Genomic DNA, 44,499 nt, shown 5'->3' on the forward strand with positions numbered 1-44,499 from the left:
GGAAAACCAGCACCGTCTATGACGAAAAGGCTTACTTGCAGGCATTAACGCGGCGTGGATCAACGCTGGTAGTGGCGCCGATGGAGGTGGTCACAGGTTGACGGACAGGCTCAGGGCGTGAGGGGGCGGTGCATCAAGATCAAAAGCACGGCGGCCTGCAGGCCGGCCTGATTTCAAGGCAATGCATTCCCCCTGTAGGAGCGAGCTTGCTCGCGAAGAACATCAATGATGGCGCGTTTCAGCAGGATAAACGCGGTGCCTATGATTCCATCGCGAGCAAGCTAGCTCCTACAGGGGATCGGCGTGATACAAATAGATGGGCACACACGGTCAATGTAGGAGCTGCCGAAGGCTGCGATCTTTTGATCTTGCCGTTGCTTTGCTTTGCTTCGGCTTTAGCAGCCGTTACCGCAGCAACGGATATGTACACGGTCAAAAAAGCTCCCGCCCCTAAGCCTGCTTAAACCTCAACAACTTCTTCAACAGCGGCCGCCCCAGCATCAGCAAAAACACCGGCCCCCCCACCAGCAAATAAAAGTAATACGTCACCGCCCGCCAAATCAGAATCGCCGCCGCGGCCGTCGATTTCCCCACCATCGGCGCCAACAACGCCGCTGAAGTCAACTCCGCCGCCCCAGCACCTCCGGGCAACAGACTGAATTGCCCCGCACTCAGCGAAAGCATCTGAATCAGAAAACTCCAGGCCCACTGCAAATCCGCGCCGAGCCCCCGCAACGCCAGATACAGCACGCTGTAACGCAAAATCCAATGCAGACAGGTCAAGGCAAACACCGTGATCAATGTCTGAAAGGGCAACTTCAACGTGTCAGTAAACGCCGCTAAAAAATGCAGGAGCTTTCGCGCCCAGCGCAGTCGGGTGGTGGCTTTGACATTGAGGCGAACCAGCAACCGACCGCTCAGGCGAATCAGCAAGCGGTGGTAGCGGGCCACCACCACGCAACTGAACAACCCACCGAACATCGAAATCGCACTCACCATCAACAGCCACTCCATGCGCTGGCTGAGGTGCTGAAACAGCGCATAAATCAGGATCCCGCTCAGCGCGCAGAGAAAAAACAGCAAATCGCTCAACTGATCCATGGCGAACACCGCGCTGCCCCTGGCCGGACGCACCCCCTGACGGGCCAGCAGCGCCATGATGGTCAGCGGTCCGCCACTGCCACCGGGCGTGGCGCAGTAAGCGAACTCGGCAGCCATCACCACGCCGAGGCTTTTGATCCGGCCCACCTTGTCGCGCTGATCCCCTAACAACAGACGCAGGCGCATGGTGTTCAGCACCCAGCACAACAGGATCATGGCGAACATGATCAGCAGCCATCCCATCGGAAATTTGCCCAACCGAGACCAGGTTTCACCACCACCCAGCAACGAAGGAATCAGCACCGCGGCGAGCAGCGCGACGAGCAGCAGAATCCCGCGACTCATGCGGCGCGACCGATACGGTCGGATTGCTGCGCCAGCCAGTGGGCCTTGGTCATTGGTACACGGCCCTGGTCGAGCAAGCGTTTCAAGGTATTCAGCCAGTAAGTGCGCGAGAACGCGTGGCGCATGTCGACCGGGTGCAGGCCGAGGCGAATCACCGGCGCCTGCCGCCAGCGTTGTTCGCGCTGATCGCTGACCAGCTTCGACAACCCCCGACGCCAGGCGCTGCGTGCGCTCCACACCAGGCCCGGGGCATCGATCGCGGTGAAATCCGGCAGGCGATACAGGTGCTGTGGATCACTGGTATAGCTCAGCGGCAATTGGCGCAGGGCCTGGCGTGTGCCTTCGCTCATCAACCAGGCCGGGGCGACGAAGCCATGAAGCGGCCAGTTGTAACGCTGGAACACGTCGATGCCGGCGCTCAGGCGAGCGAGGGCGGCGTGTTGTGACAGGCTGTAAAACTCGCCTTCGTGGGTGTAGATCCGGCGCATGAACCAGTCTCGGGGATTGTCGGGGGCCGCGTCTTCATCGCAGTGAAAGTAGCCGTGCAGCGCCAATTCGTCACCTCGGGCAATACGGCTGGTGAGCCAGCGTCGAAATCGTGGATGGGCCTCCAGGTCGTTGTGCTTGTGAAAATCCGGAACCACCAGCCAGGTCATCGGCACCTCGCCCAAGGCGTCGACCGCTTCGACGAAGGGTTGGTAATCGCCCCAGGTTTGTGGCGCGACATCATGCAGTACCAGTAACAGGCTGGGCGCGTTCATGGGCTCAACCATTGGCCGCCAGCGGCCATTGGCTGCCGAGCACGGCGTGATAGTGGCCCAACAGGCTGTTGACCACCGTGTCCCAGGCGTAATGCTGCTCGACATGGCTGCGCGCCTGTTTGCCCCGCACAGCGCTGCCCGAGCTGAACAACTCGCGTACGGCGTTGGCCATTGCCATTGAATCGTTCGGCGCGCAAAGCAAGCCGCAGTGTTCGCTGACGATTTCCTGAAAAGCCCCGGCCGCCACGGCCACCACCGGAATGCCGCTGGCCATGGCTTCGAGGATCACCAGGCCGAAGGTTTCCTGATCGCCGGCATGCAGCAGCGCATCGGCGCTGGCCATCAATCGCGCGACTTGCGTCGCCGGGCAGAACTCATCGATCACGGTGACATTGTCCGGCACCAGGGCCGGCATCGACGAACCCACCAGTAGCAAGTGATAGCGCCGGCCCAGGCGTTTCATGCAGTCGAGCAGGACCGGCAGGTTTTTTTCCTTGGAGCCGCGTCCGGCGAAGATCAACAGGTGCGTGTTTTCATCGATGCCCAGTTCGGCCCGCAGGCCTGTGTCTCGTGCGCTGGGATTGAAGGTTTGCAAGTCGACGCCCAGCGGCTGTACGAAAACGTTCTTCACCCCAAGGCCAACCAGTTTGTCGACCATGACCTGGCTCGGCGCCAACACCCGGTCGAAGTTGCCATAGAGTTTGCTGACATAGGCTTCGACATTGGGGGTGACCCAATTGCCCATGCGATTGCTGACCAGCAAGGGCAAGTCCGAGTGATAGAAGCCGATCACCGGCACATCGAGTTGCCGCCGGGCATCCAGGGCTGCCCATGCGGTGAGATAAGGGTCGCCGACTTCGATCAGGTCGGGCTGCAAATCCTGCAGGACATTGCGCCAAGGCGCGAGACGGAGAGGGAAGCGATAACCCTTGCCGAAGGGCAGGGCGGGGGCCGGAACCGTGTAGATGCCATCTTCTTCGCCTAAAGACGACCCAGGGATCAGAAGACTATGGCGAATGCCTGGCTTGATGCCGAGGCGACGGTGTTTTGCATCCAGATAAGTGCGCACGCCACCGCTGGCAGGGGCGTAGAACATGGTTATGTCAGCGATATGCACGATGAACATCCCTCCGGTCCGTTGTTCTCCCTTGGTTGACCTTTATGAAGAATAGATGTTCGGTTGGGGTTTTGTGGCGGGGTGTCAGTGAGGTTTCGTGGTGTTTGGCAGTCAGCCTTCGCGGGCAAGCCTCGCTCCTACAGGGGACGATGTGAATCTGTAGGAGCGAGGCTTGCCCGCGAAGAGGCCCGTTCAGACGCTAAATACGGAAACTGCCTACCAGCTGCGTCAACCGCGCCGCCTGCTGCTCCAGATCCGAGCACGCCCGCAACGTCGATTGCAGGTTTTCCACCCCTTCCTGATTCAGTGTATTGATCTCGGTAATGTCGACGTTGATCGATTCCACCACGGCATGCTGCTCCTCGGTCGCAGTGGCCACCGACTGGTTCATCCCGTCAATCTCCCCAATACGCAAAGTCACGCTGTTCAGGCGTTCGCCGGCCAGGTTGGCGATTTCCACACTGTCCTGACTGTGGCGCTGACTGTCGCTCATGGTGCTGACGGATTCACGGGCGCCCACTTGCAGCTCCTCGATCATCGTCTGCACCTGTTGCGCCGACTCTTGAGTACGGTGCGCCAGGTTGCGCACTTCATCGGCGACCACGGCAAAACCGCGTCCGGCTTCACCGGCGCGGGCCGCTTCGATAGCCGCGTTGAGTGCCAGCAGGTTGGTTTGCTGGGAGATGCTGGTGATGACTTCGAGAATCTGCCCGATGTTCACGGTTTTGCTGTTCAGCGATTCGATGTTGCTGCTCGAAGCGCTGAGCATGCTCGACAGTTGATTCATCGCCGCAATGCTACGATCCACCACTTGTTGGCCATCTTCGGCCAAGTTGCGGGCATCACTGGCCTGACTCGACGCCTGAGCGGCGTTGCGCGCGATTTCCTGGGCGGCGGCGCCGAGCTGGTTGATCGCTGCGGCGACGCTGCTGGTGCGCGAGGCCTGTTGGTCGGAGTTGAACATCGACGAGTTCGAAGCGGCCACGACCCGCAAGGCCACCTCGTTGACTTGCCCGGTCGCCGACGATACTTCGCGGATCGATGCGTGAATGCGCTCGACGAAACGGTTGAATGCAGTACCGAGGATGCCGAATTCGTCGTTGTTCTGAATGGTCAGGCGTTTTGTCAGGTCGCCTTCACCGTCAGCGATGTCGGCCATCGCCCGAGTCATGACGTGCAACGGCTGGATCAGGATGCGGATCAGCATGCCCAGCAGGGCAATGATGATGGCCACGGCGATGATCGTCGCAACGACCGCCGAGGCGCGGAATTCGCTGAGCATGGAGAACGCTTTGCCCTTGTCCACCGACAGACCGATGTACCAGTTGACCGAGGACAGGCCTTTGATTGGCGTAAAGGTCACGATGCGCGTCTTGCCATCGACGTCTACTTCACTGAAATCGCTGCTGATGCGCGGGGTGTTTTTCGGATACGCCTCGCTCAAGGATTTCATGACCAGTGCTTTGTCCGGGTGCACCAGGATTTTGCCGTCGGCGCTGACCAGGAAGGCATAGCCCATGCCGTCGAAGTCCAGTGCGTTGAGGCTGTCGGTGATGGCCTGCAAGCTCAGGTCACCCCCGACCACGCCGATGTTCTGACCGTCCTTGAGCACGCTGTTAACGATGGAAATCACCAACTGGCCAGACGCCAGGTCGATGTAGGGTTCGGTGAGGGCAGAACCGCTGGTGCTTTGCGCGCTCTTGTACCAGGGGCGGGCACGCGGGTCATAACCGTCGGGCATCTTGCTGTCCGGGCGGATGATGAAGCTGCCATCCTTGTTACCCAGGTAGGCGCCCATAAAGGTTGACGACACGGCCTTCTGTTCCAGCAGGTTGGAGACGTTGGCTTTCTCTGCGTTCAACGCAACGGTTTGCGACAGGTTTTCGATCAGCAGGCTGCGCCCGGCCAGCCAGGTTTGAATGTTTTTGGCGGTGACGTTACCCATTTCTTGCAGGTAATTGTCGAGGTCGCGGCGTATCGCATTGCGCTGCAGATAGTCGTTGTACAGGGTAAACGAGGCGAAGGCGGCAATAACGATGAGGGCGGCGGCAAGCAGGATTTTATGGCTGAAGCGCAGATTTTTGTTCATGGCTTGGGGTTCCGCTAAGGTCTTAATGTCCAGGGCGTGCTTTTATAAAGGCACGCAAAACGGGCAGTGTTGAAAGCAAGCTGATATTTCCGTCCTCTCCTTAGGGAATTACCGACGCTATTCAGTTTTTGATATCGGCCGTGAACGATCAAAGATTAACCATGGGTGACAAAATGCCTGACTCATTGCAACTCGTTATCGGTGCCGATCTCGCGGGACAACCGATTGCCCAGGCCATGCGCCTGGCCAACCGTCATGGTTTGGTTGCGGGCGCTACCGGGACCGGTAAAACCGTCACCCTGCAACGGCTGGCCGAAGCGTTCAGCGATGCCGGCGTGGCGGTGTTCGCCGCCGATATCAAAGGTGACCTGTGTGGCCTGGGCGCCGCTGGCAACCCTCAAGGCAAGGTCGCCGAGCGGATCGCCGGGATGCCCTGGCTGAACCATAAGCCTCAGGCGTATCCGGTCACGCTGTGGGACATTCACGGTCAGTCCGGTCATCCATTGCGCACGACCTTGAGTGAAATGGGCCCGTTGTTGATTGGCGCCCTGCTGGAACTGACCGACAGTCAGCAGTCGGCGCTGTACGCCGCGTTCAAGGTCGCCGACCGCGAAGGGTTGTTGCTGCTCGACCTCAAGGATTTGAAGGCACTGCTCAATCACCTGCGTGATAACCCCGAAGTGCTCGGGGACGACGCCGCGCTGATGACCACCGGTTCCAGCCAGGCGCTGTTGCGCCGGCTGGCGACCCTGGAACAGCAGGGCGCCGAAGCGTTGTTTGGCGAGCCGGCGCTGCAACTCGAAGACATTTTGCAACCGACGGCCGATGGCCGCGGGCGCATTCACTTGCTCGATGCCAGTCGTCTGGTCCACGAAGCGCCGAAGGTCTACGCGACGTTCCTGCTGTGGCTGTTGGCCGAACTGTTTGAGCAGCTGCCGGAGCGCGGCGATTCCGACAAACCGCTGCTGGCGCTGTTTTTCGACGAGGCGCATTTGCTGTTCGCCGACACGCCCAAGGCGTTGCAGGATCGTCTTGAGCAGGTGGTGCGGCTGATTCGCTCGAAAGGTGTGGGCGTGTATTTCGTCACTCAATCGCCGGGCGACTTGCCGGATGACGTGCTGGCTCAACTGGGTTTGCGTATCCAGCATGGTTTGCGCGCATTCACCGCCAAGGAGCAGAAGTCCCTGCGAGCGGTTGCCGAGGGTTTCCGCCCGAATCCGGCATTTGACGCCTTGTCGGTGCTGACCGAGCTGGGGATCGGCGAGGCACTGGTCGGTACTTTGCAGGACAAAGGCACACCGGAGATGGTCCAGCGCGTGTTGGTCGCACCGCCGCAGTCGCGGATCGGGCCGTTGACCGAGACTGAACGCACGATGTTGATCGCGGGTTCGCCATTCAAGGGGCGGTATGACAAACCGATCGATCGCGAATCGGCCTATGAAGTGCTGATGAGTCGTAAAGGCCTGGCGCCGGAGGCTGAAGCGGCGCCGGGTAAGCCTGCGCCAGAAGAACCGAGCTTCACCGACAAGGCCGGGGAATTCCTCGGCACAGCGGCAGGGCAGGCACTGAAATCAGCCATGCGACAGGCGGCCAATCAATTGGGCCGACAGTTGGTGCGTGGTTTGATGGGCTCATTATTAGGCGGCAGTAAGCGCCGCTGAAACGCACTTGAAGGGTAGGAGCGAGGCTTGCCCGCGAAGAGGCCCTTGAAATCGCCAAAAGCTTCGCGGGCAAGCCTCGCTCCTACAGGGATGGGGGACTTCAGGTTTTGGGTTTGGCATGCGCCGCAAGGCGTTCGAGCGCCGCCCGCAGATTCGGATCGCTGATGCCATCGGCCGTGGCCTGAATGGTCGCGCCCGCATCCGTCGACAGGCTGATGGTGTGCCCGGTCGCGCCCTGCTGAACGGTCGGTGGTTGCACCTTGAACAGAATCCGCGTCTGACTGGCGAACTCATCGAACATCTGCAGTTGCCGTTGCAGGCGCTTTTGCTGGTAACGCAGGCGGGTGGCCCAATGACCGTCGGTGACGATCAGCAACAAACTGCCTTCGCGCCACGACGCCACATGGCAATGTTCGCGAGCGGCGGGCTGCAATTGGCTTTCCAGCAGACGTTGTAAATGACCCAGGCGTTGAGCGTGGCCGAAAATGGCTTTCAGCGGTTTGGCTTCGCGAAGCAGAACGGCGGGTGCTCTGGCCGTGAGAGGGCGAAATGCCATGATCAGACACCTGAAGTAACAGAGCCGCCATGGTAGCAGAAAGCACTGGATGCGCCCGACCCATTGCTTTGCGAGCGCTTTACCCATTAAATCAACAAGTAACTTCTGCCGTGAATGGCTTGAAGTTAAGCAAAAAGCCCTTATTTTAAGTGAGCCCCGTCACAGCGCTGTGCCAGCATCGTGGAATAACGCCACTTTCCTCACCATCGTTTCCGGGTAGAATGCTCGTTCGCATGCGGCCATGAGGGCTGCACGGGCGACTCACGGGGCCGCCCTCCATCCCTTTAGTGTGGAAGATCCTGCCGATATGTTTGCGCCTTTGTTAAAGAAACTTTTTGGAAGCAAGAACGAGCGTGAAGTCAAACGCATGCTCAAGACGGTGCAACTCGTCAATGCCTTCGAAGAGCAAATGGTAGCCCTTTCGGACGATCAATTGCGTGCCAAGACAGACGAGTTCAAGGCCCGCATCGCCAAAGGGGAAACCCTCGACAAGCTGCTGCCTGAAGCCTTTGCGGTCGCCCGTGAAGCCGGTAAGCGTGTCATGGGTATGCGTCACTTCGACGTCCAGCTGATCGGCGGCATGACCTTGCATGAAGGCATGATCGCGGAAATGCGTACCGGTGAAGGCAAGACCCTGGTGGCAACACTGGGCGTTTACCTCAACGCGCTGTCCGGCAAGGGCGTGCACGTTGTGACGGTGAACGACTACCTGGCCCGTCGCGACGCCAACTGGATGCGTCCGCTCTACGAATTCCTCGGCATGACGGTTGGCGTGGTTACACCGTTCCAGCCGCCGGAAGAGAAACGTCTGGCTTACGCCGCCGACATCACCTACGGCACCAACAACGAATTCGGTTTCGACTACCTGCGCGACAACATGGCGTTCAGCATGGAAGAAAAATTCCAGCGTGAACTCAATTTTGCCGTGATCGACGAAGTCGACTCCATCCTCATCGACGAAGCCCGTACTCCACTGATCATTTCCGGTCAGGCCGAGGACAGCTCCAAGCTGTACATCGAGATCAACAAACTGATCCCGCAGCTTGAGTTGCACGTCGAAGAAGTCGAAGGCGAAGTCACCAAGGCCGGCCACTACACCGTCGACGAGAAGACCCGTCAGGTCGAGCTCAACGAAGCCGGTCACCAGTTCATCGAAGACATGCTGACCCGCGTTGGCCTGCTGGCTGAAGGCGAGAGCCTGTATTCGGCGCACAACCTCGGGCTGCTGACCCACGTTTATGCCGGCCTGCGCGCTCATAAACTGTTCAATCGCAACATCGAATACATCGTGCAGGACGGTCAGGTCGTCCTGGTCGACGAACACACCGGTCGTACCATGCCGGGTCGCCGTTTGTCCGAAGGCCTGCACCAGGCCATCGAAGCCAAGGAAAACCTGAACATCCAGGCCGAAAGCCAGACCCTGGCGTCGACCACGTTCCAGAACTACTTCCGTCTGTACAACAAGCTGTCCGGCATGACCGGTACTGCTGACACCGAAGCGTTCGAATTCCACCAGATCTACGGTCTGTCGGTGATGGTCATCCCGCCGAACAAGCCGCTGGCGCGCAAAGACTACAACGACCTGGTGTTCCTGACCGCCGAAGAGAAATACGCGGCGATCATCAACGACATCAAGGAGTGCATGACTCAGGGCCGTCCGGTGCTGGTGGGGACCGCCACCATCGAGACCTCCGAGCACATGTCCGCCCTGCTGGTCAAAGAAGGCATCGAACACAAGGTTCTGAACGCCAAGTTCCACGAGAAAGAAGCCGAGATCATTGCCCAGGCCGGTCGCCCAGGCGCACTGACCATCGCCACCAACATGGCCGGTCGCGGTACGGACATCCTGTTGGGCGGTAATTGGGAAGTTGAAGTTGCTTCGCTGGAAGCTCCGACCCCTGAGCAGATTGCCCAGATCAAGGCCGACTGGCAGAAACGTCACCAGCAAGTGCTGGAGTCGGGCGGCTTGCAAGTGATCGCTTCCGAGCGTCACGAATCGCGCCGTATCGACAACCAGTTGCGTGGTCGTGCCGGTCGCCAGGGTGACGCCGGTTCCAGCCGTTTCTACCTGTCGCTGGAAGACAGCCTGATGCGCATCTTCGCCTCTGACCGGGTGAAGAACTTCATGAAAGCCCTGGGCATGCAGCCTGGCGAAGCGATTGAGCACCGCATGGTGACCAACGCCATCGAAAAGGCCCAGCGCAAGGTTGAAGGTCGTAACTTCGACATTCGTAAGCAACTGCTTGAGTTCGACGACGTCAACAACGAACAACGTAAAGTGATCTATCACATGCGTAACAGTTTGTTGGCCGCTGACAATATCGGCGAAACCATCGCCGACTTCCGTCAGGACGTGCTCAACGCGACCGTCAGCGCGCACATTCCGCCGCAATCGTTGCCTGAACAGTGGGACGTCGCCGGTCTGGAAGCTGCGTTGCAGAGCGACTTCGGTGTGGCGTTGCCGATCCAGAAATGGCTCGACGAAGACGATCACCTGTATGAAGAAACCCTGCGTGAGAAGCTGCTGAGCGAATTGCTGGCTGCGTACAACGAGAAAGAAGAGCAAGCGAGCGCCGAAGCGCTGCGCACCTTCGAGAAACAAATCGTGTTGCGTGTGCTCGACGACCTGTGGAAAGACCACCTGTCGACCATGGATCACCTGCGTCACGGCATCCACTTGCGTGGTTATGCCCAGAAGAACCCGAAGCAAGAGTACAAGCGCGAGTCCTACACGCTGTTCTCCGAGTTGCTGGATTCCATCAAGCGCGACTCGATTCGTGTGCTGTCGCACGTTCAGGTTCGTCGCGAAGATCCGATCGAAGAAGAGCAACGCCTGCGTCAGGAAGCCGAAGCACTGGCTGCGCGCATGCAGTTCCAGCACGACGAAGCGCCGGGTCTTGAGCAACCGGAACTGCTCGGTGAAGAGGTCGATGTTGCCCTCGCCATCGCCCCGGTACGCAACGAACAGAAGCTGGGCCGCAACGAACTTTGCTATTGCGGTTCGGGCAAGAAGTTCAAGCATTGCCACGGGCAGATCCAGTAAAACCCGTTTCATACGCTGAAATACCCGCGCCGCGACCGGCTTATGCCGTCGCGGCGTTTTGCCATTTAAACCACCGTGCCACGTTAGAAGAACGGGGTAATGACGGTGCTGACATCATTTTTAAGGAGCGCATTCATGGCTGTTGGTCTTGGTCCTTTGCCAACGTTGCACCCGGTTGCCGGTTTTGAACTCGGTATCGCCTCGGCCGGCATCAAGCGCCCCGGGCGCAAGGATGTCGTGGTCATGCGCTGTGCAGAAGGTTCCACGGTGGCGGGCGTGTTCACCTTGAACGCCTTTTGCGCCGCTCCCGTGATCCTGGCCAAGCAACGCGTGCAAGGCCCGGTGCGTTACCTGCTGACCAACACCGGTAATGCCAACGCCGGCACCGGCGAACCTGGCCTGGCGGCTGCCGAGCGCACGTGCGCCAAGCTGGCTGAACTGACCGGTGTCGACGCCAGCCTCGTGCTGCCGTACTCCACGGGTGTGATTGGCGAGCCACTGCCGGTCGAGAAAATCGAAGGCGCGTTGCAAGCCGCACTGGACGATCTGTCGGTCAACAATTGGGAAGCAGCCGCCACCGGCATCATGACCACCGACACCTTGCCGAAAGGCGCCAGTCGCCAGTTCCAGCATGACGGCGTGACCATCACTGTCACCGGCATCAGCAAAGGCGCGGGCATGATTCGCCCGAACATGGCGACCATGCTCGGCTACATCGCCACCGACGCCAAAGTGTCCCGCGAGGTCCTGCAAAACCTGCTGCTGGACGGCGCCAACAAGTCGTTCAACCGCATCACCATCGACGGCGACACCTCGACCAACGACTGCTGCATGCTGATTGCCACCGGTCAGGCGGCACTGCCGGAAATCACCCGCGCCGAAGGCGAGTTGTTCGCCAAGTTGAAGCAAGCGGTGTTTGAAGTGTGCATGGACGTGGCTCAGGCCATCGTTCGCGATGGCGAAGGCGCGACCAAGTTCGTCACCGTTGAAGTCAACGGCGGCGGCAACCACCAGGAATGCCTGGACGTCGGTTACACCGTGGCCCACTCGCCGCTGATCAAGACCGCGCTGTTTGCCTCTGACCCGAACTGGGGCCGCATCCTGGCCGCCGTCGGTCGTGCGGGCGTACCGAACCTGGACGTGAGCAAAATCGACGTGTTCCTTGGCGAAGTGTGTATCGCCAGCCGCGGCGCGCGTGCCTCGACCTACACCGAAGCTCAGGGCGCGGCGGTGATGCAGCAGGAGGAAATCACCATCCGTATCGAACTGGGTCGCGGCGATTGCAGCGAAACCATCTGGACCACCGACCTGTCCCACGAATACGTGAAGATCAACGCCGAGTACCGTACCTAAGTCAGACCGCGTCGCCCCCTTCGCGGGCAAGCCCGCTCCCACAGGTTCAGTGCAAATCCTGTGGGAGCGGGCTTGCCCGCGATGAGGGCCGACCAGACACTAAAGATTCTGGCCCATACCCCCTTATCAAAAGGTCCCGAACATGAGCCTCCACCTGATCATCGGCGACAAACTGATTTCCTCCTGGTCCCTGCGCGGCGCGCTGGCCCTCGATCTGGCCGGTGCAGCCTATACCGAAGAACTGATCAAGCTGAACCAGCCGGACACCCGCGAACGCCTGCTCAAGCACTCGCCGACCGGCAAAGTCCCGCTGCTGAAAACCGAGCACGGCACCGTTGCCGACTCCCTGGCGATTGCCGAGTACCTGGCCGAACAGTTCCCTGACGCCGGCCTCTGGCCCAAAGACATCGGCGCGCGTGCCCAGGCACGTTCGGCCTGTGCACAAATGCACGCCGGGTTCTTCGCCATGCGTGGCAACATGCCGTTTGACCTGAGCCGCGACGCGCCTCTGTCACCGACGCCAGCAGACGTCCAGGCAGACATTGAACGCATGTTGGCGTTGTGGGCGGAGTGCCGTGCCGTTGCCACCGAAACCGGCCCGTTCCTGTTTGGCGGTGCGACCCTGGCCGATGCGTTTTTCGCACCGATCGCCGTGCGCCTGCGTACCTATCAGGTGCAACTGCCTGCAGTGGATGAGGCCTACGTCGAAACCCTCTACCAATGGCCAGCCTTCAAGGCCTGGCAGAAGGCAGGTCTGGAGGAGATTGGGCAGTGAAACGAGTCCACGTAGCCGCCGCCGTTATCCGTGATAACAGTGGCAAGATCCTCATCGCACGCCGCGCCGATACTCAGCATCAAGGCGGTCTGTGGGAATTCCCCGGTGGCAAGGTCGAGGACGACGAATCCGTCGAAACCGCCCTGGCCCGTGAGCTTCACGAGGAGTTGGGCATCGTGGTCAGCGCGGCGCGCCCGTTGATCAAGGTGAGGCACGATTACCCGGACAAGCAAGTGTTGCTGGATGTCTGGGAGGTTTCGGCCTTTACCGGCGAGCCGCATGGCGCCGAAGGCCAGCCTTTGGAGTGGGTCGCGCCGCGTGATCTGCTGAACTACGAGTTCCCGGCGGCCAACCAGCCGATCGTGGCGGCGGCACGGTTATCCGCGCAGTACCTGATTACCCCGGACGACCTGGAGACGCCGGCCTTGTTGCGCGGTATTCAGAAAGCCATCGCGGGCGGGATCAAGTTGATCCAGCTGCGGGCGCCTAACGGTTACGACCCCAAATACCGCGATTTGGCGGTGGACGCGGCGGGGCTGTGTGCCGGCAAGGCGCAGCTGATGATCAAGGGGCCGTTCGAATGGCTGGGCGATTTTCCGTCCGCCGGTTGGCACATCACGTCAGCGCAACTGCGCAAGTATGCGGCGGCGGGTCGACCGCTACCGGCGTCACGCTGGTTGGCGGCGTCCTGCCATAACGCTGAAGAGCTGGCGCTGGCCGAACAGATGGGCGTGGACTTTGTCACCCTGTCGCCGGTGAAGCCGACCCTGACGCATCCAGGGGCTGAGCCGTTGGGCTGGGAGCAGGCTTCGGTGTTGATCGAAGGTTTCAGTAAGCCGGTGTTTTTGTTGGGTGGTGTTGGCCCGGCGGATCTGCAGAAAGCCTGGGAGTCGGGTGCACAGGGTGTGGCGGGGATTCGGGCGTTTTGGCCTAAGGCTTGATATTGCGGTGTTTCTGCGGGCCTCATCGCGGGCAAGCCCGCTCCCACAGGTTCAGTGTGTACACAAACTTTGTGTTCGGCACGATCACTGTGGGAGCGGGCTTGCCCGCGATGAGGCCCTGACAGGCAATAGCTTTCGGGTCAAACCCCAGGCTTCGCCGCCGCCTGCCACAAAATCTCGGCAATCCCTTGGCGCTTGGCAATCAACCGCGCCACCACAAACAGCACATCCGACAACCGATTGATATACGCCAGGCCAACCCCGGCCAGCGGTTCAATCGCATTCAACTGCTGACACCGCCGCTCGGCACTTCGGGCCAGGCTGCGGCACACGTGGGCTTGGGCAATCAGCGCCGAACCGCCCGGCAGAATGAAATTCTCCAGCGGCCCCAGCTCTTCGTTCCACCGATCGATCGCGGCTTCCAGGCGTTCGATTTCAGCGGTATCCAGCGCCTGATACACCGGCATCGCCAGCTCTCCGCCGAGATCAAACAACCGATGCTGGCAGGGCGCCAAGACCTCGATCACTTCGTTCAACCCCGGAAATTGGTCGAGCTCCGCCGCCAACCCGGCCAATAAGACGCCCACCTGACTGTTCAGCGTATCGACCTCGCCAATGGCCTCGATCCGTGGATGGTCCTTGGGCACGCGGCGACCATCGCCCAGCCCCGTTTCGCCTTTGTCGCCGGTGCGGGTGTAAATCTTCGACAAGCGAAAGCCCATGGTTACCTCGATAGCTGATTGAGTTCTTGAGAGACAAGCGGGGTGCCCGCCAAGGGCAGGCGCAAGGTGAAACAGGTGCCTTGGCCCAGGGTCGATTGCACTTCCATCTGACCCTTGTGGTTATTGGTGATGATGAAATACGAGACCGACAAGCCAAGGCCGGTGCCCTGACCGATTTCCTTGGTGGTGAAGAACGGCTCGAACGTGCGTTTGCGCACACTCTCGCTCATGCCGACGCCATTGTCCTCGACCTGGATTTCCGCCCACGGTGGATTCAGTTTGGTACGCAGGATGATTCGCCCTGGCTCGCGGTCGTCTTCGCGCTGGTGAATGGCCTGGGCGGCGTTTTTCAGCAGATTGAGCAGCACTTGCTCCAGTTCGTTGGCGGTGCCGGGTACTGGGCCCAATGCAGGGTCGAACTGACGGATGATCGCCTGACCCTTGAAGTCAAAACCGATCGCCAGGTCGAAGTCATTTCCGGCGATTTCCACCGCTTGATCGATCAGCGCCGGCAGGTCGCACGGGGCCATTTGCCGGGTACTGCGGCGGCTGAAGCTGAGCATGTGCGTGACGATTTTCGCCGCCCGGGCGCCTGCCTGTTGAATGCCGTCGAGCAGTTGCGGCACTTCACGAACCTGCAGGTATTTGTTCACCGTTTCCAGCTCGATGCCGACGTGTTCGGCTTGTTCGAGGTTCTTCGGCAGCTCCGGGGACAGGCGCCGGCGAATGTTCTGCACGTTGTGCAGGATCGCACCCAGCGGGTTGTTGATTTCGTGGGCCATGCCGGCGGCAAGGCCGCCGACCGAGAGCATTTTTTCTGACTGCACCATCATTTCTTCCAGCGACAGACGCTGAGTGATGTCGTCGATCCGGATCACCACGCCGCGCCCGGCGCCACCCATCAACGGGTAGAAGGTCAGCGCGTAGTGCTTGGGTTCTTCGTCCTTGAACCAGGTGACCCGTTCGATCTTGGCCACCGTGTGCTGCTCGACGGTTTGCTTGAGCTGCGGCAGAAACGGCTTGAGCGGTTCGAAGGCGAGGAAGATCGGCTGGTTCAAGGCTTCGTCGAGGCGCGTACCGGAAAGGGCACTGGCCTCCTGGTTCCACTGCGTCACGTACAGCTGCTCGTCGAGGGCGATCAACGCCGATGGCATGGAGTCGATGATGCTGTTGAGGTAGTTCTGGAATCCGGTGAGTTTCTTCTCGATCTTGCTGCGCACCTGGACTTCGAGTTCCAGTTTGCGGTTGGTGTGGCGGGTTTCTTCGGCCAGGCCCTGCGCTTGGTCGTACGCGGCCTGGGAGTCGGCACGGGCGGGTTTGAGTTGCTGTTCCCGGGCTTCAATGCGCGAAAGCATTGTGTTGAAGGCTTCGGCGAGGCTACCGATTTCGTCGTGGTTGCCGCGTGAGGCGCGCAGGGCGTAGTTCTCTTCCCGGGTGACTTGCCGCGACAATTCTTCGAGTTGATGGATCGGGCGGGTAATCAGGCGTTTGATCGGCCGGGCGATCACCAGCCACAACAGCACGCTGAAGATCAGAATCCCCAGACTCGCGGTGAGGGTGCCGGGATAGAACGCCATCGGCAGTTCGCTGCTGGCGACCAGCAGCAGATGACCGGGGGCCGTGCCGGGGCGGGGCAGGGTGATCACTTGATTGCTGCGGAATTCGGTGGCTTGCCAGGACTCGATGTGCCGATAACGTTCCGGCAGGTTCAGTTTGTCGCCATGCTGCAACTGCGCCAGGCGTTCGCCCTTGCCGTCATAAAGGGCGGCGGCGCGCAGCGGCGAATAGCTGTTGAGTTCATTGAGCAGGCGTTCGGCGCTTTGCGGCGACTGCAAGGCTTCGGACACCAGGCTCGGGTTGGACACCAGGCGGCCGATGGTCTGCAAGGCTTGGGGCGCCATGCTTTCCTGGGAGATGTAGTACGCGGCGCTGATAAAGGTCAGGTTGGCGACCAGCAGGACAGTGGTCAACAGCACCAGCAGGGCGGCCAGCAGTTTCTGGCCGACCGGGAGGTTTTCAAGGCGCTGGCGCAATGGCATCAGGTTCATCGCTGCAAAGGAACAAGTGGCCAGCGTAGCCGCTGCTCAGTCGCTGGGCAATCCAAGGCTGCGCAGATGGGTGACCAACCTTGACTCAAGCTGATTGAGGTGCGGCAGGGTCAACTGATGCCGAGTGGCGACTTTGCAGACGTGACCCAGCAGGTAGCTGATTTCGGTCCGGCGCCGGTGGCTGACGTCCTGATACATCGAGGAGTAATTGGCGGCGGTGGCATGGATGACGCGCTCGACTTCCTGTTGCAGATCCTCGGCGGCTGCCGGCTGACCGCAACGTTCAAGCAGTTCGGTCAGTTCGCCGCAGAGGGTGGCGACTTCGCAGTGATGTTCCTGTAGACCGCCATTTCGGCAATCGTGCAGCACCGTCAGGGGATTGATCGCACAGTTGAGCGCCAGTTTTCGCCACAGCCTGGTGAGAATGTCGGTGCTCCACTCGTGGTGAATCCCGGCGGCGCTCAAGTCATCCAGCCAGATGGGCGCCACCGGATGCCCGGCATCCCCCAGCCAGGTGTAACCGTGGCCGGCGAACACGACGCGCCAGTCGCCATCACGGAATGCGCCTTCGGTGCTCGACGCGCAAATACAGCGAGCCTGCGGCACCTGCGCGGCAACGGCGTCCTGACTGCCCAGGCCGTTCTGCAACAGAATCAGTTCGGCACCGGGGGCCAGACGCGGCGCCAGTCGGGCCACGGCTTTCTCGGCATCGTAGGCTTTGCAGGCCACCAGCAGGCGGTTTATCGGCTCATGGCTTTCGGGTGTCTCGGCGGGCACTGGATAGAGTTGCGCTTCACCGTGTTCGACCAGTGTCAGTCCACCCGCCGCCTCATAATCCTGCAAGCGCGCGGCATCCCGCAGGATCAGGCGCACCGGCACGCCGGCGCGTGTCAGACGTGTGGCCCATAAGGTGCCGAGGCTGCCGGCGCCCAGAACATGCCAGGTGGTGGACATCAGCTTTTTGCTCTGTTTATGGCGCGCATCGGAGGCTCGCAGTGAATGATCGGAAAGACCCGTTATAATCAGCGCGGATTTTAACCGCAAGCCAGGTGTGCTCCCTCGTGATTGAGCATGCCCTTTATTGGAGAGATTACATGCCGTCGTTCGACGTGGTATCCGAACTGGACAAACACGAAGTCACCAACGCGGTCGAGAACGCCGTCAAGGAACTCGATCGTCGTTATGACCTGAAAGGCAAAGGCACCTTCGAGTTCAAGGAAAAGGACCTGACCGTCAACCTGACCGCTGAGGCCGATTTCCAGCTTGAAGCGATGATTGAGATCCTCAAGCTGGCCTTGGTCAAGCGCAAAATCGACGTGCAGTGCCTTGAAGTCAAGGATGCCTACGCATCGGGCAAGCTGATGAAGCAGGAAGCGGTCCTTAAGGAAGGCATCGACAAAGAGCTGGCGAAGAAAATCGTCGCTCACGTCAAAGACGCCAAGCTCAAGGTCCAGGCTGCCATTCAGGGCGAGCAGGTGCGCATTACCGGCAAGAAGCGTGATGACTTGCAAGAAGCGATCGCCGCCCTGCGCGCCAAGACTTTCGATATGCCGCTGCAGTTCAACAACTTCCGCGACTGACTTTCGAAGCGGGAACCTCTCGGCGTTTTCGGCGTCCGAGGCCCAAGCAACGGCAGAAACGATTGATCCCGGAAGGTTTCGGTCTTTTCTGCCGCTTATTTTTCGCGTGCCGGGTAGCCGGGAATCAGGAGAAAGAAGATGGATTTGAATGCTGAAGTAGACAACCTGGTCAAGGCGTCACAAGCCTGGATTCCGATGATCATGGAATATGGCAGCCGCGTGTTGCTGGCGGTGATCACCCTGGCCGTGGGCTGGTGGCTGATCAACAAGGTGACGCAAAAGCTCGGCGGCCTGCTGGCATTGCGTAACGCCGACCTGGCGCTGCAAGGGTTCATCAGCAGCCTGGCGAACATCATCCTCAAGGTGCTGCTGATCGTCAGTGTTGCGTCGATGATCGGCGTGGAAACCACCTCGTTCGTTGCGGCCATCGGTGCGGCCGGCCTGGCCATCGGTCTGGCTTTGCAGGGCAGCCTGGCGAATTTCGCTGGCGGCGTGTTGATTCTGTTGTTCCGTCCGTTCCGCATCGGTGACTGGATCGAAGCTCAAGGTGTCGCCGGCACCGTCGACAGCATCCAGATCTTCCATACCGTACTGCGTACTGGCGATAACAAAACCATCATCGTCCCTAACGGCAACTTGTCGAACGGGATTATTACCAATACAAATCGTCAGCCTACCCGCAAAGTTGTGTTCGACGTGGGTGTGGACTACGAAGCGGACTTGCAAAAAGCCCGTGCAGTATTGCTGGAACTGGCCAAGGACGAACGCGTATTGACTGACCCGGCTCCACAAGCAGTCATTTCTACCTTGGGCGACAGTTCGATTACTGTTTCCCTGCGAGTGTGGGTGAAAACGGCGGATTACTGGGATGTGATGTTCATGTTTAATGAGCAATCCCGGGATCGTCTGAAAACGGCAGGCATCGATATTCCGTTTCCGCAGCGGGTTATTCGTGTGGTGCAAGAATCTGCGGTGCAGTGATCGACCCGTTAACTAATGTCTGACTTTTAAGTCAGGCATTTGTGGCAAGAGTCAGTTTTTTTAAGCGTAAAGCAGCAGTCAAAAAAAAGGCCCATCCGAAGATGGGCCTTTTTTATACGTGCTAACTAAGCCACTGCGATTACAAAACCGACAGCGGGTAGTCGACGATGAAACGGAACTCTTTCACGTCGCCTTCGCCTTCGTCAGCGTTAGCGAAGTGCCATGCTTGACGAATACGGAAGGAAAGGTCTTTTGCCGGGCCAGTCTGAACAACGTACTTGGCTTCGAAGTTGGTTTCGTTGTGCTTGCCATCTTCACCGTACAGGCCGGTGTATGCGCTGCCTGCCGGAGTTTTGGTGCCGTCGATGTCCCAACCTTTCACGTAACGGGTCATGAAGCTCAGACCAGGAACGCCATACTCAGCCATCTTCAGGTCGTAACGGACCTGGGCAGACTTCTCGCCAGGGGCGTTGAAGTCAGAGTATTGGATGGAGTTGGCGAGGAAGATCGAGTCGCCGCCGCGGTTGTTCTTGCCGATACCGATGTAGTCGAACGGCGTGTCACCGTTAACCTTCTGGAAGGCGACAGTGATGGTGTGTGCTTTCAGGAACGAGAAAGCAGCTGCCAGGGAGTAGGCGGTGTTGCTGATATCGCCTGCTTTAGCGTCACCGGTATCGGTGGTGCGGTAGATGTTACCGTCCAGGTTAACCGACTCATCGCCACCCATTGGGATGGTGTAGTTCAGGTTGGCGTAGTACTGGTTCCAGATGTCTTCCAGCTTGGCGCCGTACAGCGATGCGCTCAGGTTGTCAGTGAGGCCGTACTTGCCACCGAAATAGTCGATGGAGTTGGCTTGCACGCCAGCGTAGGTTGCGAACAGATCGCCGTCACGGGCGTTTTTGTCCTGGCTGGTACCGGAGTAGAAGTGACCGGCTTCGAGGTCAAGGTCTTTGACTTCGCTGCTCTGCAGTTGGAAACCGCTGGCAGTTTGAGGAAGGATACGGGAACCGCCAACAGCAAACACTGGAGCAGTGCTTGGCTGCATGTCGCCGAATTTCAGCTCGGTTTTGGAAACGCGGAATTTAACGGCTGCGCCGGCTTTACCCTGGCTGTCGTTGACGTCGCGGCCGCCGTTAGCGTTAACGGTGTCGCTACGGCTCATGTTACCCGAGCCGGAAGTGCCATCGCCGCCATCCAGTTTGATGGCCAGGTAACCGAATGCATCAACGCCAACGCCGATCAGGCCCTGGGTGTAACCAGAGCTGAAGTTGCCCCAAATACCTTGGGTCCAGTCTTTGACGTCGCGAGCGCCATCTTTGTTGTCACGGTTGAAGTAGTAGTTGCGAACCAGCAAGTTCAACTTGGCGTCGTCAACAAAACCCTTGGCTTCAGCCTGGTCACTTACAAAAGGTGCGGCCGTAGCCATTTGAGTACTGGCTGCTGCTGCAACTGCCAGTGCGATCATGCTCCACTTCATCACGCGCATCGTGATTTGCTCCTTTGGTTTTAGAAGAGTACTGCCGTCCCACCTGTTTTATTATCTGGGCGGCTCTTTCTTTTTGTGTCGGCGCAAACTTATATCACGCCGACCATGTTGGCGATACTTGCGGATCTAACCTTTCGGCTTCTTTACGACCCTGTCGCAAACAGCTTGGTAGATGTCGCAAATTTACAGCCCCGACGCAAGCGGGCTGACAACTTTAGCGCTGTTTTCCAGGGCTTGAGCGTCGGTAAAAAGAGTCCCTGGTGAAACGTTTGAATCTCCATCGGGCAACCCTGCCACTGTTTTTATTTGCCGTAAGGCTTCCACTTCCAGCGGACGCTTTACAGGCGATGTGGGTGTGAATGCAACAAGCGTGCACAAATCAGTAATCTGCTGCTGTTTTTTTCTGACGGCCTGCCTGCAGCTGTAAAAACCTCATAAAACCGGGGGTTTCAAGCACCTTTTGTTCGGGCTTGACGCCATGGTTTGCATCGTGTTTCACCCTCCTGGCCGGCAGGGTGACAACCAAAAACGTTACCGGTTCACCCCTCCAGTGAGTAAATGGCGGATGTCCGAACGACTCAGCGTAGACGCACTGTGCGGTTTTGGTGCAAAAAATCTTAATCGCTGTACTGAATTCATACAGTGGGGCCACCTGGCAGATTTGAACACATCGTTGCTAATCAGTCATTTCGGCGTGGTTTGTGAAGTGATTGGTTCTGTAATGGTGCGCTCAGGCAAAAAATGTCTCATGTCGGGGCGTTCGCGGGTTTTCATGCCGATTTGGCAGCGGTTCGTCGTGAAGCAAGCGGCGATCGCAGGTATGCTGCCGTCCTGTCGCTTGGTACGCCGTCTCTCGAGAGGGGCGCTAAGCTGAAAAATGATGACCCGCCGGGAGTGCGCGCAGTGTTCGCTTTAGATCCACGACTTCAACAAGACACGCTACCGATCGGGGATTTCCCACTCTGCCGGCTGCTGTTGTCCAACGATTCGAACTACCCCTGGTTCATCCTGGTGCCACGCCGCGAGGATATCAGTGAGATATTTCAGTTGGGTGTCGCAGATCAACAGCAGCTGTGGCAGGAATCGACCGCTCTGGCGCAACTGCTCAAGGACTTGTTCGACGCGGACAAGATGAATGTCGCAGCGTTGGGTAACGTCGTCAGTCAGTTACACATGCATGTGATTGTGCGCAAGCGTGAGGACGCCGCCTGGCCAGCCCCGGTCTGGGGCAAGTACCCGGCCAAGCCTTACACGGCAGAGCAGGTCGCGGCGATTCACGAGCGGCTGCGGCGGGTGTTGACCGAAGATTTCACGTTTGTGGAGGGTTGAATCATGAGCCTGGAAGATCGCGTTACCGATCTGGAGAGTCAGTTGGCGTTTCAGGATGACACCATCCAGGCATTGAGTGATGTGCTGGCGACCCAGCAGCGTGCGGTTGAGCGCCTGCAACTGCAAATGGCGGCATTGCTCAAGCGGCAAGAAGAAATGGCCGGTCAATTCGAGACGTTCGAAGAAGAGGCGCCGCCGCCTCATTATTAAGTCATAACGCTCGACCTGTAGGAGCGAGCTTGCTCGCGAAGAACGTTAACGATGACGGTTTTCAACAGGATAAAACGCGGTGCCTGTGGGTCCATCGCGAGCAAACTCGCTCCTACATTGACCGTGAACAGCATTACGGCCATTGCCCGGCATTAAAAGCCGCGCAATAAAAAACCGCGAACAGCCAGGCTGTTCGCGGTTTTTTTTAGCCTGGAATCAGCGTCGCGGCAATGCGGCGATCACGTCTTCGGCTTGCAGACCCTTGTCACGATTCATGACGGAGAACTCAACGCGCTGGCCTTCGACCAGGACACGGTGACCTTCGCCGCGAATGGCGCGGAAATGCACGAAAATATCATCGCCGGAATCACGGGAAATAAAGCCGAAGCCTTTAGAGGTGTTGAACCACTTGACGGTGCCGGTATCGCGGTTGCTCATGTCATAGCTTGGCGAGGCGGCGGCCGGTGAAGATTTGTAGAAGCTGATGGCCAGGTGCAGAAGAACGGCGATCAGGGCAGCGACCAGGCTGAACAGAACGGCAGGTTGACCGGCGATGACAGGCATCGGCGCGAGCAGCGTCAAGGTTTGCAGGACGACAGTCAGGACCAGCAGGGCGCTGACCAGGTTCTGCAATTGATGACGCGGGCCTTTGTTCCAGTAAGGGATAACAGGAGCGAGGGTGAGGTTAAGCAGGCCGAAAAAGGCCAGGTAAAGCGCATCGGGTTGTTGCAGGTATGGAACAGCTTCGGATCGCAGGCTAGGGATGAAGGACAGCAGCAGGGCCGCTGCGCCCATTAGCAGGTGGACGATTTTCAACATTTTGATTAACTCACGTTAAGACGGATCACAAGGAAGAGCTGATGAGGCACGGTTCGCTTCAGAACAATAAGAGGCGTTGAGCACGTACCTGGTATCAGCCTATGCGCAGCGCCCGGAAAAATAGGTGCTAGCGACACACTGCTATTTAACAGCAAAGCCGCAGGCTACTCAAATCAAGGAGTCCAGCGGTGCACCGGGGGCGATTTGTCGCAGCTTGCCGGGTCATCCAGGGCTGCAGCGTGGCGGCAGGCTTGCTAGAGTGGTCCTGCACCTGTTGGATGAATTTTCATCACCTTTAGGGGAAAAGCATGGCAATCGATATCGGTATCAGTGAAGAGGATCGCAAGTCCATTGTTGATGGGCTTTCGCGTCTGCTGTCGGACACTTATGTACTTTATTTGAAAACCCATAACTTCCATTGGAACGTCACCGGTCCCATGTTTCGGACCTTGCACCTGATGTTCGAGGAGCAATACAACGAGTTGGCCCTGGCCGTCGATTCGATTGCCGAGCGCATTCGTGCTCTCGGATTTCCTGCCCCCGGTGCCTATTCTATTTATGCGCAGCTTTCTTCCATTAAGGAAGAAGCAGGTGTGCCCAGCGCCGAAGACATGATCAAACAACTTGTCGAGGGCCAGGAAGCGGTCACGCGTACGGCGCGCGGGATCTTTCCATTGCTCGACAAAGTCAGCGACGAGCCCACCGCCGACCTGCTGACCCAGCGCATGCAGGTTCACGAGAAAACCGCGTGGATGCTGCGTTCACTGCTGGATCAATAACCCTGTCAGTGCGCGAACGACGTCTATCAGGCGTTGTTCGCCCGCTGTCCTATTTCGCTTGTACTGTTGAGTGATCTTGCGCCTGGCTGTGTAGGAAAACGGCCGGAGTAGGACGCTCTCCACGATCCGCCCTCAGTTGTTGGCTTATCCTACGTTGATGGTCATAAAGTCATCTGGATATAACTTTGCGCCTGCGTTTTTATAAGAATCAGAACATGGCTCTTGTAAAAACCAGGGATGGCAAAGGAGTGTCGACGGTATGGTTTATGAAACCAGGAAAAGCGAGGGTCGGATCGGTCCACTTAAGGATATAAGGATTGACCCATTTGTCAGCGAGTTCGATATGGGGCTGGCCCAGCCTCTGTCTCGATCAGTACGCTTGAATGGCTTTGCCACGTGTTTGCGACTTGAACAGGTGTATTGGGATATTTTGGGCGAAATGGCCAGGATCAATTGCTGCTCGGTCAGTGCGCTGTTGTCCCACGTCGACCGCGAGGTGCATCTGCGTCACGGCGGGGTGAAAAATTTCAGCGGGCTGGTGCGGGTTGTCTGCGTTGTGCACAGCTTGAAGGAAGGGAGTTGCATCGTCATGGCGTAGCCGTTGGCGGTGGAAAGGGCAGAGTGTCGGTCTGTGCAGTCTTACGGCTGCACAGGCTGCATTTAATGGATATAATCCCGCTCTTTGCCGCAAAACCCTGCGTTTACGGTAGCAATCTGATCGCCGAGACAACCCCCATGCCGATGTACGACTATCAATGTGCTTCCTGTGGTCATCAGTTGGAAGCCATTCAAAAGATCAGCGCAGCACCGCTGGTCGACTGCCCTGCCTGCCAGGCGCCAGAGCTTAAAAAGATGCTGTCCATGCCGGGCTTCCGCCTTAGCGGCACCGGCTGGTACGAAACCGATTTCAAGACCGGTTCAAAGAAGAACCTGGCCGGCGGCGACAAAGCTGACTAGGGTCTAGAGCCTGAGTTGAACGACACGTGCGAGTTTTTGCATCATCCAGCACCTCTCTTGAGGGCGGGGCTGGTGCAGGATCTCCAACCGAATTTCGAATTACGAGAAGTGAAACCACGACCATGATGCGCAGCCATTATTGCGGCCAACTGAACGAAGCCCTGGAAGGCCAGGAAATTACCCTTTGCGGATGGGTTCACCGTCGCCGTGACCACGGTGGGGTGATTTTCCTCGATATCCGTGATCGTGATGGTCTGGCCCAGGTGGTGTTCGACCCGGACCGCGCTGAAACCTTCGCCGTCGCCGACCGCGTGCGCAGCGAATATGTGGTCAAGGTCACCGGCAAGGTGCGTCTGCGTCCGGCCGGTGCCACCAACGCCAACATGGCGTCGGGCATGATCGAAGTGCTGGGTTACGAACTGGAAGTACTGAACGAAGCGGAAACCCCGCCGTTCCCGCTCAACGAGTACTCCGACGTCGGCGAAGAAACCCGCCTGCGCTATCGCTTCCTCGACCTGCGTCGCCCGGAAATGCTCGAGAAGCTGCGTCTGCGTTCGCGCATGACCACCAGCATCCGTCGCTACCTGGACGAGAACGGCTTCCTCGACGTCGAGACGCCGATCCTGACCCGTGCGACCCCGGAAGGCGCTCGCGACTACCTGGTGCCGAGCCGAACCCACGCCGGTTCCTTCTTCGCCTTGCCGCAATCGCCACAGCTGTTCAAGCAACTGCTGATGGTCGCCGGCTTCGATCGTTACTATCAGATCGCCAAGTGCTTCCGCGATGAAGACCTGCGTGCCGACCGTCAGCCTGAGTTCACTCAGATCGACATCGAAACCAGCTTCCTCGATGAAAAAGACATCATCGGCATCACCGAAGGCATGATCCGCAACCTGTTCAAGGAAGTGCTGGATCTGGAGTTCGGTGAATTCCCGCACATGACTTACGAAGAGGCCATGCGCCGTTACGGTTCCGACAAGCCGGACCTGCGTAACCCGCTGGAACTGGTCGACGTTGCCGACCAACTGAAAGAAGTCGATTTCAAAGTGTTCAGCGGCCCGGCCAACGACCCGAAATGCCGCATTGCCGCGTTGCGCGTTCCTGGCGGCGCGAGCATGCCGCGCAAGCAAATCGACGACTACACCAAGTTCGTCGGCATCTACGGTGCCAAGGGCCTGGCGTACATCAAGGTCAACGAACGCGCCAAAGGCGTCGAAGGCCTGCAATCGCCTATCGTCAAGAACATCCCTGAAGCCAACCTCAATGTGATCCTCGATCGCGTTGGCGCGGTTGATGGCGACATCGTGTTCTTCGGTGCCGACAAAGCCAAGATCGTCAGCGAAGCCCTGGGTGCACTGCGGATCAAGGTCGGCAACGACCTGGACCTGCTGACCTGCAAGTGGGCGCCGATGTGGGTCGTCGACTTCCCGATGTTCGAAGAGAACGACGACGGCAGCTTCACCGCCTTGCACCACCCGTTCACCGCGCCGAAGTGCACCCCGGAAGAACTCGAAGCCAACCCGGCAACTGCTCTGTCCCGTGCCTACGACATGGTCCTGAACGGCACCGAGCTGGGTGGCGGTTCGATCCGTATCCACCGCAAGGAAATGCAGCAGACGGTGTTCCGCCTGCTGGGTATCAATGAAGCGGAACAGGAAGAGAAATTCGGCTTCCTGCTCGACGCCCTGAAGTATGGCGCGCCGCCGCACGGTGGCCTGGCCTTCGGCCTGGACCGTCTGGTGATGCTGATGACCGGCGCCCAGTCGATCCGTGAAGTGATCGCGTTCCCGAAAACCCAGAGCGCGGCTGACGTCATGACTCAGGCTCCGGGCGCGGTAGATGCCAAGGCATTGCGCGAATTGCACATTCGTCTGCGCGAAACGCCAAAGGCTGAGTAAGACTGACCCTGAAGGCGCATCCTTATGGGATGCGCCTTTTTTATAGGTCGAGATTTTTTTCTTGCTGGCCTGCGCGATTAAGCGCGGCGGGCAATGTTTCAAAGAGAATTCGGAGCGAGATATGGCGGGTCATTCGAAGTGGGCGAACATCAAGCACCGCAAAGAACGTCAGGATGCCAAGAAGGGCAAGATTTTCACCAAGTGGATTCGTGAGCTGACCGTTGCTGCCCGTCAGGGTGGCGCCGATCCAGGCTCCAACCCGCGTCTGCGCCTGGCGCTGGACAAGGCGCTGGGTGCGAACATGAGCCGCGACATCATTGATCGCGCGGTCGCCCGCGGTGCCGGCGCTGCCGATACCGACGACATGGTCGAGCTGACCTACGAAGGCTACGGCCCGGGCGGCGTAGCGGTGATGGTCGAGTGCATGACCGACAACCGCAACCGCACCGCAGCCGCTGTTCGCCACGCGTTCAGCAAGTGCGGCGGCAACCTCGGGACTGACGGTTCGGTGGCCTACCTGTTCGAGCGCAAGGGGCAGATTTCCTTCGCGCCGGGTGTTGATGAAGACGCGTTGATGGAAGCGGCGATGGAAGCCGATGCCGATGACGTGGTGACCCACGAAGACGGTTCAATCGATGTGTTCACTTCGTTCGCCGGTTTCTACTCGGTGCGTAACGCGCTGGAAGCGGCCGGTTTCAAAGGTGATGACGCGGAAATCGTGATGTTGCCGACCACCAGTGCCGAACTGGATCTGGAAGGTGCCGAGAAGGTGCTCAAGCTGATCGACATGCTTGAAGACCTGGACGACGTGCAGAACGTCTATTCCAACGCGGACATTCCGGAGTCGGTCGCCGCTCAGCTAACCTGAATGCTACGCCCTCATTGTAGGAGCTGGCTTGCCAGCGAAGAGGCCCTTGAACTTGTACAAGTCATGAGGCCGCCTTCGCTGGCAAGCCAGCGCCTACAATTCCCTCGGACATTTGCATCAGCGTTGCAGGCGTTATGACTTTAATTCTTGGTATCGACCCCGGTTCGCGCATCACCGGATACGGCGTGGTACGCGATACCGGACGCGGCTGCGTTTACGTGGCGTCGGGTTGCATTCGCACAGGCTCCGGCGAGCTGCATGAGCGCCTGCAAATCGTCTATCGCGGCGTGCGCGAAGTCATCCAGACCTACGGCCCGGTCACCATGGGCATCGAAAAGGTGTTCATGGCGCGCAACGCCGACTCCGCGCTGAAACTCGGCCAGGCCCGTGGCGCCGCCATCGTCGCCGGCGCGGAAGAAGCCCTGGAAATCGCCGAGTACACCGCGACCCAGGTCAAGCAGGCGGTCACCGGCACCGGTGCGGCCAATAAAGAACAGGTGCAGATGATGGTCATGCACATGCTGAAACTGACCAGCAAGCCGCAAATCGATGCCTCGGACGCCCTGGCCATCGCCATTTGCCATGCTCACACCCGTTCCAGCCTGTTGCCCCATGGCCTGGGTACGGCACGCAGTCGTGGCGGGCGCCTGCGTCTCTGATAGCATCAGCAAGCATTTTTAGGGAATGAGGGTTTTGCGCCTGGGTTGTCGGCGCAAAACCCTTGTTCTTTCAGTCGCCAGCCGCAGCGCTGGCCAACGCTCAAGGATCTGAAACGTGATTGGACGCTTGCGCGGCACCCTGGCTGAGAAACAGCCGCCGCACCTGATTCTGGATGTAAACGGTCTGGGGTATGAGCTGGAAGTACCCATGACCACGCTGTATCGCTTGCCGTCGGTCGGTGAACCGCTGACCTTGCACACCCATTTGGTCGTACGCGAAGACGCGCAGTTACTCTATGGCTTCTTCGGCAAGCGTGAGCGAGACTTTTTCCGCGAGTTGATCCGTCTCAATGGTGTAGGTCCGAAATTGGCCCTGGCCTTGATGTCGAGCCTGGAAGTCGACGAGCTGGTCCGTTGCGTACAGTCCCAGGACACCTCGGCGCTGACCAAGGTGCCGGGCGTGGGCAAGAAGACTGCCGAGCGTTTGCTGGTGGAACTCAAGGACCGCTTCAAGGCCTGGGAAACCGTACCGGCGATGTTCGCCCTGGTGCCCAACCAGCCGGGTGGTCCGGATGCCCCGGCCCCGGTGGCGACGGCCGAAAATGACGCGGTCAGCGCGCTGATTTCCCTGGGCTACAAGCCTCAGGAAGCCAGCAAGGCGATTTCCGCGATCAAGGAGAAAGGTTTGAGCAGTGAAGACATGATTCGTCGTGCCCTGAAGGGAATGATCTAAGTGATTGAAGCTGATCGTCTGATTGCCGCCACGCCGGGCCCTCGCGACCGAGAGGAAGTCCAGGACCGGGCGATTCGTCCCGTCAGCCTGGCCGAATACATTGGCCAGCCGACCGTTCGCGAGCAGATGGAACTGTTCATTCAGGCCGCTCGCGGGCGCAATGAATCCCTGGACCACACGCTGATTTTCGGCCCGCCGGGTCTGGGTAAAACCACCCTGGCGAACATCATCGCCCAGGAAATGGGTGTTTCGATCAAAAGCACCTCGGGCCCTGTGCTTGAGCGTCCGGGCGACCTGGCCGCGCTGCTGACCAACCTTGAACCACACGACGTGCTATTCATCGACGAGATCCATCGGCTCTCGCCGATCGTCGAGGAAGTGCTGTACCCGGCGATGGAGGATTTCCAGCTCGACATCATGATCGGTGAAGGGCCGGCTGCGCGCTCGATCAAGCTCGATCTGCCGCCGTTCACCCTGGTGGGGGCGACGACGCGGGCCGGCATGCTGACCAACCCGTTGCGCGACCGCTTCGGGATCGTCCAGCGCCTGGAGTTCTACAACACCGCCGACCTGGCGACAATTGTCAGCCGTTCGGCGGCTATCCTCGGCTTGCCGCTGGACCCGGAAGGCGCTTTCGAAATCGCCCGTCGTGCCCGTGGTACGCCACGGATTGCCAACCGCTTGCTGCGCCGGGTGCGCGATTTCGCCGAGGTTCGCGCCAAGGGACACATCACCAAACCGATCGCCGACCTGGCCTTGAATCTATTGGATGTCGATGAACGTGGCTTCGATCACCAGGATCGACGTCTGTTGTTGACCATGATCGAGAAGTTCGACGGTGGTCCGGTCGGCGTGGACAGCCTGGCGGCTGCCATCAGCGAAGAGCGTCACACCATTGAAGACGTGCTGGAGCCGTACCTGATCCAACAGGGCTACATCATGCGCACGCCACGGGGGCGAGTGGTCACGCGGCATGCTTACCTGCATTTCGGTTTAAACATTCCGTCACGATTGGGCGAAATGCCCGTGGTAGACGAGTTCCTCGATGCAGTGGACGATTAATTCACCTTTGCGCGCTGATTTTTCGGGCATTGTGCTGTCCTAGGACCGTACTTTCGCGAGAAAGCCGCAGAACATTGAAAAACAGTTGCCTGGCCGGATTGGCAACCTGAGGAGTAAGCACTAGAGTATGCGCGCGCAAAACGGGCTTGAGCCTTTCGCACTTCGTTGTCGCGTTTATTACGAGGACACCGATGCGGGCGGCATCGTGTATTACGTTAATTACCTCAAGTTTATGGAACGGGCTCGAACCGAGCGGCTCCGGGAGCTGGGCTTTGCCCAATCCCAGCTGGCCGGGGAGGACCTGTTATTCGTCGTGCATTCCAGCGAAGCGCGCTACCACGCGCCGGCGCGACTGGACGACGAATTGCTGGTAAGCGCTGAAGTAATCGAATTGAACCGTGTCAGCCTGCGTTTCAAACAGCAGGTCAGGCGGGCTACGGATAATGCGCTGCTCTGCGAAGGGCAGTTTTTGGTGGCCTGTGTGCGCACTGACAGTTTAAAACCCCGGGCCATTCCCGAAGCTCTACGTGCGGCCTTTGCCGACGTGAGCGGCGCGGGTACACACTCAAAGCAGGAGATAAAGCGTGGAAGCTAACGTCGTCGACCATTCCTCCATGTGGAGCCTGGTCAGCAATGCCAGTATCGTGGTGCAACTGGTAATGCTGATCCTGGTAGCCGCATCGGTGACCTCATGGATCATGATCTTTCAGCGCAGCAACCTGCTGCGCGCCGGTCGACGTGCCCTGGAGAGCTTTGAAGAGCGCTTCTGGTCGGGTATCGACCTGTCCAAACTCTACCGTCAGGCTGGCAGCAACCCTGATCCGGATTCGGGCGTCGAGCAGATCTTCCGTGCCGGTTTCAAGGAGTTCTCCCGTCTGCGCCAGCAGCCAGGTGTTGATCCGGAAGCGGTCATGGAAGGTGTGGCCCGTGCCATGCGCGTCGCCATTTCCCGTGAAGAAGAAAAGCTCGAGCAGAGCCTGCCGTTCCTGGCCACCGTCGGCTCCGTCAGCCCGTACATCGGTCTGTTTGGTACGGTCTGGGGCATCATGAACTCCTTCCGTGGCCTGGCCACTGCCCAGCAAGCGACCCTGGCCACCGTGGCTCCCGGCATTGCCGAGGCACTGATTGCCACAGCGATCGGTCTGTTCGCAGCTATTCCGGCCGTTATTGCTTACAACCGTTTTGCTGCTCGCAGCGAAACCCTGCTGAGCCGTTACTACACCTTCGCCGATGAATTCCAGGCGATCCTGCACCGCAAAGTGCACACCAGCGAAGAATAAGCAGGTAATTTCCAATGGCTTTAATCGCTCGAGCTCGCAAAAAGCGCAAGCCGGTAGCCGAGATGAACGTGGTGCCTTACATCGACGTGATGCTGGTACTGCTGGTCATCTTCATGGTGACCGCGCCGATGCTCAATCAGGGCGTGAAAGTTGATCTGCCCAAGGTTTCCAGCGAAGCCTTGCCGCAAGACAACAACACCCAGGTCCTGACCATTTCGATCAAGGCTGACAAGACCTACTACTGGAACCTTGGCAGCGAAGTCGACACCGAAAAACAGCAGGACAAGGCCATGACCTTGCCGCAGATGACCGACGCCGTGACCAAGATCATTCGCGCAGGTACGGAAGGCGGCAAGCGGACCCAGGTGTTTATCCGCGGCGACAAGACCGTCGACTACGGTTCCGTCATGGGCGCCATGGGCGGATTGCAGAAAGCCGGGGTCGGTAATGTTGGCTTGATTACCGAGGCACCCTGATGCAGCAAATGCGAGAGCCGTCCGCCTCGGAAAGCTATTTCTGGCCTAGTGTCCTGGCGATTGTCTTGCACGTGCTGGTGTTCGGCATGCTGTTTGTCAGTTTCGCCTTCACGCCAGAGCTGCCGCCTGCCAAACCGATTGTCCAGGCGACCTTGTACCAGCTGAAATCGAAAAGTCGGGCGACCACCCAGACCAATCAGAAGATTGCGGGCGAAGCGCAGAAATCTGCCGCGCGTCAGACCGAAGTCGAACAGATGGAACAGAAGAAGATCGAACAGGAAGCGATCAAAGCCGCGGAACAAAAGAAGGAAGACGCGGCTCAAAAAGCCGAAGAATCCAAGAAGGCCGACGAGACGAAGAAAGCGGAAGAGGCAAAAAAGGCTGATGAAGCCAAGAAAGCCGATGAAGCGAAGAAGACCGCCGAAGCCAAAAAGGTCGAAGAGAAACAATTGGCTGATATAGCCAAGAAGAAAGCGGAAGAAGACGCCAAGAAAGCTGCTGAAGAAGAGGCCAAGAAAGCGGCCGCTGAAGAAGCGAAGAAAAAGATCGTAGAAGACGCGAAGAAGAAAGCCGCGGAAGACGCCAAGAAGAAATCTGAAGCTGAAGAGGCGAAGAAGAAAGTCGCCGAAGACGCGAAGAAGAAAGCTGCTGCCGATGCTGCGAAGAAAAAATCGCAGGAAGCGGCACGTAAATCCGCCGAAGACAAAAAGGCTCAGGCCCTGGCAGATTTGCTTTCCGACACGCCACAGCGTCAGCAAGCCTTGGCGGATGAGCAGGGTGACGAAGTCGCGGGTAACTTCGATGATCTGATTCGCTCGCGTGCATCAGAAGGTTGGGCGCAGCCACCGTCGGCTCGCAAGGGCATGAAAGTGATCCTGCAGATCAACATGCTGCCTGACGGAACGATCTCCGGCGTATCGGTTGCCCGTTCCAGTGGTGATGTGCCGTTCGACAGTTCAGCAGTAGCGGCAGTAAAAAATATTGGTCGTTTGACCGAAATGCAGGGTCTGAAGCCAGCTGATTTCGCACCCTATCGTTCATTCAAGATGACATTCACACCTGAGGATCTAGCCTTGTGAGAAACCTTCTTCGAGGACTGCTTGTAGTCATGTTCTGCTTTGCAGGCTTGGCCACGGCAGATGAAAAAAATATCCTGGTCAGCAGTGGCAGCTCCCAGGCAACTCCAATTGCCGTTGTGCCATTTGGTTTCCAGGGCGGCACCGTGCTGCCGGATGACATGGCCGAAATTATCGGTAACGACCTGCGCAACTCGGGTTACTACGCGCCGATTCCAAAGCAGAACATGATCAGCCAGCCGAGCCAGGCCAGCGAAATCATTTTCCGTGACTGGAAGGCTGTTGGCGCCCAGTACATCATGGTCGGCAGCATTGTTCCGGCGGGCGGTCGCCTGCAGGTCCAGTACGCACTGTTCAACGTCGCCACCGAGCAGCAAGTGCTGACCGGCAGCGTCTCGGGCAGCGTTGATCAACTGCGTGACATGGCGCACTACATCTCCGACCAGTCGTTCGAAAAACTCACCGGTATCAAAGGTGCGTTCTCGACTCGCCTGTTGTACGTGACCGCCGAGCGTTTCTCCGAGAAGAACACGCGCTACACGCTGCAACGTTCGGACTATGACGGTGCCCGCGCTGTGACGCTGCTGCAATCGCGCGAGCCGATCCTGTCGCCGCGTTTCGCACCGGATGGCAAGCGCATCGCTTATGTTTCGTTCGAGCAGAAGCGTCCGCGCATTTTCATGCAGAACATCGACACCGGTCGCCGTGAGCAGATCACTAACTTCGAAGGCCTGAATGGCGCGCCAGCATGGTCGCCGGATGGTCAGCGCCTGGCATTCGTACTGTCGAAAGACGGCAACCCGGACATCTATGTGATGAACCTGGGCTCGCGTCAGATCTCTCGTGTCACCAACGGTCCCGGCATCAACACCGAACCGTTCTGGGGTAAGGATGGTTCGACTATCTACTTCACCTCCGACCGTGGCGGCAAGCCACAGATCTACAAAACCAGCGTCGGTGGTGGCGGTGCGGAGCGTGTGACCTTCATTGGTAACTACAACGCCAACCCTAAATTGTCGGCTGACGAAAAGACCCTGGTCATGATTCACCGCCAGGACGGTTTCACCAATTTCAAGGTGGCGGCCCAGGATTTGCAGCGAGGTAGTGTAAAGATCCTCACTGATAGCACTCTGGACGAGTCGCCTACTGTCGCGCCCAACGGCACCATGGTAATCTACGCCACCCGCCAGCAGGGCCGGGGAGTCTTGATGCTCGTGTCCATTAATGGACGCGTAAGGCTCCCGCTTCCTACCGCACAAGGCGAAGTCAGAGAACCTTCCTGGTCCCCTTACCTGAACTGACGCGGCGCTATACGTTTTACTTAACACACTGGGGTTCATTAGGAGTTTCACGATGGAAATGCTGAAGTTTGGTAAATTTGCTGCGCTGGCTCTGGCCATGGCTGTAGCTGTAGGTTGCTCGTCCAAAGGCGGCGACAATGCCGGTGAAGGCGCTGTAGATCCAAACGCTGGTTACGGCGCAAACACTGGTGCAGTTGACGGCTCCCTGAGCGAAGAAGCTGCACTGCGCGCAATCACCACTTTCTACTTCGAATACGACAGTTCGGACCTGAAGCCAGAAGCCATGCGCGCTCTGGACGTTCACGCCAAAGACCTGAAAGCAAACGGCGCTCGCGTTGTTCTGGAAGGCAACACCGACGAACGTGGTACTCGTGAGTACAACATGGCACTGGGCGAGCGTCGTGCGAAAGCCGTTCAGCGTTACCTGGTACTGCAAGGTGTTTCCCCAGCTCAGCTGGAACTGGTTTCCTACGGCGAAGAGCGTCCAGTTGCTACCGGCAACGACGAGCAGTCCTGGGCTCAAAACCGTCGCGTCGAACTGCGTAAGTAATTCGTCATGCGAACGTGCCGTCGTGCTGTAACTGTTCTGGCTCTCAGTCTCGCACCGCTTGCGGTGTGGGCTGCGGTTCCTGTGGTCGATAACGATTCCGGCTATAACAATAGCGGGACCAGTTATCCGCCTGCGGGTTACGGTACGAACGGCGCCTATGCCGGGGGAGGGGTTTCGGCCCCTGTCTCGGCACAGGGCGAGCTGTTCAACCAGCTGCAATCCATGCAAGAGCAGATCTCACGCCAACAGGGTGTGATTGAAGTTCTGCAAAATGAAGTAGCGCGCATGAAGCAAGAGAACCTGGAGCGATATCAGGATCTTGATCGGCGCATAGGAACCGGCGTTGCACCAGCCGCGACTCCTGAAAATTCTTCCACCGGTGGCAATTTGAACGCCCCCGGTGCAGCAGCCGGCGCAGGTGCAGGAGCGGCAGCCGCTCAAGCACCCGCCGCGGGTAGCGAGCCAGCTGATCCGGCGAAGGAAAAACTGTACTACGATGCAGCCTTCGACCTGATCAAAGCCAAGGATTTCGACAAGGCCAGCCAGGCTTTTGCCGCATTCCTGCGCAAGTACCCGAACAGCCAATACGCGGGCAACGCCCAGTATTGGTTGGGCGAAGTGAACCTGGCCAAAGGCGATCTGCAAGGTGCAGGTCAGGCATTTGCCAAGGTTTCGCAGCTGTACCCCAAGCACCCTAAAGTGCCTGATTCGCTGTACAAGCTCGCTGATGTAGAACGCCGCCTGGGTCATACCGACAAGGTCAAAGGCATTCTGCAGCAGGTTGTGTCCCAGTATCCGGGCACTTCCGCCGCTCAGCTGGCCCAGCGCGATCTGCAGAAAATGTAAGGCTGCTTGACCTGTTTCGAAGAAACCCGCGCTTGTCGCGGGTTTTTTCGTTAGAATTCACGCCCTTTTTATGAAACACGCTTTTTGGGATCTGCGCGGTGGCGGGGTTCCTTGAAGTGCCTGACGGAGGCGGACAGCCTGTTTAGCTGTTATGCCCGTGGCGACTATGCAAGACACATTGAGAATTACCGAAGTTTTTTACTCGTTGCAGGGTGAAACGCGGACTGCCGGGCTGCCCACTGTTTTTGTGCGCCTGACCGGTTGCCCATTGCGCTGCCAGTATTGCGACAGCGCCTACGCGTTCACCGGTGGCACCATTCGCCCACTCGACGACATCCTCGAGCAAGTGGCCGGTTTTCGTCCGCGTTATGTCTGTGTCACCGGCGGCGAGCCGTTGGCGCAGCCCAACGCCATTCCACTACTCAAGCGGTTGTGTGATGCCGGTTACGAAGTGTCACTGGAAACCAGTGGTGCGCTCGACATCTCGGCTGTAGATTCTCGGGTCAGTCGCGTCGTCGACCTGAAAACCCCAGGTTCGAAAGAAGCGCATCGCAACCGCTACGAGAACATCGAACTGCTCACGCCCAACGACCAGGTGAAGTTTGTCATCTGCTCGCGGGAAGACTACGACTGGGCCGTGTCCAAACTGATCCAGTACGGTCTTGATCGACGTGCCGGCGAAGTCCTGTTCTCACCAAGTCACCATGATCTCAATGCTCGGGACCTGGCTGACTGGGTGGTGGCTGACAACCTGCCTGTGCGTCTGCAATTGCAGCTGCATAAATATCTTTGGAATGACGAGCCGGGGCGCTGATATGACAGAACAACTGAACACTGCAGAAAAACGTGCGGTCATCCTGCTGTCCGGTGGTCTGGACTCTGCAACAGTTGTGGCCATGGCTCGTGCTGAAGGCTACAGCTGCTACACCATGAGCTTCGATTACGGCCAGCGCTCTCACGCCGAATTGCACGCCGCCGCCCGTGTCGCTCGCGACCTGGATGTGGTTGAACACAAGGTGATCGGCCTGAACCTGAACGGTATCGGCGGTTCGGCATTGACCGACACCAGCATCGACGTGCCGGAAGAAGCAGGCGAAGGTATTCCGGTGACTTACGTGCCGGCACGCAACACCGTTTTCTTGTCCCTGGCGTTGGGCTGGGCTGAAGTGCTCGGCGCTCGCGACATCTTTATCGGGGTGAACGCGGTGGATTACTCCGGTTACCCGGACTGCCGTCCCGAGTTTATCGAATCCTTCGAGCGCATGGCCAATCTGGCGACCAAGGCCGGTGTCGAGGGCAATGGTTTCCGCATCCAGGCACCGCTGCAAAACCTCAGCAAGGCGCAGATCGTTCAGGCGGGCGTGAAGCTTGGTGTCGATTACGGCCTGACCGTTTCCTGCTATCAGGCGGACGATAACGGCCGTGCATGCGGCAAATGCGACAGCTGCCGCCTGCGTGCTGAAGGCTTCGCGGCAGCCGGAATCAGCGACCCAACACCTTATTTTTGATTTATTTCAAATTAGGTGTTGAATAGTCCTTAGAAATCAGTATTATACGCGCCACCACACAGCGGGTCGTTAGCTCAGTTGGTAGAGCAGTTGGCTTTTAACCAATTGGTCGTAGGTTCGAATCCCACACGACCCACCATTTTTGTAGCAGTTTTAAAAGTCTGGAAGGCCCACGCAAGTGAGGATTTCCGGATTTTTTTTTGCCCGCGATTTAAGGTTGGCCCGAGCAAGGGCTGCACCGCATGGCGCAGGTCAGAATCATCTTTTGCATCAACCGGATATTCTGTAGCCTTGCGCAGCTCCAACGTTATCCGTGCCTGATGATACTCACTCTCCCGGCGGTGCCCTGAAGGGTCCGGAGCCGGGTGTATACTCGACTTTCGCGCGAACACGCCTGCAGGTCTTGCGAACATGACGCAGATTTCCGAACGCCTTCTGGTTCAAGCCCCCCTCGCCGCCAAGCAGCCCAAGCCGCTGACAGCCGAGGAAGAGGCCTATTACCGCGCCGCCATTGCTGCCGAGCTCAAGGCTCAGGACGCGGTGCTGGTTGCCCACTTCTATTGTGATCCGGTGATTCAGGCCCTGGCCGAAGAAACCGGTGGTTGTGTCTCCGACTCGCTGGAGATGGCCCGCTTCGGCAACGCCCATCCGGCCAAGACCGTGGTGGTCGCCGGTGTGAAGTTCATGGGCGAGACCGCCAAGATCCTCAACCCTGAAAAGCGCGTGCTGATGCCGACCCTGGAAGCGACCTGCTCCCTGGATCTGGGTTGCCCGGTCGATGAATTCTCGGCGTTTTGCGATCAGCACCCGGAGCGCACGGTGGTGGTGTATGCCAACACCTCGGCAGCGGTCAAAGCCCGGGCGGATTGGGTGGTGACTTCCAGTTGCGCGCTGGAGATTGTCGAAAGCCTGATGGATAACGGCGAAACCATTATCTGGGGCCCGGACAAACACCTGGGCACCTATATCCAGCGCCAGACCGGTGCGGACATGCTGCTGTGGGACGGTGCCTGCATCGTTCACGAAGAGTTCAAGTCCAAGCAGCTTGAAGACATGAAAGCGCTGTACCCGGACGCCGCGATTCTGGTGCACCCGGAATCGCCGACCTCAGTGATTGAACTGGCCGATGCCGTCGGCTCGACCAGTCAGTTGATCGCGGCGGCGCAGAGCCTGCCAAACAAGACGCTGATCGTCGCCACCGACCGCGGCATCTTCTACAAGATGCAGCAGCTGTGCCCGGACAAGGTCTTCATCGAGGCGCCAACGGCCGGTAACGGCGCTGCATGCCGCAGTTGCGCACACTGCCCGTGGATGGCGATGAATACGCTTGAGCGCCTGCTGAAGAGCTTGAAGGAAGGGGCGAACGAGATCTTTGTTGATCCGGCGTTGATTCCGCAGGCGATTCGGCCGTTGAAGCGGATGCTGGATTTCACCCAGGCAGCGCGGATGAAGTTGGCCGGTAACGCTTAAGAGCAAAATCAAAAGATCGCAGCCTTCGGCAGCTCCTACAGGGATTTGTGCACCTGTAGGAGCTGCCGAAGGCTGCGATCTTTTTTTGTGGGCGCTACTTTTGTTTCTTCGGAATCCGTACCAGCTGGGTATTGGAGTACATGTCGTGCCAGCTGCGTTTCTGCTTGTCGAACAGCGACCAGATGAATCCCAACCCAACGCACAGCAAAGATGCAATCGACACCACAAAGCGCAGCAGCGCCTGCCACAGGCTGATGGATGAGCCGTCGGCGTTCTGCACGCGGATGCACCACACCTGCATGCCCAGGGTCTGGCCGGACCAGGTCCAGAACTTGGCGAAGAAACCGAACAGCACAAACAGCAGCACCGTCGACAGCAATGGATCGCCGTCCAGCGCGCCGGCCTCGGTCAGGGTGCGCATTTTGTCTTCGCCGATGATCGCCATCTGAATCATCTTGTAGACGCCGCTGGTAACGATCAGCAGGGCGGTACACAGCAGGAAGTCATAGAACATCGCTGCCAGACGACGACCCAGGCCAGCGGCAGGAAATTCGCCTTGGGGTTTGAGCAGGTGTTTCGACATGGCGGCCTCTGGACGGAAAAAGAAGCCATTTTACGTATTTACGCGCACAAAAAAGCCCCTGATGTCAGCATCAGGGGCTTTTTCGTTACAGAAGATTTAGGCTTCTGCTTGTACTTCGTCAGCCTGCATGCCTTTCTGGCCTTGCACAGCAACGAAAGTCACTTTCTGGCCTTCTTTCAGGCTCTTGAAGCCGTTGCCCTGAATAGCGCGGAAATGCACGAACAGATCCGGACCGCTTTCTGGAGTGATAAAACCAAAACCTTTCTCGTCGTTAAACCACTTGACGGTACCGCTCTGACGTTGGGACATTTCTTATTTCCTTTGACGCAAAAATTAATGACAGTCTCCTTCTCATGAAAGAGTACTGGGGCTGGTTGCAGGAGAGTAAGAAGACGCCGAACGGGATGTAGCTAACTTGTAGGCTACTGCCCAGGTCACGATTCCAAGCGACCCATGCAAACACAGTGAACAAACTCTACGCCAACTACGGGAGAAAAAACAAGCCCTGTGAAAGGCCCGGATTTGCTCACGTTGGTCGTATCGTATGGCAACTAGTGCTGGCTTATGCGATGGGCGTGTTCAATTGTTTTCGATCGTTATAAGCAACGTTCATAAACGAAGCTTAGAACCAAAGTGATGCACTGTTTTATGGCGATTGCGTTACACATTAGTGCACTGTTAACGCAATCGCGTTACTTATAGAAACAGTCAATCAGCCACGATAGTAGCGTTGTGGAACAAATGGCATTTTGCTTACAAGCAAAGGCACCTTTTTCCCACGAACGATGGCCCAGACCGGTGTTTCCAAAGCGATATAAGCACTGTCGAGGTAACCCATCGCCAGAGGGCCGCCGAGGGTCGGGCCAAAGCCGCCGCTGCACACGCTACCGATGATGTCGCCTGCTTCGTTGACGATTTCTGCGCCTTCACGTACCGGTGTGCGTTCCTGAGGCAGCAGGCCAACGCGCTTGCGGCTGACGCCACCTTGTTGCTGAGTGAACACAGTTTCGGCGCCCGGGAAACCGCCAGCACGCGCGCCATCGGCACGACGTGGCTTGGAGATGGCCCACAGCAGGCTTGCTTCGATCGGGGTGGTTTCGGTGTTCATGTCGTGGCCGTAGAGGCACAGGCCGGCTTCCAGGCGCAGGGAGTCGCGAGCGCCAAGGCCGATGGCCGCTACTTCCGGTTCGGCCAGCAGTGCGCGAGCCAGGGCTTCGGCATTGGCGGCCGGTACGGAGATTTCGAAACCGTCTTCGCCGGTGTAACCCGAACGGCTGACAAAGCAATCCACGCCCAGCAGTTTCACCCGAGCGAATTGCATGAACGTCATCTTCGACACTTCAGGCGCCAGGCGTGCAAGCACGGTGACCGCAGCCGGGCCTTGCAGGGCCAGCAGCGCGCGTTCTTCGAACAGCGGCTCGATAGTGCACTGATCGCCAATGTGCTGTTGCAGGTGCGCCAGGTCCTGATCCTTGCACGCGGCGTTGACCACCAGGAACAGTTCGTCGTTGCCGAGGTTGGCGACCATCAAGTCGTCGAGGATGCCACCGGTCTCGTTGGTGAACATGGCGTAGCGCTGCATGCCGACTGGCAGGTCGATGATGTCCACCGGCACCAGGGTTTCCAGGGCCTTGGCGGCATTGGCACCGGTCAGGCGGATCTGGCCCATGTGCGAGACATCGAACAGCCCGGCTTGCTCACGGGGGTGCTGGTGTTCTTTCATCACGCCCAGCGGGTATTGCACCGGCATGTCGTAGCCGGCGAACGGCACCATGCGGGCGCCGAGTTCGATGTGCAGTGCATGCAGCGGGGTTTTCGACAATTGTTCGGTGGACATATTCAGCTCCTGAAAATGATGCAGATGCAGGGGAGTGCATCAGCACTCGATAATGTTGACCGCCAAACCGCCACGGGCGGTTTCCTTGTATTTGCTTTTCATGTCGGCGCCGGTCTGGCGCATGGTGCGGATGACCTTGTCGAGGGAGACGAAATGCTGACCGTCGCCACGCAGGGCCATGCGCACGGCATTGATCGCCTTGACCGAACCCATGGCGTTACGCTCGATGCAAGGCACTTGCACCAGCCCGCCGATCGGGTCGCAGGTCAGGCCGAGGTTGTGTTCCATGCCGATTTCCGCGGCGTTTTCCACTTGTTGTACGGTGCCGCCCAGCACTTCGCACAAGGCGCCGGCCGCCATGGAGCAGGCAACGCCGACTTCACCCTGACAGCCGACTTCGGCGCCGGAGATCGAGGCGTTTTCTTTATAGAGAATGCCGATGGCCGCCGCCGTCAGCAGAAAGCGCACGACCCCATCTTCATTGGCGCCGGGAATGAAGCGCATGTAGTAATGCAAAACCGCCGGGACGATTCCCGCCGCACCGTTGGTGGGCGCAGTGACGACACGTCCGCCGTTGGCGTTTTCTTCGTTGACCGCCAACGCGTAGAGGTTGACCCAGTCCAGCACCGACAGCGGATCGCGTAGCGAAGATTCCGGGTTCTTGCACAATTGCCGATGCAGCGCTGCCGCACGGCGTTTGACCTTCAAGCCACCGGGCAGGATGCCTTCGTTGCGGCAACCCGCCGCGACGCAGTCCTGCATCACTTGCCAGATTTTCAGCAGGCCGGCGCGGGTTTCCGCTTCCGGGCGCCAGGCGCTTTCGTTGGTCAACATCACCTGGCTGATCGACAAACCGCAGGTGGTGCAGTGACTGAGCAAGTCCTTGGCGCTTTTGAACGCAAAGGTCAGGGGCGTGGCGTCTTCGACGATGCGGTCGGCGCCGGCGGCGTCTTCATCGACGACAAAGCCGCCGCCGACCGAGTAGTACTCGCGGCTGCGAATTTGCAGGCCAGCGGCGTCGAACGCGCGGAAGATCATGCCGTTGGGGTGATAGGCCAACGGTTTGCGGATCATCGCCAGGTGCAGCTTTTCATTGAATTCGATGGCGTGCTCACCGAGCAGGTTCAGACGACCGCTGCTGCGAATTTCGTGCAGGCGGGCGGCGACGGTTTCGGTGTTCACGGTGTCCGGGTGTTCGCCTTCCAGGCCCAGCAACACAGCCTTGTCGCTGCCGTGGCCTTTGCCGGTGGCGCCGAGCGAGCCGTAGAGCTCGACTTTGACGCAGGTCGTTGCAGGCAGCAGCCCTTCACGGCGCAGACCTTCGACGAAACGTGCAGCGGCACGCATCGGGCCGACGGTGTGGGAGCTGGAGGGGCCGATACCAATCTTGAACAGGTCGAACACGCTTAACGACATGGTTGTTCTCCGGTTTTCTTGTTATGAGGAGCACCCCGAATTTGTAGGAGCGAGGCTTGCCCGCGAAGCTTTTAGCGACCTTGAAGGCCTCTTCGCGGGCAAGCCTCGCTCCTACAGAGGGAGTGGCGTCCTGGTGGGGGCGAGTAAACCCGCCCCCTATAGATCAAGCGTAGCTTTCGATCGACGGGCAAGCGCAAACCAGGTTGCGATCGCCGAACACGTTGTCGACGCGACCGACCGGCGGCCAGTATTTGCCTTCGATCAGCGACGCTACCGGGTAAACCGCTTGCTCACGGCTGTACGGATGCGTCCACTCGCCGACGATTTCCGCCGCGGTGTGCGGGGCGTTTTTCAGCGGGTTGTCGTCCTTGTCCAGCGTGCCGTTTTCCACCGCGCGGATTTCTTCGCGGATGCGGATCATGGCGTCGCAGAAGCGGTCGAGTTCTTCTTTGGATTCGCTTTCGGTCGGCTCGATCATCAGCGTGCCGGCCACCGGGAACGACATGGTCGGGGCGTGGAAACCGAAGTCGATCAGGCGCTTGGCGACGTCATCGACGCTGATGCCGCTGCTGTCTTTCAGCGGGCGCAAATCGAGGATGCATTCGTGCGCGACCAGGCCGTTGCTGCCGGTGTAGAGCACTGGGTAGTGCTCTTCGAGGCGCCGGGAAATGTAGTTGGCATTGAGGATCGCCAGTTGCGAAGCACGTTTGAGACCGGCGCCACCCATCATCCGAATGTACATCCAGGTGATCGGCAAAATGCTCGCGCTGCCGAACGGTGCGGCGCAGACCGCGCCTTCCTTGCGGTCCATTTGCGCGTGGCCCGGCAGGAACGGCGTCAGGTGCGATTTCACGCCAATCGGGCCAACGCCCGGGCCGCCACCGCCGTGCGGGATGCAGAAGGTTTTGTGCAGGTTCAGGTGGCTCACGTCGCCGCCGAACTTGCCCGGCGCGCAGAGGCCGACCATCGCGTTCATGTTGGCGCCGTCGATGTACACCTGGCCGCCGTGGTCGTGAATGATGCCGCAGATTTCGCGGATGCCTTCTTCGAACACGCCGTGGGTCGACGGGTAAGTGATCATCAGCGCGGCGAGGTGTTCGCGGTGCTCGATGGCCTTGGCGCGCAGGTCTTCGATGTCGACGTTGCCGCGGGCATCGCATGCCGTCACAACGACGCGCATGCCGGCCATGTTGGCGGTGGCCGGGTTGGTGCCATGGGCCGAGGACGGGATCAGGCAGATGTCGCGGCGGTCTTCGCCACGGCTCTGGTGGTAGGCACGAATCGCCAAGAGGCCGGCGTATTCACCCTGGGAACCGGCGTTCGGTTGCAGGCTGATCGCGTCGTAACCGGTGGCGGCGCAGAGCATCGCTTCCAGCTCGTCGGTCAGCTGCTGGTAACCGGCGCTTTGCTCGGCCGGGGCGAACGGGTGCAGAGCGCCGAATTCGGCCCAGGTTACCGGGATCATTTCGCTGGCGGCGTTGAGTTTCATGGTGCACGAACCCAGCGGGATCATGGTGCGATCCAGCGCCAGGTCCTTGTCGGCGAGCTTGCGCAGGTAGCGCATCAGCTCGGTTTCCGAGTGGTAACGGTTGAATACCGGGTGGCTGAGGATTGGCGATTGGCGCACCAGTTCGGCCGGGATTGTACTTTGAACTGTTGTCGCCAATGCCGCGAAGTCCGGCAGCGCTTTACCGTCGGCCAGCAGCGCCCACAGGGTTTCCACGTCAGCTTGCGACGTGGTTTCGTCGAGGGACAGGCCCAGACGTTCGCCATCGATTACGCGTAGGTTGATCTGCTGCGCGCGCGCCTGCTCGTGCAGCGCGGCGGTGTTAGCGCCGGTGTTGATCGTCAGGGTGTCGAAGAAGCTGGTTTGCTCAACTTGCAAACCGAGGGCGCTCAAGCCTTGGGCCAGGATCGCGGTCAGGTGGTGCACGCGGTTGGCGATCTGCGTCAGGCCTTTCGGGCCGTGGTACACGGCGTACATGCTGGCGATATTGGCCAACAGCACTTGCGCGGTGCAGATGTTCGACGTGGCTTTCTCACGACGGATGTGTTGCTCGCGAGTCTGCATCGCCAGGCGCAGGGCCGGCTTGCCAAAACGGTCGACGGAGACGCCGACCAGACGGCCCGGCATGTCGCGCTTGAACGCATCTTTCGTCGAGAAGTACGCGGCGTGCGGGCCACCAAAACCCAGCGGCACGCCAAAACGCTGCGCGCTGCCGATGGCCACGTCGGCGCCGAATTCGCCCGGCGGGGTCAACACGGTCAGGGCCAGCAAATCGG

43 protein-coding genes, 1 tRNA gene and 1 pseudogene are annotated in these 44,499 nt (G+C 58.8%); 29 read left to right on the forward strand and 16 right to left on the reverse strand.

Annotation, left to right across the window (positions count from 1 at the left end; translation table 11 throughout):
* The first annotated feature begins 206 nt into the window (after positions 1-206).
* Complete coding sequence (locus AEQ67_RS36015) at positions 207-464, forward strand: hypothetical protein (RefSeq protein ID WP_177333673.1); 258 nt, start codon at positions 207-209, stop codon at positions 462-464.
* On the opposite strand, the gene AEQ67_RS22615 is transcribed toward AEQ67_RS36015, so the two are convergent.
* The 5 genes and pseudogenes from AEQ67_RS22615 to AEQ67_RS36845 form a co-directional block, all read right to left on the reverse strand.
* On the reverse strand, positions 451-1,446 hold the full coding sequence (locus AEQ67_RS22615; RefSeq protein WP_059406046.1) for a lysylphosphatidylglycerol synthase transmembrane domain-containing protein: 996 nt from the start codon (positions 1,444-1,446) through the stop codon (positions 451-453). The two genes, AEQ67_RS36015 and AEQ67_RS22615, sit on opposite strands and share 14 nt — an antisense overlap.
* On the reverse strand, positions 1,443-2,219 hold the full coding sequence (locus AEQ67_RS22620) for a DUF2334 domain-containing protein (RefSeq protein WP_059406047.1): 777 nt from the start codon (positions 2,217-2,219) through the stop codon (positions 1,443-1,445). The genes AEQ67_RS22615 and AEQ67_RS22620 overlap by 4 nt, the downstream gene beginning before the upstream one ends.
* Positions 2,212-3,333 (reverse strand): glycosyltransferase family 4 protein, encoded by a 1,122-nt coding sequence (locus AEQ67_RS22625; RefSeq protein WP_059406048.1) that lies wholly within the window; start codon positions 3,331-3,333, stop codon positions 2,212-2,214. Before AEQ67_RS22625 ends, AEQ67_RS22620 begins: the two co-directional genes overlap by 8 nt.
* 190 nt (positions 3,334-3,523) lie before the next feature.
* On the reverse strand, positions 3,524-4,288 hold the full coding sequence (locus tag AEQ67_RS36840) for a methyl-accepting chemotaxis protein (protein WP_442965668.1): 765 nt from the start codon (positions 4,286-4,288) through the stop codon (positions 3,524-3,526).
* A gap of 90 nt (positions 4,289-4,378) precedes the next feature.
* Positions 4,379-5,413, reverse strand: a pseudogene (locus AEQ67_RS36845) (HAMP domain-containing protein); the annotation flags it as partial.
* A gap of 173 nt (positions 5,414-5,586) precedes the next feature.
* Here AEQ67_RS36845 and AEQ67_RS22635 point away from each other — a divergent pair.
* Positions 5,587-7,074, forward strand: coding sequence for a helicase HerA-like domain-containing protein (locus AEQ67_RS22635; RefSeq protein WP_059406076.1), 1,488 nt, complete (start codon positions 5,587-5,589; stop codon positions 7,072-7,074).
* Between the two features lie 100 nt (positions 7,075-7,174).
* On the opposite strand, the gene AEQ67_RS22640 is transcribed toward AEQ67_RS22635, so the two are convergent.
* Complete coding sequence (locus tag AEQ67_RS22640) at positions 7,175-7,630, reverse strand: DUF721 domain-containing protein (RefSeq protein ID WP_059406050.1); 456 nt, start codon at positions 7,628-7,630, stop codon at positions 7,175-7,177.
* A gap of 307 nt (positions 7,631-7,937) precedes the next feature.
* Between AEQ67_RS22640 and secA the strand changes: the two genes are divergently transcribed.
* The 4 genes from secA (at position 7,938) to AEQ67_RS22660 (ending at position 13,742) form a co-directional block, all read left to right on the forward strand.
* A complete protein-coding gene (gene secA, locus AEQ67_RS22645; protein WP_059406051.1) occupies positions 7,938-10,673 on the forward strand; it encodes a preprotein translocase subunit SecA in 2,736 nt (911 codons plus the stop codon).
* A 135-nt stretch (positions 10,674-10,808) separates the two neighbouring features.
* Complete coding sequence (gene argJ, locus AEQ67_RS22650; protein ID WP_059406052.1) at positions 10,809-12,026, forward strand: bifunctional glutamate N-acetyltransferase/amino-acid acetyltransferase ArgJ; 1,218 nt, start codon at positions 10,809-10,811, stop codon at positions 12,024-12,026.
* A gap of 142 nt (positions 12,027-12,168) precedes the next feature.
* On the forward strand, positions 12,169-12,801 hold the full coding sequence (locus AEQ67_RS22655) for a glutathione S-transferase (protein WP_059406053.1): 633 nt from the start codon (positions 12,169-12,171) through the stop codon (positions 12,799-12,801).
* Positions 12,798-13,742 carry a Nudix family hydrolase gene (locus tag AEQ67_RS22660; protein ID WP_059406054.1) on the forward strand — a complete coding sequence of 315 codons (945 nt, stop codon included), beginning with the start codon at positions 12,798-12,800 and terminating at the stop codon, positions 13,740-13,742. The genes AEQ67_RS22655 and AEQ67_RS22660 overlap by 4 nt, the downstream gene beginning before the upstream one ends.
* A 140-nt stretch (positions 13,743-13,882) precedes the next feature.
* Here the strand turns inward: AEQ67_RS22660 and AEQ67_RS22665 are convergent, their stop codons facing one another.
* Genes AEQ67_RS22665 through AEQ67_RS22675 form a run of 3 tightly spaced genes read right to left on the reverse strand, consistent with a single transcriptional unit; the run spans position 13,883 to position 17,466 of the window.
* Positions 13,883-14,464, reverse strand: coding sequence for a cob(I)yrinic acid a,c-diamide adenosyltransferase (locus AEQ67_RS22665; protein ID WP_059406055.1), 582 nt, complete (start codon positions 14,462-14,464; stop codon positions 13,883-13,885).
* Positions 14,465-14,466: 2 nt separating this feature from the next.
* Entirely contained in the window at positions 14,467-16,503 is a 2,037-nt protein-coding gene (locus tag AEQ67_RS22670; protein ID WP_059406077.1) for a sensor histidine kinase, read from the reverse strand.
* Positions 16,504-16,548: 45 nt separating this feature from the next.
* Positions 16,549-17,466, reverse strand: a complete 918-nt coding sequence (locus AEQ67_RS22675) for a putative 2-dehydropantoate 2-reductase (RefSeq protein WP_059406056.1) — start codon at positions 17,464-17,466, stop codon at positions 16,549-16,551.
* Positions 17,467-17,606: 140 nt separating this feature from the next.
* Between AEQ67_RS22675 and AEQ67_RS22680 the strand changes: the two genes are divergently transcribed.
* On the forward strand, positions 17,607-18,092 hold the full coding sequence (locus AEQ67_RS22680; RefSeq protein ID WP_007906601.1) for a YajQ family cyclic di-GMP-binding protein: 486 nt from the start codon (positions 17,607-17,609) through the stop codon (positions 18,090-18,092).
* A gap of 138 nt (positions 18,093-18,230) precedes the next feature.
* The gene (locus tag AEQ67_RS22685; RefSeq protein WP_059406057.1) at positions 18,231-19,073 is read left to right on the forward strand and encodes a mechanosensitive ion channel family protein; all 843 of its coding nucleotides are present in this window, start codon (positions 18,231-18,233) and stop codon (positions 19,071-19,073) included.
* Between the two features lie 139 nt (positions 19,074-19,212).
* Here the strand turns inward: AEQ67_RS22685 and AEQ67_RS22690 are convergent, their stop codons facing one another.
* Positions 19,213-20,559, reverse strand: coding sequence for an OprD family porin (locus AEQ67_RS22690; RefSeq protein ID WP_059406058.1), 1,347 nt, complete (start codon positions 20,557-20,559; stop codon positions 19,213-19,215).
* Between the two features lie 903 nt (positions 20,560-21,462).
* On the opposite strand from AEQ67_RS22690, the gene AEQ67_RS22695 reads away from it, so the two are divergent.
* The gene (locus AEQ67_RS22695; protein ID WP_059406059.1) at positions 21,463-21,888 is read left to right on the forward strand and encodes an HIT domain-containing protein; all 426 of its coding nucleotides are present in this window, start codon (positions 21,463-21,465) and stop codon (positions 21,886-21,888) included.
* 3 nt (positions 21,889-21,891) lie between these two features.
* The gene (locus tag AEQ67_RS22700) at positions 21,892-22,098 is read left to right on the forward strand and encodes a SlyX family protein (protein WP_056741397.1); all 207 of its coding nucleotides are present in this window, start codon (positions 21,892-21,894) and stop codon (positions 22,096-22,098) included.
* A gap of 216 nt (positions 22,099-22,314) precedes the next feature.
* On the opposite strand, the gene AEQ67_RS36610 is transcribed toward AEQ67_RS22700, so the two are convergent.
* Complete coding sequence (locus AEQ67_RS36610) at positions 22,315-22,917, reverse strand: cold-shock protein (protein ID WP_059406060.1); 603 nt, start codon at positions 22,915-22,917, stop codon at positions 22,315-22,317.
* A 308-nt stretch (positions 22,918-23,225) separates the two neighbouring features.
* Here AEQ67_RS36610 and AEQ67_RS22710 point away from each other — a divergent pair, with 308 nt between their 5' ends.
* From AEQ67_RS22710 to nadA, 19 genes are all read left to right on the forward strand, one after another.
* On the forward strand, positions 23,226-23,696 hold the full coding sequence (locus AEQ67_RS22710) for a Dps family protein (protein WP_059406061.1): 471 nt from the start codon (positions 23,226-23,228) through the stop codon (positions 23,694-23,696).
* A gap of 259 nt (positions 23,697-23,955) precedes the next feature.
* Positions 23,956-24,294, forward strand: coding sequence for a ribbon-helix-helix domain-containing protein (locus tag AEQ67_RS22715; RefSeq protein WP_059406062.1), 339 nt, complete (start codon positions 23,956-23,958; stop codon positions 24,292-24,294).
* Between the two features lie 137 nt (positions 24,295-24,431).
* Positions 24,432-24,653, forward strand: coding sequence for an FmdB family zinc ribbon protein (locus AEQ67_RS22720; RefSeq protein ID WP_010457489.1), 222 nt, complete (start codon positions 24,432-24,434; stop codon positions 24,651-24,653).
* Between the two features lie 122 nt (positions 24,654-24,775).
* The gene (gene aspS, locus AEQ67_RS22725) at positions 24,776-26,551 is read left to right on the forward strand and encodes an aspartate--tRNA ligase (RefSeq protein ID WP_059406063.1); all 1,776 of its coding nucleotides are present in this window, start codon (positions 24,776-24,778) and stop codon (positions 26,549-26,551) included.
* Between the two features lie 121 nt (positions 26,552-26,672).
* Positions 26,673-27,419, forward strand: a complete 747-nt coding sequence (locus tag AEQ67_RS22730) for a YebC/PmpR family DNA-binding transcriptional regulator (protein WP_059406064.1) — start codon at positions 26,673-26,675, stop codon at positions 27,417-27,419.
* Positions 27,420-27,553: 134 nt separating this feature from the next.
* Positions 27,554-28,078, forward strand: a complete 525-nt coding sequence (gene ruvC, locus AEQ67_RS22735) for a crossover junction endodeoxyribonuclease RuvC (protein WP_059406065.1) — start codon at positions 27,554-27,556, stop codon at positions 28,076-28,078.
* Positions 28,079-28,193: 115 nt separating this feature from the next.
* Positions 28,194-28,811, forward strand: a complete 618-nt coding sequence (ruvA, locus tag AEQ67_RS22740) for a Holliday junction branch migration protein RuvA (protein ID WP_007897033.1) — start codon at positions 28,194-28,196, stop codon at positions 28,809-28,811.
* Positions 28,812-29,873: a Holliday junction branch migration DNA helicase RuvB gene (ruvB, locus tag AEQ67_RS22745; protein ID WP_059406066.1), complete on the forward strand. Its 1,062-nt coding sequence runs from the start codon at positions 28,812-28,814 to the stop codon at positions 29,871-29,873.
* Positions 29,874-30,000: 127 nt separating this feature from the next.
* The gene (gene ybgC, locus AEQ67_RS22750) at positions 30,001-30,468 is read left to right on the forward strand and encodes a tol-pal system-associated acyl-CoA thioesterase (protein ID WP_059406067.1); all 468 of its coding nucleotides are present in this window, start codon (positions 30,001-30,003) and stop codon (positions 30,466-30,468) included.
* On the forward strand, positions 30,458-31,153 hold the full coding sequence (tolQ, locus tag AEQ67_RS22755) for a protein TolQ (RefSeq protein WP_046049659.1): 696 nt from the start codon (positions 30,458-30,460) through the stop codon (positions 31,151-31,153). Before ybgC ends, tolQ begins: the two co-directional genes overlap by 11 nt.
* Before the next feature lie 23 nt (positions 31,154-31,176).
* Positions 31,177-31,629, forward strand: coding sequence for a protein TolR (gene tolR, locus AEQ67_RS22760; protein ID WP_161807482.1), 453 nt, complete (start codon positions 31,177-31,179; stop codon positions 31,627-31,629).
* Positions 31,629-32,708, forward strand: a complete 1,080-nt coding sequence (tolA, locus tag AEQ67_RS22765; protein WP_059406068.1) for a cell envelope integrity protein TolA — start codon at positions 31,629-31,631, stop codon at positions 32,706-32,708. Before tolR ends, tolA begins: the two co-directional genes overlap by 1 nt.
* Before the next feature lie 29 nt (positions 32,709-32,737).
* Positions 32,738-34,006 (forward strand): Tol-Pal system beta propeller repeat protein TolB, encoded by a 1,269-nt coding sequence (tolB, locus tag AEQ67_RS22770; RefSeq protein ID WP_236710397.1) that lies wholly within the window; start codon positions 32,738-32,740, stop codon positions 34,004-34,006.
* 52 nt (positions 34,007-34,058) lie between these two features.
* The gene (gene pal / locus AEQ67_RS22775) at positions 34,059-34,556 is read left to right on the forward strand and encodes a peptidoglycan-associated lipoprotein Pal (protein WP_003178634.1); all 498 of its coding nucleotides are present in this window, start codon (positions 34,059-34,061) and stop codon (positions 34,554-34,556) included.
* A 6-nt stretch (positions 34,557-34,562) separates the two neighbouring features.
* On the forward strand, positions 34,563-35,402 hold the full coding sequence (gene ybgF / locus AEQ67_RS22780; RefSeq protein ID WP_059406070.1) for a tol-pal system protein YbgF: 840 nt from the start codon (positions 34,563-34,565) through the stop codon (positions 35,400-35,402).
* A 166-nt stretch (positions 35,403-35,568) separates the two neighbouring features.
* Positions 35,569-36,216 (forward strand): 7-carboxy-7-deazaguanine synthase QueE, encoded by a 648-nt coding sequence (queE, locus tag AEQ67_RS22785; protein ID WP_059406078.1) that lies wholly within the window; start codon positions 35,569-35,571, stop codon positions 36,214-36,216.
* Between the two features lies 1 nt (position 36,217).
* Positions 36,218-36,910, forward strand: a complete 693-nt coding sequence (gene queC / locus AEQ67_RS22790; protein WP_059406071.1) for a 7-cyano-7-deazaguanine synthase QueC — start codon at positions 36,218-36,220, stop codon at positions 36,908-36,910.
* A 63-nt stretch (positions 36,911-36,973) separates the two neighbouring features.
* Positions 36,974-37,049, forward strand: a tRNA-Lys gene (locus AEQ67_RS22795).
* 272 nt (positions 37,050-37,321) lie between these two features.
* Positions 37,322-38,380, forward strand: coding sequence for a quinolinate synthase NadA (gene nadA, locus AEQ67_RS22800; RefSeq protein ID WP_059406072.1), 1,059 nt, complete (start codon positions 37,322-37,324; stop codon positions 38,378-38,380).
* Between the two features lie 94 nt (positions 38,381-38,474).
* Here nadA and AEQ67_RS22805 read toward each other — a convergent pair whose 3' ends face one another.
* The 5 genes from AEQ67_RS22805 to gcvP form a co-directional block, all read right to left on the reverse strand.
* Positions 38,475-38,963, reverse strand: a complete 489-nt coding sequence (locus tag AEQ67_RS22805; RefSeq protein ID WP_059406073.1) for an RDD family protein — start codon at positions 38,961-38,963, stop codon at positions 38,475-38,477.
* A gap of 96 nt (positions 38,964-39,059) precedes the next feature.
* Positions 39,060-39,272: a cold-shock protein gene (locus AEQ67_RS22810; protein ID WP_003175786.1), complete on the reverse strand. Its 213-nt coding sequence runs from the start codon at positions 39,270-39,272 to the stop codon at positions 39,060-39,062.
* Positions 39,273-39,675: 403 nt separating this feature from the next.
* On the reverse strand, positions 39,676-40,800 hold the full coding sequence (gcvT, locus tag AEQ67_RS22815) for a glycine cleavage system aminomethyltransferase GcvT (RefSeq protein WP_059406074.1): 1,125 nt from the start codon (positions 40,798-40,800) through the stop codon (positions 39,676-39,678).
* A gap of 39 nt (positions 40,801-40,839) precedes the next feature.
* A complete protein-coding gene (locus AEQ67_RS22820; RefSeq protein ID WP_059406075.1) occupies positions 40,840-42,216 on the reverse strand; it encodes an L-serine ammonia-lyase in 1,377 nt (458 codons plus the stop codon).
* Between the two features lie 163 nt (positions 42,217-42,379).
* A partial coding sequence (gene gcvP / locus AEQ67_RS22825; RefSeq protein ID WP_059406079.1) for an aminomethyl-transferring glycine dehydrogenase occupies positions 42,380-44,499 on the reverse strand: 2,120 nt, incomplete at its 5' end.

Origin of the sequence: Pseudomonas sp. RIT-PI-q, from assembly GCF_001297125.1 — a bacterium.
Classification (GTDB): Bacteria; Pseudomonadota; Gammaproteobacteria; order Pseudomonadales; family Pseudomonadaceae; genus Aquipseudomonas.

Bases quoted from the DNA above. Each gene is read 5' to 3' on its own strand.
- AEQ67_RS22615 (WP_059406046.1), bottom strand. From the start codon at position 1,446: ATGAGTCGCGGGATTCTGCTGCTCGTCGCGCTGCTCGCCGCGGTGCTG.
- AEQ67_RS22620 (WP_059406047.1), bottom strand. From the start codon at position 2,219: ATGGTTGAGCCCATGAACGCGCCCAGCCTGTTACTGGTACTGCATGAT.
- AEQ67_RS22625 (WP_059406048.1), bottom strand. From the start codon at position 3,333: ATGTTCATCGTGCATATCGCTGACATAACCATGTTCTACGCCCCTGCC.
- AEQ67_RS36840 (WP_442965668.1), bottom strand. From the start codon at position 4,288: ATGTTCAACTCCGACCAACAGGCCTCGCGCACCAGCAGCGTCGCCGCA.
- AEQ67_RS22635 (WP_059406076.1), top strand. From the start codon at position 5,587: ATGCCTGACTCATTGCAACTCGTTATCGGTGCCGATCTCGCGGGACAA.
- AEQ67_RS22640 (WP_059406050.1), bottom strand. From the start codon at position 7,630: ATGGCATTTCGCCCTCTCACGGCCAGAGCACCCGCCGTTCTGCTTCGC.
- secA (WP_059406051.1), top strand. From the start codon at position 7,938: ATGTTTGCGCCTTTGTTAAAGAAACTTTTTGGAAGCAAGAACGAGCGT.
- argJ (WP_059406052.1), top strand. From the start codon at position 10,809: ATGGCTGTTGGTCTTGGTCCTTTGCCAACGTTGCACCCGGTTGCCGGT.
- AEQ67_RS22655 (WP_059406053.1), top strand. From the start codon at position 12,169: ATGAGCCTCCACCTGATCATCGGCGACAAACTGATTTCCTCCTGGTCC.
- AEQ67_RS22665 (WP_059406055.1), bottom strand. From the start codon at position 14,464: ATGGGCTTTCGCTTGTCGAAGATTTACACCCGCACCGGCGACAAAGGC.
- AEQ67_RS22670 (WP_059406077.1), bottom strand. From the start codon at position 16,503: ATGCCATTGCGCCAGCGCCTTGAAAACCTCCCGGTCGGCCAGAAACTG.
- AEQ67_RS22675 (WP_059406056.1), bottom strand. From the start codon at position 17,466: ATGTCCACCACCTGGCATGTTCTGGGCGCCGGCAGCCTCGGCACCTTA.
- AEQ67_RS22680 (WP_007906601.1), top strand. From the start codon at position 17,607: ATGCCGTCGTTCGACGTGGTATCCGAACTGGACAAACACGAAGTCACC.
- AEQ67_RS22685 (WP_059406057.1), top strand. From the start codon at position 18,231: ATGGATTTGAATGCTGAAGTAGACAACCTGGTCAAGGCGTCACAAGCC.
- AEQ67_RS22690 (WP_059406058.1), bottom strand. From the start codon at position 20,559: ATGCGCGTGATGAAGTGGAGCATGATCGCACTGGCAGTTGCAGCAGCA.
- AEQ67_RS22700 (WP_056741397.1), top strand. From the start codon at position 21,892: ATGAGCCTGGAAGATCGCGTTACCGATCTGGAGAGTCAGTTGGCGTTT.
- AEQ67_RS36610 (WP_059406060.1), bottom strand. From the start codon at position 22,917: ATGTTGAAAATCGTCCACCTGCTAATGGGCGCAGCGGCCCTGCTGCTG.
- AEQ67_RS22710 (WP_059406061.1), top strand. From the start codon at position 23,226: ATGGCAATCGATATCGGTATCAGTGAAGAGGATCGCAAGTCCATTGTT.
- AEQ67_RS22715 (WP_059406062.1), top strand. From the start codon at position 23,956: ATGGTTTATGAAACCAGGAAAAGCGAGGGTCGGATCGGTCCACTTAAG.
- AEQ67_RS22720 (WP_010457489.1), top strand. From the start codon at position 24,432: ATGCCGATGTACGACTATCAATGTGCTTCCTGTGGTCATCAGTTGGAA.
- aspS (WP_059406063.1), top strand. From the start codon at position 24,776: ATGATGCGCAGCCATTATTGCGGCCAACTGAACGAAGCCCTGGAAGGC.
- AEQ67_RS22730 (WP_059406064.1), top strand. From the start codon at position 26,673: ATGGCGGGTCATTCGAAGTGGGCGAACATCAAGCACCGCAAAGAACGT.
- ruvC (WP_059406065.1), top strand. From the start codon at position 27,554: ATGACTTTAATTCTTGGTATCGACCCCGGTTCGCGCATCACCGGATAC.
- ybgC (WP_059406067.1), top strand. From the start codon at position 30,001: ATGCGCGCGCAAAACGGGCTTGAGCCTTTCGCACTTCGTTGTCGCGTT.
- tolA (WP_059406068.1), top strand. From the start codon at position 31,629: ATGCAGCAAATGCGAGAGCCGTCCGCCTCGGAAAGCTATTTCTGGCCT.
- tolB (WP_236710397.1), top strand. From the start codon at position 32,738: ATGTTCTGCTTTGCAGGCTTGGCCACGGCAGATGAAAAAAATATCCTG.
- pal (WP_003178634.1), top strand. From the start codon at position 34,059: ATGGAAATGCTGAAGTTTGGTAAATTTGCTGCGCTGGCTCTGGCCATG.
- ybgF (WP_059406070.1), top strand. From the start codon at position 34,563: ATGCGAACGTGCCGTCGTGCTGTAACTGTTCTGGCTCTCAGTCTCGCA.
- queE (WP_059406078.1), top strand. From the start codon at position 35,569: ATGCAAGACACATTGAGAATTACCGAAGTTTTTTACTCGTTGCAGGGT.
- queC (WP_059406071.1), top strand. From the start codon at position 36,218: ATGACAGAACAACTGAACACTGCAGAAAAACGTGCGGTCATCCTGCTG.
- nadA (WP_059406072.1), top strand. From the start codon at position 37,322: ATGACGCAGATTTCCGAACGCCTTCTGGTTCAAGCCCCCCTCGCCGCC.
- AEQ67_RS22805 (WP_059406073.1), bottom strand. From the start codon at position 38,963: ATGTCGAAACACCTGCTCAAACCCCAAGGCGAATTTCCTGCCGCTGGC.
- AEQ67_RS22810 (WP_003175786.1), bottom strand. From the start codon at position 39,272: ATGTCCCAACGTCAGAGCGGTACCGTCAAGTGGTTTAACGACGAGAAA.
- gcvT (WP_059406074.1), bottom strand. From the start codon at position 40,800: ATGTCCACCGAACAATTGTCGAAAACCCCGCTGCATGCACTGCACATC.
- AEQ67_RS22820 (WP_059406075.1), bottom strand. From the start codon at position 42,216: ATGTCGTTAAGCGTGTTCGACCTGTTCAAGATTGGTATCGGCCCCTCC.